A 54938-nucleotide genomic window follows, 5' to 3' on the forward strand; every position below is an offset into this window, starting at 1 on the left:
GAGATCGGTGTCACGCCGGCGAAGTCCTTCACCGTGTCGAAAGGCAGCTTGGCGAAGGTGGACGGGTTGACCGTATGCGACGAGGAGTGGATCAGGATCGTGTAGCCGTCGGGCACGGCCTGGGCGACCTGGGCCGCGCCTATGGTGCCGCCGGCCCCGGCGCGGTTCTCGACCACCACCGGCTGGCCCAGGCTGGCGCCGAGCTTGTCGGTGATGGCGCGGGCGATGATGTCGGTCGTGCTGCCCGCCGTGAACGGCACGATCACGCGGATGGGCTTGGTCGGGTAGGCGGCATCCTGGGCACCGGCCGGCGCGTGGGCCAGGGCGATCAGGCACGATACCGGAGCGAGTGCTGCGGCGCGGACGAAGTTCATGGTTGTCTCCTGGTGCGGTGTCTTTATACGCATGCGACCGGTGCGGCACGAACGCCGGACCAGCCGTTCGCGCTTAATTCACCTTTTGGTGAATTGCAGGAGAATAATGAAACACGGCGCCCCCAACGTCAATCGTTGGCGGGCGCCGTGGGCCTCGGTACATTCCCTAGGGTGGAGGAAACGCGGGCGCGAGCCCGCGTCCAGGACGGTCAGGCGGCCTTGGGCAACTGGCCGTGCGGATCGATGACGAATTTCTTGGGCGCGCCGGCGTCGAATTCGGCATAGCCCTTGGGCGCCTCGTCCAGCGTGATGACTTCCACGCCGACGACCTCGGCGATCTTGATGCGGTCCCACAGGATGGCCTGCATCAGCGCACGGTTGTACTTCATCACCGGCGTCTGGCCCGTGAAGAAGCTGTGCGACTTGGCCCAGCCCAGGCCCAGGCGGATGCTGAGCGAACCGTGCTGGGCGGCCTTGTCGACGCCGCCGGGATCGTCCGTCACGTACAGGCCGGGAATGCCGATCTTGCCGGCGGCGCGCGTGACTTCCATCAGCGAATTGAGCACGGTGGCCGGCGCCTCGTGGCGAGCACCCTCGTGTCCATGCCCCCGGGCCTCGAAGCCCACCGCGTCGACGGCGCTGTCCACCTCGGGTACGCCCAGGATCTGCGCGATCTGATCGCCCAGCGACGCATCCTGCGAGAGGTCCACGGTTTCGAAGCCCACCTTGCGCGCGTGCACCAGCCGCGCGGGGTTCACGTCACCGACGATCACCACCGCCGCGCCCAGCAGGCGGGCCGAGGCGGCGGCGGCCAGGCCCACCGGCCCCGCGCCGGCCACGTACACCGTACTGCCCGGCCCCACGCCCGCCGTGACCGCCCCGTGATACCCGGTCGGCAGGATGTCCGACAGGCAGGTCAGGTCGCGGATCTTGGCCAGGGCCTGGTCGCGGTCGGGAAACTTCAACAGGTTGAAGTCGGCGTACGGCACCATGACGTATTCGGCCTGCCCACCTATCCACCCGCCCATGTCGACGTAGCCGTACGCGCCGCCGGCGCGCGAGGGATTGACGTTCAGGCAGACGCCGGTCTGCTGTTCCTTGCACAGCCGGCAGCGGCCGCATGCCACGTTGAACGGCACCGAGACGATGTCGCCCTTCTTCAGGGTCTCGACGTCGCGCCCGGCCTCGAGCACCTCGCCGGTGATCTCGTGGCCCAGCACCAGTCCCGCCGGCGCGGTGGTCCGCCCCCGCACCATGTGCTGGTCCGAACCGCAGATGTTGGTGGAGAGAACCTTGAGGATGACTCCATGCTCGATGGACTTGCCGGCCGGATTCACCAGTTTGGGGAAGGCGATGCCTTGCACCTCTACCTTGCCTGGACCTACGTAGACGACACCGCGATTGGACGACATGTGAGTCTCCTCTGTGATGACTTCGCGCCGCGGGCCGCGAGCCGGCCCCGCGCGAAGGGTTGCGAAATCAGTGGCGAACCTCCGACCCCAGCCATTGCGCGAGGGCTTCGTTGACCGCGCCGGGTTGCTCCATCGTGGTCATGTGGCCGGCGTCCTCGATGGCGACCAGCGTCGCGCCCGGGATCGCGGCGGCCAGCGTCTCGTGGCGCGACAAGGGGCTCCAGGTGTCCTGCCGCCCGCACAGCACCAGCGTCGGGCAGGCGATGCCCGCCAGTTGGCCCGAGGCGTCGGGCCGGTTCAGCAGGGCATGGATCTGCGCTTCGAACACCTCGGGGGTACGGCGCTCGATCATGTCCAGCACGGCCTCGAACACCGGGCCGTCCAGCCGGTCGGGATGCACCATGCCGCGTGCCCAGACCCGCCCCATTTCGCGCATGCCCGATTCGCGCGCGGTCTTGAGCAGCGCCAGCCGCCCGGCGCGCTCGGACTCTCCCGCGATGCCCTTGGCCAGGCCCTGGTAGCCGGTATCCATCAACGCCAGGCGCAGCACGCGCTGCGGCGCCAGGCGCGTGACCTCCAGGGCGACGCGCCCGCCCATGGAATGGCCGGCCAGGTTGAACCGCTCGGCCGGCGCATGCCGCAGCACGTGCTCGGCCATCGCCGTGAGCGTATCCAGCGTGCCATAGTCGGGCACCTGGCATTCGCACTGCGCGCCGAAGCGCGCGCGCTGCCCTTCCCAGACAGCGGCATCGCACAGCAGGCCCGGCAGCAGCACCAGGGGCGGATTCGACAGACTGCTCATTGCACTTCCTCCAAACCTATCAACGACGCCAGCCGCTCCGGATCGCCGCGCAGATCGGGGCTGGCGCCCTGCCAGACGATGCGTCCCCGATCCAGCACCACGGCGCGCTCGGTCAGGTCCAGCGCCAGTTCGGCATGCTGCTCGACCAGCACGATGGACAGCGCGCCGCCCTCGCGCAGCTTGCCGAACGCCTCGACCAGCGCATCGACGATCACCGGCGCCAGCCCTTCGAAGGGTTCGTCCAGCAGCAGCACCCTGGGGTTGCCGATCAGCGCGCGGCCGATCGCCAGCATCTGCTGTTCGCCGCCCGACAACTGGTAGCCCAGGTTGCGCCGCCGCTGCGCCAGACGCGGAAACAATTCGTACACCCGCTCCAGGGTCCAGGTTCCCGCCGTCGCCGCCACGGTCAGGTTCTCCTGCACGGTCAACGACGGGAAGATCTCCCGCTCCTGCGGCACCAGCCCCAGGCCCTTGCGCGCGCGCACGTGCGCCGGCCAGGCGGCGATGTCCTGGCCCACGTAGCGCACGCTGCCGCCGTGCACCGTGTTCAGGCCCAGCAGGGTGGTCAGCAGCGTGGTCTTGCCCACGCCGTTGCGGCCCAGCAGCGCCAGCGCCTCGCCGGCGTCCACGTGCAGCGACACGTCCTCCAGCACCACGGTCTCGCCGTAGCCGGCGCACAGGTCGCGCAGTTCCAATACTCGTTCAGTCATGATGCCCCCGCTTGCCCAGGTAGACGTCGCGCACGCGCGGATCCGTCCGGACCTCGTCCACGCCGCCCTCGAGCAGTACCGCTCCCTCGACCAGCACGGTGATGCGCCGCGCGAAACGGAACACCAGGCTCATGTCGTGCTCGATCACCAGCACGGCGACGTCCTGCGGCAGGCGCTCCAAGAGTTCGAACAGGCGCTTGCCCTCGGTGGACGGCACGCCCGCCACCGGCTCGTCCAGCAGCAGCACCCGGGGCTTGAGCGCCAGGGCCAGCGCGATCTCGATCTGGCGGCGCTGGCCGTAGGCCAGCTCGCTCACCCGCTTGCCCGCCAGGTCGAGCAGCCCCAGTTCGCGCAGGCATTCCACCGCTTCCTGGACGAATGCCGGGCGCGCCGGCAAGGGCCGCCCGATACGGCCGTCCAGGCCGCGATGCGCGGACAGCGCCAGGCCGATGTTCTCGGCGACGGTCAGGTGGTTGAACAGCGAGTTGATCTGGAAGGTTCGCGCCAGCCCGAGCTTGACGCGTTTCTCGGCCGGCATGGCGGTGACGTCCCGGCCCTCCAGCAGGACCTTGCCCGCATTGGGCCGGATCACGCCGGTGATCTGGTGCACCAGCGTGCTCTTGCCGGCGCCGTTGGGGCCGATCAGCGCGTGGCGCGCGCCCGCCTCCAGCGTCAGGTTCACGTCGCGGGTCACGCTCAGCGCGCCGTACTGCTTGCACAAGCCCACGAGTTGCAGCGGAGGGGTACTCATTGCGCGCCCCCCCTGCTCGTCCACCGGGCCAGGCAGCCCGACAGCCCGGTGGGCGCGAAGCGCACCACGACGATCAGCAGCACGCCCAGCGCCGCCAGCCAGTTGGTCGGGTCCAGCGCCGCCGCGCGGTCGGCCAGCAGCATGAAGACGATGGCCCCCAGGAAGGCGCCGTACAGCCGGCCCGTGCCCCCCAGCGCAAGCATGACCAGCACGTTGGCCGACATGGTGAAGCCCAGGCTGTCCAGCCCGACGATGTTGTTGACCTGCGCCGACAGCGCGCCCGCGGCCCCGCCCAGCGCGGCCGAGATCGCATACAGCGTCAGCAGGCGCCGGCGCACCGGCACGCCCAGCAGCGCCATGCGCGTCGGGTTCTCGCGCACGCCCTGCGCGGTGAGACCCAGCGGCGAGCTGACCAGGAACTTGCAAAAGACATAGACCAGCACCAGCACGGCCAGCGCATACCAATAGGCGGTGCGGCCTTCGATGTCGAACTGGAACAGGCCCAGCACCGGGGCGATCGAATAGCCGGTCAGGCCGTCGTCGCCCATGGTGAGCGGCTTGGCCACGTTGGCCAGCTCCAGCAGCAGCGTCGCGCAGACCAGGGTCAGCATGATCTGGGTCAGGCCCGCGGTGCGCAGCACCGCCAGGCCGGACAGCAGCCCCACGACGGCGGCCGCCGCCATGCCCACGAACAGGCCCGAGATCGGCTCGGACGAGACGTGCATGGCGTACAGGCCGGCGGCATAGGCGCCGGTACCGAAGAAGGCCGCGTGGCCCAGGGTCTCGATGCCGCCGTAGCCCTGCGCGATGTCCAGCGACAGCGCGAACACGATCATGATCAGCACGGCGGTGGCCAGGGCCAGGTACAGGTCGGCCAGGAAGAAGGTCGCGACCGCCGCGCCCAGCAGCACCAGGTCCAGCAGGTTGTAGCGATGGCGCGAGAATGCGCGCGCGACGGATGAGTTCAGGGAAGGTGTCGTCATGATCAGTTCGCCACGAGGCCACGGGGGCGCACCAGCAGGATCGCCAGCACCGCCAGGTAGATCACGAAAGCGCCCAGCGCGGGCAGGTAGTAGCGGCCCAGCGTATCGATCAGGCCCAGCAGCAGGGCCGCGTACAACGACCCGCGCAGGCTGCCCAGGCCGCCCACGGCCACCACGATCAGCACGATGACCAGATACTTCAGGCCATAGTAGGGCTCCAGCGGCAGCATGGGGCTGCCCAGCGCGCCGCCCAGCGCCGCCAGCCCGCAGCCGATGGCGAACGTGACCGAGAACACCGCCGGCACGTTGATGCCCACGCAGCGCGCCATGCGCTGGTTGTCGACCGCGGCGCGCAGGCGCGCGCCGAAGGCCGTGCGCTCGATGCCCAGCCACAGCGCGAATGCGACGGCCGCGCTGGCGCCGATCAGGAAGGCGCGGTAGACCGACAGCGTCAGGGAACCCAGGCTGAAGTTGCCCTGCAGCGACGACGGCAGCGGCAGGGATTGCAGTTGCGTGCCGGCCAGGTTCTTGACGATGGCCGTGATGATGAAGGTCAGGCCGATGGTCATCAGCAACTGGCCCAGCCCGTGGGTGCCGTAGACCCAGCGGTACAGCGTGCGTTCCAGCAGCGCGCCGATGGCCATCGTGGCCACGACCGCCAGCGGCACGGCCAGGAAGAAATGGACGCCCGCGCGCTGGATGAACCAGAGCGCGATGTAGCCCCCGATCATGGCGAAGGCCGAATGCGTCAGGTTGACCACGCGCATCACGCCCAGCGTGATGGTCAGGCCGACCGAGATGAGGAACAGCATCATGCCGTAGGCGATACCGTCCACGGCAAGACTCAGGAAAGTGGCGAGCGTCGATGTCATGCGTCATCCGGCGCGAGGAAGGGATGGGGCGGACGCGGCGCCGGGGCCGCGTCCGCGCGGGGAATCACTTGTTGATTTCGTGCCAGGGATCTTTCACGGCGGGATAGGTATGGAACACCTTGTTGCCGAGCTTGCCGTCGATCTTCTCGACCTTGCGCATGTAGACGTTCTGGACGATTTCGCGGGTGCGCGGGTCGATGCTGACCGGGCCGCGCGGGCTATCCCACTTGTAGCCCTTGATGGCGGCCATGGCCTTGTCGCCGTCCTTCGCGCCGTTGGTGGCGCGTACCATCTGGTCGATCAGCCGCATGCCGTCATAGGCCGCCACCGACGCCACGCTCGGCAGCTCGTCCTTGCCATACTTGGCCTTGTAGGCGGTCACGAATTCCTTGTTCAGGGGCGTGTCCAGGTAGGGCGAGTAATGCAGCGCCGAGGTCAGGCCCAGCGCCGCGTCGCCGATCGGGGCGATGTCCTCTTCCTGGGCTTCGTTGGTCACCAGCAGCGTGATGCCGGCCTTGTCCAGTTCACGCTCCTTGAAGCTGCGGATCATGCCCGCCGACATGGGGCCCACCGGCATGAACATGAACACCGCCTGCGGCTTGAGGTCGCGCACGCGCTGCAGGTAGCTGGAGAAATCGGTGGTGCCCATGGGCACCTTGATCTCGCCCACCACCTTGCCGCCCAGCTTGGCGAAGGTCTTGCCGAAGGCTTCCAGCGCGTCGTGGCCGGGCGCGTAGTCGGCCGCCAGGACCACGGCGTTCTTCATGCCCTGGTCATAGGCCCACTGCACCAGCGGGATGCTGACCGTCCATTGCGTGAAGCCGGCTCGCACATAGTATTGCGACTTGTCGGTCACACTGGACGTGCCCGAGTTCAGGATGACGTAGGGCGTCTTGGTCTGGTTGATGACATCGACCGCGCCCAGCACCGTGGGCGTGAAGACGCCGCCGATCAGGTACTGCACCTTGTCGCGCACCACCAGTTCCTGCGACAACTGGCGCGCGCGCTGGGGATTGGATCCGGCCTCGTCGCGCGACAGCACCGTGACGGTATGTTCGCCGAACTTGCCGCCGTGCTGCGCCAGGTACAGGTCCACGCCGCGCTGATATTCCCGGCCCCACCAGGTGTAGGCGCCCGAGAACTGGCTCAGCAGTCCGACTTTGATCTCCGCCGCGGCGGCCGTTCCCGCCGCCGTCACGGCAGCGGCCGCGCACAGCAGCCCCGCCACGCGTTTCGCGATTCGCATAGTCTCTCTCCTTGGCGCGCTGCGCCTATCGTCGGTGGTGTTGCGATGTAATGGTGTAGCTAAGGCACAGTGGATCCGGCTCCGCTGGTCCGCCAGTGCCGCCCCCACGGGACCCGGCGCCGGGCCGCCCCAAGGCGGGTCCCGGCCCCCTCGGGGGGCTGCCGCGTAGCGGCTGGGGGCTCACCATGCTGGGCGCGCGAAGCGCGTACGGGGGGACCTCTACCTGGCGTCCGGCACCCGTCTCGTCTTCATGAACGCCTCGAAGCTCTCGCCCCGCATGATGGCGTAGATCTCGAGGTTGGTTTTCTTGACGACCCGGCCGAATTTCTCGAGCACGAAGAAGTTCACGCCGTGCCGGATGAGGCCGAGCCAGTCGCGGGCGCGCACCAGCGCCTTTTCCTCTTCCGTCAGCCCGGCCGCGTCCATCGTGCCTTCCTCGTCGGCCACGAAGCGGTCACGCCAGTCGGCGCCTATCATGTTCCAGAAGAAGCGGTTGATCTTCAGCGTGCGGTTGCTGACGCGCAGGTCGAACGCGTAGGTGCCCGGGATCTGCTCGATGCCTTCGAGTTGCGGATTCATCGGATGCTCCTCAGGCCACGGCCGCGGCGGCCGGACCGGTCTGCCGGGCGATGGGCTCGCCTTCCTCGTACAGCACCACGGTCATCGCGGTGGTGGTGGCCAGGTAATAGTTCTGGTGCAGCTTGCGCAGCGGGCCGGTGCCCAGCGCGCCCCGCATGGACAGCCACATGATCTGCTCCACGCTCTCGGCGCCGCCCAGGCGTACGTAGTCGGCGTGTTTCATCCGCATCAAGGCTTCGGGATCTTCTTCCAGCAGGCGCAGGAACTCCATGTCCCACTCGGTATTGTTGAAGCCGGTGCGCTCGCCATGGACCTGGTGGGACAGGCCGCCGGTGCCCACCACCACCACCTTCAGGTCCTCGGGATAGGATTCCACCGCGCGACGCACGGCCTGCCCCAGGCGATAGCAGCGGCGCGCCGTGGGCAGCGGATACTGCAGCACGTTGATCGCGACGGGCACCACGGTGCCCGGCCAGTCGGGCTGGTGCGGCCAGAGCAGCGGCAGCGGCGACGCACAGCCGTGGTCGATGGGCTTGTCCTGGAAGACGGTGATGTCGAACTCGTCGTTCACCAGGGACTCGGCGATGTGGGCCTGGAAATCGACGTTGCCACGGATGGCGGGCAGGTTGCGCAGGCCCGCGCCCTCGTCGGCAATGGGAAAGCGTTCGCCCACGCCCAGCGCGAACGTGGGATACATGTCGAAGAAGAAGGTCGTGCAGTGATCGTTGTAGAAGAACACCAGCACGTCGGCCTGCTTCTCGGCCAGCCAGGCGGCGACCGGCTTGTAGCCGTCGAACAGCGGCGCCCAGGCCGGATCGTTCTGCTTGCCCTTGTCATAGGCGACGCCTATGGTCGGCACGTGCGAGCTGCCGATGCCACCGATGATTCTTGCCATGATGTACTCCGTATCGAATGAGGCCGGCGCGTCTTCGCCGCCATGCGCCACGCGACCCTTTTTGTGCGTAGCGCAGATTATATGGGATCCCAAAATAAAGCAATAAAGGGTTTTTTCGGGGTCTGAATGGCGACTTGGGATCCAATACGGGATCCCAAACGGGTCTTATACTTGCATCCACCTCGCCAGCCGCGAGGCAGCCGCATTCATCACTCAGGGAGCACGCATGCAGCAGACCACCACCATGCTGCATATTCGTGAAATGATCCTCCGGGGCGAACTCGCGCCGGGAGAACGGGTCCGGGAAGCCGACCTGGCCGAACGGCTGGGCACCTCGCGCACGCCCGTGCGCCAGGCGTTGCCCGCGCTCGCCCAGGAAGGGCTGCTGGTGCCGTCCGGCGCCCGCGGCTTCGCGGTGCGCGCCTTTTCCGCCCGCGAAAGCACGGAGGCCCTGCACGTGCGTGCCGCGCTGGAGGGGCTGGCGGCGCGCGCGCTGGCCACCAACGGCGCCAGCGCCGAACTGCTGGCCGAACTCAAGGACTGCCTGGCCCAGGGCGATCGCATCTTCACCGACCGCCGCCTGTCGGACGACGACGAGATCCGCTACGCGGAAATGAACGCGCGCTTCCATACGCTGATCCTGGAAGGCGCCGACATGCCGCTGCTGGCCAGCCTGGTCAGCCGCTGCAACATCGTGCCGTTCACCGACCCGCTCACGCTGGCGTTCGACACGCAGAGCCGGGACATGATGTTCAATTTCCTGTTCTACGCCCACCGGCAGCATCACGCCATCGTCACCGCCATAGAAAGCGGGCAGGCCGACCGCGCCGAAAACCTGTTCCGCGAGCACGCCTACACCCAGGTCCAGAGCCAGGGCGCGGATTTCGAGAAGGAAGCGGGACTGACCTCGGCCGCCGGCGCCCGGCACAAGCACCGGGGGCCGAGGCTGGTCTAGACCTGCGAGTAGACCGCCAGCGCGCCGCCCACGGCGAAGAGCCCCATGACGGCGCGCCGCACGATGGGGTCCAGCGTGCGGCACTCCACCAGCCGGTGGAAGGCGGCGCCGCCGGCCACGCTGACCAGCACCGCCAGCCCCATGCCAAGGACATTGGCCGCGGCCTGCTCCGGAAAGAAATGGAACACCAGGGCGCTGACCACCAGGCACAGCGGGAAGTGCACCAGGAACACCGAATAGGAGATGCGCGCGAGCCGGCTCAGGAATCCCGGCACCGCCACCGTCTCCAGCCAACCCGCCTGACGGGCCGCGCCCAGCAGCAGCATGATGGCCGCCGCCACCACGATGCGCTCGCGGAAATCCGCGACCAGCGCCGCGGCCACCACCCCGGCCATGGCCAGCAGCCACAGGCCGCCCCTGGGCCGGCCGGTCAGCCAGTAGGCGCAGCATCCCAGGCCGTAGTAGGCGAAGAAATACAGCGCGGTTTCGTCCCAATAGGGATTGCGGTTGAAGACGAACAGCGACGCCAGCGTCAGGCCGCCTATGGCCGCGGCGCCCAGCCATCCCCAGGTCGGGCGCCGCACGCTGATCCAGCGCGACAGCCCCAGCAGCAGGGCCATGACGCTGAACAGCTGGAAATCGATGCCCACGTACCAGACGCCCGCCGACAGCGACTCCTGGCGCAGGAGGCCGTTGCTCAACAGCACGTGGGCCGCCAGTTGCGGCGCCGTGGGCGTATCCGGGATCGAATCGTGCGCCATCCACACCCGCGCCAGCGCGGCGCAGGCCATGGCCAGCACCAGCGCCGCCATGAAGGGCACCGCCAGCCGGAAATACCGCCGCTTGATCGCGGCCAGGGGCTGCTCCACCCGCGACACGCCCGCCGGGGCGAAAGCGCGCGCGGCCAGGAATCCCGACACCACGAAGAACGCCATGACGGCCATCCTGCCGTAGTGCATCAGCGCATCCAGCACGCGCGGCATGAGCGGGTGGGCGATCTCGGACATGGGGCCGTAGAAGGCCAGGTGATGGAGCACGATGGCCAGGCAGGCGACGGCCTTGATCGCATCGATCAGCGGCATGCGGGAGGTGGGGGAGGACATGGCCTATGGAAGTGGCGAACCGGCGTTCGACGCGACGCTTGTGTTCGGGGGTGGCGCGTATCTTAGCGCCGGGCGCCCGGTCCGGCGCGGGGAAACGGCTTTTTTACAACACCCTTCGGCATGGGCGGCACGCCGCTTGCGTCTGCCTCGGTTCGCTCACGACCAGGGAACCGACATGAAACTCCAGGACAAGATCGCCTGGGTCACCGGCGCGGACAGCGGCATCGGCCAGGCCGTGGCCGCGACGTTCGCCCGGGAAGGCGCCGATGTGCTGGTTCACTATCACCGGGATGAAGCGGGAGCACGCGCCACCGCCGCGCAGGTGCGGGCCGCCGGACGGCGCGCCGAGATCCTGCAGGCCGATTTCTCCGACCCCGCCCGGACGCAGGCCTTCTTCGAACAGGCCTTCGGAAAGATGGGCGGCCTGCATGTGCTCGTGAACAACGCCGGCACGGGAGCCTCGCACCAGGATTCGCTGGAAATCCCGCCCGACGAATTCTCGTGGATGCTGAACATCAATCTCGTGTCGCCCTGGCTTCTGTGCCAGGCGGCAGCCCGCCACATGCTGTCCGCCGGCGGCGGCGCCATCATAAATATTACGTCGGTGCATGAAGAAATTTCCCTGCCCGGCAGCGCGGCCTATGACGCATCCAAGGCGGGATTGCGGTCGATCACGCGGACACTGGCGCTCGAGCTGGCCTCGCGCGGCATACGCATCAACAACGTCGCCCCCGGCATGATCGCCACGCCCATGACGCAGGATCGCCTGGAAGACCCCGCGCAGGCACGCGAGTCGGCCTCGCAGATCCCGCAGGGGCGGCCGGGCCAGCCGCAGGAAGTGGCCAACGTGGTACTGTTCCTGGCCTCGGACGACGCCAGCTACGTGACGGGCAGCAGCTACTTCGTCGACGGCGGCCTGATGCGCAACCTGGGCGGCACCTGATCCGGGGCGGCGCCCGCCTCGCTTCGCTCGCGTCGCAGGGTCGCGCGAAATCCCGTGACCCTGCCCTCTTCCACACGATTGGCCAGCGCCAACGAAAGGCCATGCGCGGCCGCGATACGCCGGACGATCGACAAGCCCAGCCCGCTGCCTCCCTGCACTTGCCCCGCTCCACGGAAAAAACGATCGCCCAGGCGTTCCAGTTGTTCCGAGGGGACGCCGGCCCCGGGATTCTCCACATGGATGGCGTCAACGTCGAAGCGCACGGAAACGGTCGCATGGTCCGGACTGTAGCGAACGGCGTTGTCCAGCAGGTTGCGCAGCAGCAGCGTCAGCAGATACTGGTCTCCCGACAAGGGAATCGGCGTCCCGCCTGCCTCCGGCCACAGCACTTCCACATCGATTCCCTTGCGCCCCGCAAGCAGCAGGCAATCCGACAAGGCTTGCCTGACGACAGCCTGCCAATCGATCACGTCCTTGAATGCCGGCGCCAGCGAATGCTCGAGCCGCGCCAGGTCCAGCAGTTGGGTAATCAAGTGGTTCAGCCGCTCGATGCCCGCTTCGACATTGCGCTGAGCCTGCATTCTTTCCACTGGATCCCCGGTGCGCATCGCTGCATCCCATTGCGCTCGCAACGCCGCGACAGGGGTTCGAAGCTCATGAGCCGCGTCCGCGGTCAGGCGACGTTCGCTCTCTATGGCTTGCGCAGTCCGGCCAAGCAGTTGGTTCATCGCCAGCACCAGGGGCCGCAACTCGCCGGGCACCTGCGCGGCGTCCATGGGTGTTGGATCGTTCGGCTCACGCCGGGCGATCTTGGTCGACAAGGCCACCACGGGCCTCAACGCGCGGCGTACGCCGAAGACCAGTACGGCAACCAGCACCAGCAGGCCGACGATCCACAATAAAGCCTGGCCCAGCAAATACGTGTAGACAAGTTCATCCCGCTCCCCCAGGCGCTGACCGACGCCCACGCGCCAACCATCCGGGCCGGCAGCTTCGATGTAATACAGGCGCCATGGTTGTCCTTCGAAATATTGATCGAGGAAACCCAGTTTGCCGGCATTGACCGGCAGGTTGTCTCCCTCAGGATTCACCTGCAGTCGCTTCCCGTCGGGCAACCATGCCGCCACAGCGATGTCACCCAGGCCCGCATAGCCCATATCGCCGGCCATCCCGGTCTCGCTTGCGCTGCCGGCAAGGACATCCGGGGTGGAAAACCTGGGCAACAGGGCATGTACCTGCTGCGCCATTCTTACCATGTCCGTGTCATAGAGCTCATTGATCTCGACCCGAGTGCGATAGTAGGTCAGCCCCAGCGTCAGCAGCCAGGCAAAGGGCGCTGCGGCGAGAATCGTGATGAGGAGACGCTTCTGGAGTGTCATGCGTCGGCATCCTCCGGTCCCAGCGCGTACCCCGCGCCGCGTAGCGTGCGCACGATGCCGGGATGGATCTTGCGCCGAAGGTGGTGCACGTGGACCTCCAGGGCATTGCTTTCCAGGTCCTCGCTCCAGTCGTAGAGTTTTTCGCGAATGAACTCCCGCGTCAGAACGCGATTAGGATTCATCAGAAACAGCTCGAGCAGGGAAGACTCGCGACCGGTCAACTCCACGGGCTCTCCCTTCCATGCAGCCTGGCGCGTTGCCGGCTCGAAGGCCAGACTGCCATGTCGCCACACGGGTTCGGGCAAGCCGATCTGTCGCCGCGTCACGGCTCTCAGCCGCGCGACCAGCTCATCCAGCGTGATGGGCTTGATGAGGTAATCGTCGGCTCCGTCGTTCAGGCCCGCTACCCGGCTCTCGACCGCGTCGCGGGCCGTCAGGATGACGATGGGAATGGCGTTGCCCTGCCCACGCCAGCGTCGCAGCAACCGCATGCCGTCCTCGCCGGGCAGCCCCAGATCCAGCACCACGGCGTCGTAGCGCACCATACCCATGGCCTGGTCCGCATCCTTGCCGTTGGTGAACCAGTCTGCCGCGATGCCCAGTGCCTTGAGCCCACGTGCTAGGCCATCCCCTAATGGGGGATCGTCTTCAACGATAAGGATTCTCATTTTTCCAGGACGTGAAGAAACCGGGACTCGACAAGCGTATCACCGACATCGTCCTGCTTGACGCGCTTAATGTGTCGTTAAGGTTGGAACCCTAACATCGCGCTCAAGTTGCATGCCAGGGTTACACGATGACGTCCCTTCTTTGCCAGCCCGGTTCCGGTCCCGCTTCGTCGCTACCGGTATTCGGCAGTGCACGCGACCTCGACCGCGCGCCTCTCGAACTGCGCGTTCACGATCGCCACGATCCCCACCGGGCGCGGATCGAGTCCTACATCCAACAGCGATACGAGGAACAGTTCGGCGCTGTGTTGCGCGACTGGCTTCCTCAACTGGTCAGCGTCCAGATCGACGGCGAGATCATGGCCGCGGCTGGCTACCGGCACGCGGCCGAACCCCTTTTCCTGGAACGCTACCTTGCCCACCGGATCGAAGACAGCCTGCCAGCCCGCGACGGGCAGTGCCCATCCCGGTCCAGGATCGTCGAGGCCGGCCAGTTCGCGGCAACACGCGCCGGAGCGGGCCGGCTGCTGATCCCCATGCTGGCGCGCCACCTTCGCGGCCAGGGATATCAATGGGCCGTCACGACGGCCACGCGAGAGCTTCGGCGAATGTTCACCCGGATGGGCATCTCGCCGATGATGCTTGCCCCGGCGCCGGCATCGGCGCTGGACGAGCCGGCGCGGCGCGACTGGGGAAGCTACTACGAACACGATCCCTTCGTGGTCGCCGGATATCTCGGACAGGTCGTGGACGAACTGGGCATCGAATGAAAATCGACGATTTCTTCGCTCGGCTCGCCGTCCATGCCGGACAAGACCGGCGGCCCGCCATCGTGGGCACCGGCGGTTCGCACCTCTCCTACTCGGACCTGATCGCACGGGTGGATTCAACTGCGCAGCGGCTGCGTGACGCCGGCGTCCGCGTGCTGGCCACCGTACTCGACAACGGTCCGTCATGGATCGTCGCCGATCTGGCCACGCTCCGCGCCGGCGTCGTGCACGTTCCCTTGCCCGGCTTCTTCACGCCAGCCATGCAGGCGCTGGCGCTGGAGGTCTCGGGAGCCGATGCACTGGCATCGACGCGCGAATCGGCGCCGCCGGCAGGCTTCGACGCCGCCGTGCCCATCGGTCCGGACCTGGCTCTATTCCAACGCGATGTCCGTTCCGTCACCATGCCGCCCGGCACCGTCAAGATAACCTTCACCTCGGGATCCACGGGTCAACCCAAGGGTGTGTGCCTGAGCGGCATCCAGATGCTGGAGGTGGCCCGTGGCCTGGCTCAAGCCGTGGAAGGGCTTGCCATCGAACGGCATCTGAATACGCTGCCCTTCCCCGTGCTGCTGGAGAACATCGCGGGAGTCCAGGCCCCCTTGTGGCAGGGCGCATCGTGTGTGGCATTGCCACTCGACGCGATCGGCTTGTCGGGTTCGTCGAGTTTTTCCCCCGGGACCTATCTGCAGACGTTGCAAGCGTACCAACCCCATAGCATCATCCTGCTGCCGCAGATGTTGCGGGCAATCACGGCCACACTTGCCGGCGCCCGGCTTCGCGCACCGGCCAGCCTGCGCCTGGCCGCTGTCGGCGGCGCAGCAGTGGGTCGCGTACTGCTGCGGCAGGCCCATGCAGCGGGCCTGCCCGCCTACGAAGGCTACGGCCTGTCCGAAGGCGCTTCGGTGCAAACGCTGAATCTTCCCCATGCGCATCGACCGGGCAGCGCGGGTCGTCCCCTGCCCCACGCACGGGTGCGGACCACCGCCGACGGCGAGATCGAAATCTGCGGCAGCGTCTTCGCCGGATATCTCGGCCAGGCCCATGAACCACCGCAATGGTGGCCGACTGGGGATCTGGGACGTCTGGATGAAGAAGGCTATCTGCATGTCCACGGACGCAAGAAGCATGTCCTGATTACCAGCTTCGGCCGCAACGTCTCCCCCGAATGGGTCGAGACCGAACTGCGCGCGGAGCCCGCCATCCTCCAGGCAGTCGTCCTGGGGGAAGGACGCCCCACCTTGGGCGCCGTCCTGTGGCCGCTCCACCCCGGCGTCGACGACACTCGCATCCGGCATGCCATCGAACAAGCCAACGCCCGCTTGCCGGACTACGCCCGCATCGGCGCCTGGTGCCGGGCCGACACTCCCTTCGATGCGGATTCGGGCCTGGCGACCGCCAATGGCCGCCCCCGCCGCGAGGCCGTCGCCGCCTTGTATGAACACCGGCTGTTCGCAGACCCGAACGCCAGTCCAGCATTCGACGCACAGCCCAAGAGGTAGAACCCATGCCATTCTTCGACGAGCTGCTCCACGACACAGCGGATCAGCGCCTGGCGCTCCAGACCGTTCCCGTCATCCAGGCATGCCTGGCCGGACAGGTCGCGCGCGATACCTATGAAGCGTTCCTGCGGGAGGCATATCACCATGTGCGCCATACCGTGCCGCTGCTGGCCGCATGCCGCCAGCATCTTCCTTCCCGGATCGCCTGGCTGCGCGGCGCATTGGCCGAATACATCGAGGAAGAACAGGGCCATGACGAATGGATCCTGGACGACCTGCGCGCATGCGGCGTCGACGCGGAGTCGGTCCGCGCCTCGCCACCCGGCGCCGCGACCGCTCGCATGGTCGCCCATGCCTATCATGTGGTGGAAGGGGACAATCCCGCCGGTTTCTTCGGCATGGTGCACGTGCTCGAGGGCACCAGTGTCGCGCTGGCACTGGCCGCGGCACGGAACATCCAGCAGGCCCTTGGACTTCCCGATACCGCCTTCGGCTACCTGCGTTCACACGGCACGCTGGACCAGGAACACACCCGCCATTTCGCCGAACTGATGAACCGGCTCGCCGATCCGCGGGACCAGCAGGCGGTGGTACGGCGCGCACGCGAATTCTACGGGTTGTACGCCGACATCTTCCGTGGGCTGCCCACGGTTGCCGCCGAAGGAGGCGCCCCATGAAACCCCAGCAGATGTCGATCGCGTTGACCGGCGCCTCCGGCGGCATCGGAGCTGCCCTGGCCCGCCGGCTGACAAGCGCCGGGGCACGCATGCTGTTGATCGGCCGCTCCAAGGACGCGCTGCTCGCACTGGCTTCGGAGCTATCCGCCGGTGCGCAGAACCGCCGGCGCGTGGACGCGCTCATCGTCGACGTCACCTCGGAATCGGGCCGCCAAGCCATCCGCGATGCGGCCCAGGCCCGGGATGTCAACGTCCTGATCAACAACGCCGGGCTCGCGGGCTTCGGCCCGGCCGGCGCGCTGGATGACCATGAAACGGAAGCCGTGCTGCGAACCAACCTTCTCGCCCCCATACTCCTGACAGCGAACCTTCTGCCCCATTTGCGCCAGCAGCCCTGCGCACAGATACTCAATATCGGATCCACACTGGGTAGCATCGGCGTCCCGGGCTTCTCGGTATATGGCGCCAGCAAGGCCGGGTTGCGGAGCTACTCCGAAGCACTGCGCCGCGAACTGGCTGACTCGCCTGTTCGGGTCCAATACCTCGCGCCGCGCAGCGTGCGCACTCCTTTCAACGACGAACGGGTGCAAGCGTTCAACGCGGCGACCGGCTCGCGCGCCGACTCCCCAGAATGGGTGGCGCAAGTCGCGCTTCGCCTGCTTCAGACCGGACGCGCGCAATGCTTCATGGGAACGATGGAACCCATCGCCGCCCGCTTGAATGGCGCGCTGTCGGTCCTGCTCGACGGCGCCTTCCGCAAACACCGGCGGGCTTTGCAACAATCCGTCCTTCCCCACGGAGATCATCGATGAACCTCTCTGCACTCAATCACGGGTTGGGCCGCTTCGCGGCCAGCCTGGCATTTTCCGCCCTGGCCTTCCAGGCCGGCGCCGCCGGCCTGGAAGACGATATCGACCGGATCCAGCGGGAATGGGCCGTGATCCAGTACAAGGTCCCCGAGGCCCAGCGGGTCGACCGATTCACCTCGCTCGCGCAGCAGGCCCACGCAGTAACCCAGGCAAATCCGCAGCGCGCGCAAGCCCATGTCTGGGAAGGGATCGTGCTGAGTTCTCTCGCCGGAGCCAAAGGGGGACTTGGGGCACTGGGCATCGTCAAGCAAGCCAAGGCGGAATACGAGGCGGCGATCCAGATCGACCCGAATACGCTGTCCGGCTCGGCACTGAACAGCCTGGCGGTGCTCTACTACAAGGTGCCGGGCTGGCCGGTGGGTTTCGGCGACAACGCCAAGGCGGAGCAGTTGTTCAAGCAGGCGCTGGCGGTCAACCCGGATGGCATCGATCCCAACTACTTCTACGCCGACTACCTGGTCTATCGCGAGCGCTACGCCGATGCGATGCCCTACCTGGAAAAGTCCCTGAAAGCGCCACCGCGCGCCGGCCGCGAAGTGGCCGATGCAGGGCGGCGGGAAGAAGCGCGTGCGCTGCTGGAGAAGGTGAAGGCCAAACTCGGTGGCTAGGCGGCCGGCCCGGACGAGGCTGGGCCGGCGCCAGCCCCCCGGCTCCCGAGTGACCACTTTAATAGTGCCATTATTAGGATGTTTAAAACATTCTAGAGATAGAATGTTTCGCAGCTCATCCCTACGTACACGGATACTCCGCTGGTATCGATGCAGCCTTCCTTGTTCTTTCCGGGGGGCAGGTCCATGCTCGAACTCATCGAGACGCTTCATTGGGGCGCCGTCTTCCAGATCATCCTGATCGACATCCTGCTGGGAGGCGACAACGCCATCGTCATCGCCCTGGCCTGCCGCAACCTGCCTCACGGACAACGGATAAAGGGCATCCTGTGGGGCACCGCCGGCGCCATCCTGCTGCGCGTCCTGCTGATCGCCTTCGCGCTGGCGCTGCTCAGCATGCCCTTCCTGAAGATCGTGGGCTGTGCGCTTCTCATCTGGATAGGCATCAAGCTGCTGGCCCAGGAGAAGGACGCGCATGGCGACATCGATGGCGGCACGTCCGTCTTCGGCGCCATCCGGACCATCATCATCGCCGACTTCGCCATGAGCCTGGACAACGTCATCGCCATCGCCGGCGCGGCCGAAAGCGCCCACCTCGGGCACCAGCTGTACTACGTGATCTTCGGCCTGTGCGTCAGCGTACCCGTGATCGTCTGGGGCAGCACGCTGGTGCTCAAGCTGATAGACCGCTTCCCCGTGATCGTCACGCTGGGCGCGGGCATGCTGGGCTGGATCGCCGGCGGCATGCTGATCAGCGACACCTTCGTGCTCGAACACGTGGGCGAACCCGGCCCCATGGTCGAACTCGCGGTGCAGATCGTCGCCGCGCTGTCCGTCATCGCGGTGGGCAAGTGGCTGGTCATGCATCGGCGGCACCAGCCGTCCATCGGCTAGGTCGTGTTAACACTAATGGTGTTAATCATGAAAATTAAGAGATACTTCGGTGATGGAAATCAGCGAAGCCCAATTCAAGCAGATAGAGCATTGCCTTCCTCGCCAGCGGGGCAATGTGAGCATGAGCAATCTGAACGTGCTGAACGCGATCCTGTACGTGGCCGAGCACGGCTGCAAATGGAGAGGGTTGCCGGAGCGTTTTGGCAACTGGCACACGATCTATACGAGAATGAACCGGTGGTCCAAGAGCGGCGTTCTGGATCGGGTGTTCGAGCAACTGCAGCAGTCGCAGATTGTCCGGATACGCATCGAGGCGGTGTCGCTGGACAGCACGATAGTCAAAGTGCATCCGGACGGTACGGGGGCCCTCAAAAAAAAGGCCGCCAAAGCATTGGCAAGTCTCGAGGAGGCTGGACCACCAAGATTCATCTGGTTGCCGCGGATGCTCGAACGGCAGTGATCTTCGCGCTGTCGCCGGGCCAAGCCGGCGATGGCCCGCAGGGGCGGGCACTGTTGCGCCGCCTGGGCAGACCGAATCGGCCACTGCACTTGCTGATGGACAAAGCCTACGAAGGCAACGAGACTCGGCAACTGGCCTTGGATTTGGGATACATCCCAGTCGTGCCGCCATTGAAGACGCGTGTTCAGCCATGGCAGTACGACCGGGAGATGTATAAGCGGCGCAACGAGGTCGAGCGCCTGTTTCGGCGACTCAAAGGCTTCCGCAGAATCTTCTCCCGCTTCGACAAACTCGACGTCATGTTTACCGGGTTCATCAATTTCGCCCTGATTGCAGATGGGCTGCGTTGTGTTAACAGGCCCTAGGCCGATCGGCGGCTGTGAGCACAGCACGAACCTACAGGTGGAAATCCCCGGCGGCTTCCGGCTGGTAAAGCACTTTCTCGATGCAGATACGGCGGGTGCGGTCCGAAATCCGCCAATCGATGGCATCTCCCTCCTGGTAGCCCAGGATCGCCGCGCCGACGTCGGAGCACACCGACAGCTTCCCGGCACTGCCGTCCGCGTCCTCGGGGTAGACCAGGGCCACCTCCACTTCCTCGTCGTCCAGATGCAGCAAGGCGCGGGAATTCATCGTGACGACGCTCCGCGCCACTTGCCGCGGATCGACGACGATGGCTCGCTCGATCTCGTGCTCGAGATCGACCACGGCCGGCCCCTGCTCGAGCGCGATCAGGCTGCTGAGCCGGGCCTTGTCGATTTCGGTGATATGGATATCGGTGGAATCGCCCACGGCGTTTTCGCGCAAGAGCCGGAGATAGTGCTCGACAGTCATGGAAAACGACTTCAGCGTCGGCGTTTCGCTTTCAGGCAGGAAGCCGCAGCGCAGGAAGGCTTTCAGCGAACGCGCGTTGTCCGGGTGGATCTTGGCGATGAGTTTCTCGGCCCGCATGTCGAAGAAGGCGAGCTTCATGCCTTCGAGGATGGCGCTGGCGCCGAGCTTGCGACCCCAGTTGTCGCGATCCCCGATGACCAGGACTATCTCGCAGTCCGGCCCCGTCTTGACGAGGCGCACGAAGCCCACCGGCACATCGTGCCGGTCGTAGGCCATGAAGAATCGGCCGCCCTGGTTGAACAGATGGGTCAGGATGGGCAACTGGACCCGGCCGATGACCTGTTCGATGAAGCGGGAGACATGGCGCGAATCGCTCAGATAGCGGATGACGCGCTCATCTTCCAACCAGTCCATCAGAGTCAGCGCGTCTGCCCGAGTGATCTCTGGACATAGCGAAATGAAAGGCTTGTTCATCTTCACCACACGTGGCTGCGAATGAAAGCCCTTCATGGCCACGGCCATGACGGTTCTTTCGACAAAAAACGCACAAAAGAAAAACGCCCTAGGCCGCCGGGCGCCTAAGGCGTCTTTCCTTGCTGAATTCTTGGTGGGCTGTGAGTGGCTCGAACACTCGACCTACGGATTAAGAGTCCGCTGCTCTACCAACTGAGCTAACAGCCCTGCAAAGAAGCAAGATTATAACGACTTTTTTCGACTTGTGCGAATCAAGGCCTGCCGCTCCCTTTCCGGCCGGCATCGACTTCCGCGGCCGCCCCCGCCAAGCCGCCCGCGCGGCTGGGTAGAATCGCCCTATCCCCTCTTCAGACCGCCCCCATGCAGACACGACGCCCACGCCCCTGGACCGCCCTCGCCCTGCTGTGCCTGGCCCTCTGGATGTCGCGGCCGGCCGACGCCGCCGCTCCCGACCCCGCGGCCGTGACGCCGGCCCAGGCGCGCCAGGTCCTGGACCTGCTGCGCGACGACGCCCGGCGGGCGGAACTGGAGCAGACGCTGAGCGTCATCGCCGAGGCGACGGAGCAGCAGGCCGCCCCGCCGGCGGCCGCGCCCGCCGCGCCGGAAGCGCCGGTCGCCCTGGAGAAGGACGGGCTCATCGCCCAGGCCTTCACGCAGGCGGGCAAGTGGGTGGACTCGGCGCTGGGCGAACTGCGGCTGACGGGAGCGACGCTGTGGTCGCTGCGGTCGGCGGGCGCCTGGTGGCAGTACTACCTCGGCACGCCGGAGGCCCGCACGGCGACCTTCCAGGGCCTGGGCACGATTCTGTTGATCCTGGCCGTGGCCCTGGGCGTGGAAGCGGGTATCGGGCGACTGCTGCGCCGGCCGCGCGCGATGCTGCTGGCCTACGCGGAACGCCGGTACATCCCGGATACCGTTCCGCCCTCCGCGCCCGACCCCGACACGGAAACGCCCGCCGAGCCCGACCAGCACCTGCGCATCGTGCGCCGGCTGCCCGCCGCGCTGGCGCATGCCATCCTGGCCCTGGTGCCGCTGGCCGGCTTCCTGGTGGTGGCGACGATACTGATGAGGCTGTTCGGCGCGCCGGCCGCCGGCTTCTATCCGTTCATCCTGCCGCTGATCGGCGCCTACCTCGCCATGCGGCTGACGATGACCGCGCTGCGCCTGCTGACCTCGCCGTCGGGTGCCTGCCTGCGCCTGTCCCGGCTGGGCGACGAATCGGCGCGCTATCTGGACACCTGGCTGCGGCGCGTGGTGGCGGTCGGCGCCTTCGGCGTGGCCGCGACCGAGATCGCCTACCTGCTGGGGGCCGGCGACGATGCGCGCAACGCGCTGTCCAAGCTGGTGGGCCTGGCCGTGCACGCGATGCTGATCGTCATGGTGGTCCAGCGGCGGCGCCAGGTGTCGCGCTGGATACGCGGACAGGAACACGAGGGGCTGCGGGCGGTGCTGGCCAATGTCTGGGCGCCCACCGCCATCGCGGTCATCGCCGGACTCTGGGTGGTATGGGCGCTGGGCACGGCCAGCGGGCTGTCGCAGTTGCTGCACTATGTCTGGCGCACGGCGCTGGTCATGCTGGCGGCTACCGTCCTCAGCATGATCCTGCTGGGGGCGCTGGACCGCGCCTTCTACAGCGACGCCCCCGCGGCGGGCGGCGGCCAGCCGGGCCGGCGGCCCTACCAGACGCTGGCGCAGCGTGTCGTGATGATCCTGGTCTTCGTCGCCACCGCGATCGCGCTGCTGGAGGTCTGGGGCGTGCACGCGCTGGACTGGTTCGAGGCCGGCACGGTGGGCCGCAGGCTGGTCTCGGCCACCGCGACCATCGCGGTGGCCTGCGTCCTCGCGCTGGTCGCCTGGGAAGCCGCCAATCTGTCGATCAACCGCCGAATGGAGCGCTGGACCCGGGCCGGCGATCTCGCCCGCGCCACGCGGCTGCGCACGCTGGTCCCCATCCTGCGCACGACGCTGTTCATCGTAATCGCGCTGATCGTGCTGTTCACCGCGCTCAACGAACTGGGCATCAACATCGCGCCCCTGCTGGCCGGCGCCAGCATCATCGGCGTGGCCATCGGCTTCGGCTCGCAAAAGCTGGTGCAGGATTTCATCACCGGCATCTTCCTGCTGATGGAGAACGCGATGCAGGTGGGCGATTCGGTGACGCTGGCGGGGGTATCGGGCACGGTCGAGTACCTGTCCATACGCACGGTGCGGCTGCGCGCGGGCGACGGCGCCCTGCACGTGGTCCCCTTCAGCGCCGTGGGCACGGTCTCGAACAGCAACCGCGGCATCGGCAACGCCTCCGTGCGGGTCAGCGTCAGCGCCGACTCGGACCTGGACGAGGTCATCGCCGCGATCCGCAACGTGGGCGAGGAAATGCGCAACGACCCCGACCTGGGTCCGCTGATGCTGGCCGACCTGGACCTGTGGGGCGTGGACCAGGTGGACGGCGCCTCGGTCACCCTGGCCGGACAGATCCGCACGCTGGATCGCGGCAAGGCCGCGGTGCAGCGCGGCTTCAACCAGCGTCTCTATCGCCGTTTCAAGCAGTTGGGAATACAGTTTGCAAATCCGCAGGCCAGTTTCGTCCGCCGCCTGGACGGCGACGGACGGCAGGCCGCGGCGCCGCAACCGTCGGCGGGCGGCGGCTCGGAGGCTTGACCCCGGGCATGAGTCTTGCCGACTCGACCACGCGACAATTTGCGGGAGCATCGCATGAAGACTGAACCCAAGAACCGTTCGGAGAAGGACTCGAAGGACAAGGCCAAGCAGTCCGACGAGGGGCTGCCGACCTACCAGGAACTGCTGGACGACTCGCTGGAGGACACTTTCCCGGCCAGCGATCCGATCTCGCCCGGGGCCGCCGCGCATGCCGAAAAGGAAGTCCGTACCGGCAAGGACGACAAGGACTGGAAGCTCAAGCCCAGCCATCCCAAGAAATGACCGATCCTCCGGCGGGTCCGTTTCCTGCTGGAGTCCCGGACCGGGCCCGGTGTGGCCCGGTTCATTCGGACTACCCAGGAGACGAAGATGGCCCGAGATGTGACGACAGTACTGAACGACTTGATCGAGACCTGCAAGGACGGCGAGTACGGCTTTCGGCAAGCTGCCCAGGACGCCCACGATCCCGAGTTGAAGACACTTTTTTCCCGGCGCGCGGGCGACTGCTCGACAGCCGCGGCCCAGTTGCAGGAGCAGGTCGCGGCGCTGGGCGACCAGCCCGAGGAAGGCGGTACCGCGGCCGGCGCGCTGCACCGCGGCTGGCTGGGGCTGAAATCGGCGGTGGCGGGGCGTACGGACCTCGCCATCCTGGAGGAATGCGAACGCGGCGAGGACGTGGCCAAGAGCCGCTACCAGGCTGCCCTGCGCGAGGAACTCCCGCCCCAGCTCCTGGCCCTGGTACAGGTGCAATACGAGGGCGTCGTGCGCAATCACGACCAGGTGAAGGAACTGCGCGACCGGATGCGCGCACACGCGTAGCCGTGGACGGAGGGCGGCCTGCCGGCCGCCTTCCCGCTAGCGCCGCTCCAGGAAAGCGGTTCGCGCCAGGTTGTTTATCAATCCGACCAGTTGCGGAAACTCCACCGGCTTGGCCAGGTAGACCTGGAAGCCCGCCGCCAGCGCGCCGATACGGTCCTCGCACCGGCTGGCCGAGGTCAGGGCGACGGCGGGAGTCGGGGTGGGAAAGCGATCGGGCGCGCCGCGCTCGAGTTCGCGGATCCGGGCCAGCGTATCGCTGCCGTCCATGCCCGGCAGGGTCATGTCGCTGACGATGACATGGGGCAGGCCGTCCGAGTCCGCCCTGCGCAGGTACTCCAGGGCCGACCCGCCGGATTCGCACGCGACGACCTCTCCTCCCGCCTGCTTCAAGGAGTCGGCCAGTTCGCCGCGCGCCTCGGCATGCCCCTCGACCAGGAGGATACGCACGTCGTTCAGGGTCGCGGGTGAGGCCGCTCGCGTGCCGGTCCCCGCGGCCGGCCCGGGCGCCTGGCCTTCGCCGGCCAGCGGCAGGTAGATGGAGAAGAGCGCGCCCTGGCCTTCGCCTCCGCTCTGGGCGGCTACCCTGCCGCCCTGCAGCTCGGCCAGATGCCGCACCAGCGTCAACCCCAGGCCCAGCCCGTCGGGACGGCGGGCACGGAAGGCATCGAGCTGGCGGAACGGATCGAACAGATAGGGCATGACGTCGGCCGCGATGCCCTTGCCGGTGTCTCCGACGGCGATCCTGGCCTCGGTCTGCGTCGCCTCGACCCGTACCGAGACCTGGCCGTCGGGCAGGCTGAACTTGATGGCGTTGTCCAGCAGGTGCCCCACCATCTGCTCGATGCGCTCGGCGCTGCCCCAGACCCGGACCTCGCCGGGCGGCAGCTCGGCGCGCAGACTCACGTTGCGTTCGGCAGCCTTCGGAGCGGCCTGCGCGACCGCGCGCTCGACGATGGGCGCCAGCGCTTCCAGCCTCATCGAAAGCTGGAGGCGGCCCGTCATCGCATGGGTGGCGTCGAGCAATTCGTCGATCAGCCTGACCTGCTGCTGCACGCCGGTCCTGATGCCCGCCAGCGCTCGCGCCACCGTCGGCACGCCGGCGTCGACGCGGCTCTCGAGCACGTGGGCCCAACTCTGGATGCCGTTGAGCGGGGACCGCAGTTCGTGGGAAACCATGGACAGGAACTGGTCGCGTACCCCGATCGCCGTTTCCGCCTGCGTCCGCGCCGCCTGTTCGCGCAGCAGCAGCGTGTCGAGCTCCACCTGGGCGCGCACCCACGCGCTGACATCCACGGTCGTCACCAAGGCGCGCCCGCCGGCGCCGTCGGCCACGACGCGGACGCGGAAGTGGCGGGTGGAGGATCCGGTGTCTATGCGATAGTCGAAGGTCTGGGCCTTTCCCGTGGCCAGCGCGTCCGCCACCGCCTGCTCGTAGGCCGACGCGATGTAGGGCGCCACGCCGAGCTCGCGCGCGGTCTTGCCGACAAACGCCGCCGGCTCGATGCCGAACAACTCGCCGGCCGCCCGGTTGGCGTATAGATAGCGCAAGGATGCGTCGTAGGCGACGAGGGCATGAGGCAGCAGGTCCAGCAGCCGGCCCTCGTCGGCCTGGTTGCCATCAGGCGGGCGCGCCGCGGCGGACTCGCGCGCGGGCAGGCAGGTGCCGCTGAACCCCACGAATTGCCGGTTGGCCTCCAGGCTGGGGTGGGCCAGGGTATGCGCGTCCACCTGCCGCCCGTCGGCGGTGGCCACCCGGTGCGCCACGTCGAAAGGAGCCGCTTCGGCGGCTCCCTTGGCGACGGCGGCCCGGACCCGCTCGCGCTGGTCTGCCGGCACGCATGCCAGCCAGCCCCAGCCCAGGGCCGCCTCGGCGGACTGCCCCGTCAGGCGGGTCCAGGCGGGATTCACATACACCCACTCCCCCGTCGTGGAAGCGGACCAGAGCACGCCCGGGGCGTGCTCCGCCAAAATGCGATAGGAAGGACCGGACGGCCCGGCCGCCTGCGAAACGCGTCGTGCAACCATGTTCAACCGCGAAAAAGGCGCTGCATGTTCATCGGTTTTCTTGCCCTCCGCGGTCAGCGGGACCATTCGCCCTCATAGCCCTCTTCCGTCTCCTCGGGGGACCGGACGAAGAAGGTGGCCAGGAACGCTCCCAGCGAAACCAGGAACAGGACGAAGGCGATATTGGCGGCACTGGCCGCGAAATCGCCGAGTCCCACGACGGCAACAAGCAAGGGGATCACGAAAAAGATAGTAGCCCAGCGCAACATGGTTCTTCTCCTTGGCTTTCCCGTAAAGACGCGTCCCGCTGACGGCGGGCTCTGTTCGACGCGTCGGACGTCGTGCCGGATGACGAGCACATTCCGTACCATGCCGCGCTTGCCCTTTGAAAAGCCTGTTGCACTGGGTAATCGGGGGGTCTCTTATAAGATTTGCATGGTGCCCTGTCCCGCCTCAGGTAAGAATTACATGTAAATCTTGCAAGCGATCCGCAGGCTGCCTTCTCCGGCTACAAGTTCTACACTGGAGGCTGACCCGGGAGCCCCTCATGGACCTGTCCGACCTCGCCGCGGTGCTGGCGCGCCGCTATGACGATGAACTGATCCCCCTCTTGGCCGACTACGTGCGCGTGCCCGCCAAGTCGCCCATGTTCGATCCCAATTGGGCCGAGCACGGTCACCTGGCCGCGGTGGTGGACGCGGCGGCGAAGTGGGCGCGCGCTCAGCCGGTCACGGGGCTGCAGGTCGAGATCGTCGCCATCCCGGGCCGCACACCCTGCCTGTATTTCGAGGCGCCGGCCACCCAGGGCCTGGGGGGCGACCGCACCGTGCTGTTCTACGGCCACCTGGACAAGCAGCCCGAGATGACCGGCTGGCGCCAGGACCTGGGTCCGTGGACGCCGAAGATCGAGGACGGCAAGCTGTACGGTCGCGGCAGCGCGGACGACGGCTACGCCGTCTATGCCGCCCTGGCCACGCTGGCCGCGATGGACGCCCAGGACATACCCCGCCCCCGCTGCGTGGGGCTGATCGAGACCTGCGAGGAAAGCGGCAGCTATGACCTGCCCGCCTACCTGGACCTGCTCGCCCCGCGCATCGGTCCGCCGACGCTGGTGGTGGGCCTGGACTCGGGTTGCGGCAACTACGAGCAACTGTGGGTGACGACCTCGTTGCGCGGACTGACCGGCGGCGTGCTGACGGTCGAGATCCTGGACGAGGGCGTCCATTCGGGCATGGCCAGCGGCCTGGTGCCCTCGTCGTTCCGGATCGCGCGCCAGCTGCTCAACCGGATCGACGACCCGGCCACCGGCCGCGTGCTGCTGCCTGAACTGCATGCCGCCATCCCCGGGGAACGCCTGGCCCAGGCCCGTACCGCCGGCGCCATCCTGGGCGACCAGGTGTGGAAGCAGTTTCCCTGGGTAGGATGCTCGCACGGCGCCGACGGCCACGCCCATGCCCTGCCCACCACCACCGACCCGGTCGAGGGCATCCTGAACCGCACCTGGCGGCCGGCGCTGTCCGTCACCGGCGCGGCCGGCCTGCCGTCCATCGACGCCGCGGGCAACGTGTTGCGCCCCAAGACCTCGCTCAAGCTCAGCATGCGCCTGCCGCCCACGGTGGACGCCGACCGCGCGACGCGGGCGATGAAGGCCGCGCTGGAGCAGGACCCTCCCTACCAGGCCCGGGTCCGGTTCGAAAGCGAGGGTGGCGCCGGCGGCTGGAACGCGCCGCCGACCGCGCCCTGGCTCGCACGCGCCCTGGACGCGGCCTCGCAGTCGGCCTTCGGGCAGGGCACGGCGTGGATAGGCGAAGGCGGCACCATACCCTTCATGGGCATGCTGGGCGCGAAATTCCCCGAGGCCCAGTTCCTGATCACCGGCGTGCTGGGCCCCCGGTCCAACGCCCACGGACCCAACGAGTTCCTGCACATTCCCTACGTGAAGAAGCTGACCGCGGCCGTGGCCCACGTCATCGCCCAGGTCCGCTAGCCCCGCGCGCGCAACAGCCAGGTGGCGCAGAACAGCGCGGGAATCACCAGCAGCCCGTATGCCCAGGCATAGCCGGGCTGGCCGGCCTCGCCCGCCAGCGATGCCACGTAGCTGAACAGGGGTTGGCCCACGAGCACCCCGAAATAGGTGAACAGCAGCGTCCCGCCCGTGGCCGCGCCGGCCTGGCCCGCCGGCGAGCGCCGCGCGACCTCGGCCAGGAACACACCGTTCCAGCCTATCGCCGAAGCGCCGAACACCACGGCGACGGCGGCCACCAGGATCCATGGCGTGGACGCCTGCAGGCAGGCGGTGGCGACGCAGCTTCCCGCCATCGTCAGGGCCAGTCCGCCCAGGACCTTGCGTGGCGGGGCCCAGCGATCGGCCACGATGCCCCACAGGATCCGTCCGGCCACGCCGGCCACCTGGGACAAGGACAGGATGACGCCCGCCGCGATCAGGGTCCATCCCAGCGACAGGTTCAGGTAGGTCACCAGATAGGCGGTGATCGCCAGCTGGATGAAGGAGAACAGCAGCGAACACACGGCCATGAGGCGCAGCGCGGGCGTGCGCCAGACCAGTCCGACCGGCCGCGCCAGGTCTTGCCAGCGCCACGGTGCGGCGGCCTCGCCCGGCGCGTCCAGGCTGCGCCGCACGCTCTGCGCGACCAGCATGCACAGCAGGCAGGCCGCGGCGCAAACCCCCAGCGCCCACCGCCAGCCCAGCACGTGCTCGATCTGCGGACTGACGAGCGCGGCCAGCACGCCGCCCAGCGGCACGCCGGTCTGCTTGATCGAGAACACCAGCGACATGCGGTGGGCGGGCGTGCTGCGCATCAAGAGGTAGGAACTCGATGGCGTGATGGGTCCATACCCGGCGCCGATGACCAGGGCCCCGAGGGCGGCGGCCGCGGGTCCGCCGCTGCACAGCAGGCCCATGCCCAGGCCACACAGCAGCAGGGCCGCCTGGCTGCATCGCACCGCGCCCAGGCGGTTGACCAGGGTGCCGCCGACCACGCTGGTGAACATGGCGCCCAGGTAGACCAGGGCCATGTAGAAACCGATGGCGCTCGAGGGCAGGCCGAGTTCGCGCGTGGCCACCGGGCCGACCACCGCCGGCGCGATGGTCGCCGCCGAGGCCAGGGACTGGATCGCCAGCGTGACGGCCAACACCCACGCCGTGGAAGGTTGGCGCGGGCTATGCTTCATCCATGGCCTTCACGATGTGTTCCAGGACCTTGACCCGGGCGGTGCGCTTGTCGTCGTCGGCGATCACGATCCAGGGCGCGTGCGCGGTGTCCGTGCGCGCGATCATGTCGCGCGCGGCCGACATGTAGTCGTCCCACTTGCGCCGGTTGCGCCAATCGTCCGGCGTGAGCTTGAAGTTCTTGAAGGGGGAATCGCGGCGCTCCTTGAAGCGGCGCAGTTGCTCCTGGCGCGAGACCGACAGCCAGAACTTCAGCACCACCGCGCCGCCGCGGCGCAACTGGTCCTCGAAATCGTTGATCTCGTCATAGGCGCGCCGCCACGTGGCGGGCGGGATCAGGGACTCGACCCGCTCGACCAGCACCCGGCCATACCAGGAGCGATCGAAGATGCACACCCGGCCATGCAGCGGCAGGTGGCGCCAGAACCGCCACAGATACGGATGGGCCAGCTCGTCGTCGCTGGGCGCGGAGATGGGGACGATATCGAAGTCACGCACGTCCAGCGCGTGCGAGACGCGCCGGATCGCGCCGCCCTTGCCCGCGGCATCCACGCCCTCGAACACCAGCACCAGCGAGCGCTTGCGAAAGCGCTTGGCGCGGACCTGCTCCGACAGGCGCGCCTGCCAGCGGGCCAGTTGCCTTTCGTAATCGACCTCGTCCAGCTTGCCACCGCCCGGCGCCGGCTCGAGCGCCGCGCCGGAACGGCCGGCATGGCGCGCGGCCTGCAGCGGCGGCCGGCGCGGTGCGCGCGGCAACGGCTCGCGCATCGCCTGCAATACCGCCGCAGCGGTCTCGACGGCGCGCAGCCGGGCATCGGCGCTCGGCACCACCCGCCAGGGCGTATAGGCCGCGTCGGTGGCGCCCAGCACGATCTCGCCAGCCGTGCGCAGCCGGTCGAATTTTTTGCGGACCTTCAGGTCGGCCTCGGACACTCGCCAGGCCGTGGCGGGGTCGGCCAGTTGCGCATCGATGCGGGCGATCTGCGCGCCGCGCGACAGGTGATACCAGAGCTTGAGCATCCGCACCCGCTCGCTGGCCAGCATGGCCTCGAAGCGCAGGATCTCGGCGGCCATCGCCCCGATGCGGTCCATGTCGGGCTTCTTGCGCGCCGCCTCCTTGAAAAGCGGCGCATACCAGGAACCGAAGACGATGCCGGTCTGTCCCAGCGCGGGCAGCGCGTTCCAGTAGCGCCACATGGCCGGCCGCTGGGCCTCGTCCACGCTCGGATCGCCGAAGGCCAGGGTACGGATGTGGCGCGGGTCCATCCACTCGTTGAGCAGGTTGATCGCCGACCCCTTGCCCGCGCCATCGATCCCCGCCACCACGATCAGCACCGCACGGTCGCGTTGCTTCAGGAGCTCGTACTGCTGTTGGAGCAGTTCCGTCCTGAGCACGAGCTCGCGCCGCTCGTACTCCCGCTCGTCCATGGACGGGTCCCGCTCGGCTCGTTCGAACACGAAAAGCTCCCTGGTTCTGGCATCGCTCATCCTTTACCACAGTCGCTTGCAGGGACACAAGCCGATGCGCGCAAGGCTTCTGCTAACCTGGAATCATCCAGGCCCGCAGGCCGGGCCGGGCAGGCAAGGAGATGAACATGCAAACCCGAGTTGAAAAGGACACCTTCGGTCCGATCGACGTTCCCGCCCAGCATTTATGGGGCGCCCAGACCCAGCGATCGCTGCAGTTCTTCGCGATCTCGCACGAGAAGATGCCCGCGCCGCTGATCACGGCCCTGGCCCAGGTCAAGCGCGCCGCCGCCCGCGTCAACGCCGAACTGGGCCTGCTCGACGGCCGCGCGGCTCACGCCATCGAGGCGGCGGCCGACGAAATCATCGCCGGCCGCTGGCCGGACGAATTCCCGCTTAGCGTCTGGCAGACAGGCTCGGGCACGCAGACCAACATGAACGTCAACGAGGTACTGGCCAACCGGGCCTCGGAACTGCTGGGCGGCGAACGTGGCGAGGCGCGCCTGGTCCATCCCAACGATCACGTCAACCGCGGCCAATCCTCCAACGACGTGTTTCCCACGGCCATGCACGTGGCGGCGGCGTTGCAGATCCACGCCCGCCTGCTGCCCGCCCTGGCGCGGCTGCGCAAGACGCTGGGGGACAAGGCTCGGGCCTATGCGGACATCGTCAAGATCGGCCGCACCCACCTGCAGGATGCCACGCCCCTGACCCTGGGGCAGGAACTGTCGGGCCACGAGGCCCAGCTCCTCCTGGCCGAAGAACAGATCCGCCATGCCCAGCGCAGCCTGCTGCAGCTGGCCATAGGCGGCACCGCGGTCGGCACCGGCCTGAACACCCATCCGGAATTCGGCGCGAAGGTGGCCGCCGAACTGGCCCGCGAAACCGGCCTGCCGTTCGAGTCGGCGCCCAACAAGTTCCAGGCGCTGGCCTCGCACGAGGGCCTGCTGTTCTCGCACGGGGCCCTCAAGACCCTGGCGGCCGGCCTGATCAAGCTGGCCAACGACGTGCGCTGGCTCGCCAGCGGCCCGCGCTCCGGGCTGGGCGAGATCAGCATCCCCGAGAACGAGCCCGGCAGCTCCATCATGCCCGGCAAGGTCAACCCGACGCAGTCCGAGGCCCTGACCATGCTCGGCGCCCAGGTCCTGGGCAACGACGTCGCCATCAACATCGGCGGCGCCAGCGGCAACTTCGAGCTGAATGTCTTCAAGCCCATGCTGATCCACAACTTCCTGCAGTCGGTGCGCCTGCTGGCCGACGGCATGGAAAGCTTCGAGAAGAACTGCGTGGCCGGCCTGGAACCCAACCGCGACCGCATCGCCGAACTGGTGGAACGCTCCCTGATGCTCGTCACCGCCCTCAATCCCCACATCGGCTACGACAAGGCCGCCCAGATCGCCAAGAAGGCCCACAAGGAAAACCTGTCCCTGCGCGAATCCGCGCTGGCCCTGGGCTACGTGACGAACGAGCAGTTCGACGCCTGGGTCGTCCCGAAAAACATGGTGTAGGGGTAGAGCCCCCCCCTACGCCCTTCGGGCGCCCCCCAGGGGGCGAAACCGGCGGACTGGCGGAGCCAGATCCGCGGTTTCCTGGGTCTAGGGAAACCATCTTGGACTGAAGCACGGTTGCTACCGCTGGCTGCCAGCGAAGCACCGGCGCCACAACCCAAGACAGCGGTACTAGACCCAGGATGCGGTGGATCCGGCTTTGCCGGTCCACCCGCATCGCCCCCTTGAGGGGGCCCGCGCAAGCGGGTAGGGGGTGGGCTTCCCTTGCGCGCGTCAGCGCGTAGGGGGGGGCTCCCGCCTTCCGCTGACGGCGGAGCCGGCGTTGGCGGAAAGACGGTTGAAGAACAGGACGGACATCATCATCGTGATGCCGATGACCAGGAAGCCGGGGATCACGTCGTAGGCATCGAGCGTGGAGGTGCCGCGCGCGGCCATGCTGACCTTGAGGGCGAAGGCGGCCACGGCCACGCCCAGGCTGATGGCCAGTTGCTGGACCGCGCTGGCCATGCCGGTAGCCCGGCCCATCTGCTCGGGGCCGATGTCGGCATAGGCGAGCGAATTGACGCCGGTCAGCTGCAGCGACCGGAAGAAACCGCCCAGCAGCAGCACGATGATGATGACGGCGTGCGGGGTGGCCGAGGTGAACAGCACGCAGCCGATGATGGACACCCCGGTCAGGAAGGCGTTGACCACCAGGGTGCGGCGGAATCCGAAGCGCTTGATGATGGGGCTGGCGCTCATCTTCATCATCAGCGCGCCCAGCGCGCCGGCGAAGGTCAGCATCCCCGCGGCGAAGGGCCCCATGCCGAACGCCACCTGCAACTGCATGGCCAGCAGGAAGGGCACGGCGCCGACCGCCAGCCGGCAAAGGTTGCCGCCCAGCAGCGCGATGGAGAAGGTCGGGATCTTCAGCAGGCGGAAGTCCAGGATGGGATGCGGCGACCGCTCCGCATGCCTGATATACAGCAATCCGCATACGCCCCCCAGCGCCAGCATCGCCAGCACCATGGGCGTCGACAGCACGCCGTGGCCCACGGCCTCGAAGCAGAACACCAGCGTGCCCAGGCAGACGGCGGTCAGCAGGAAGCCGATGATATCCAGCGGCTGCGGCTGGCCCGCCTCGGTATCGTGGATGTAGCGCAGCGCCAGGATCACGCCCAGGATGCCGATGGGCAGGTTCATGAAGAAGATCCAGCGCCAGGATCCGTATTCGACCAGGAAGCCTCCCACGGCCGGCCCGAAGATGGGCCCCAGCAAGGCGGGCATGCTGAGGAAGGACATGGCGCGCACCAGTTCCGACTTGGACACGGTGCGCAGCAGCACGATGCGTCCCACCGGGACCATCATCGCGCCGGCGAACCCCTGCAGCATCCGGCCCGCCACCATCTGGCCCAGGGTCTGCGACAGGCCGCACAGCGTGGAGCTGAGGGTGAACAGGACGATGGCGGAGGCGAACACCTGGCGCGCGCCGAACCGGTCGGCGGCCCAGCCGCAGATGGGCACGAACACGGCGGCGCTGAGCAGGTAGGCGGTGATCGCGACGTTGAGCCTGACCGGATCCTCGCCGAAAGAGTGCGCCATCGAGGGCAAGGCCGTGGCGATGACGGTGGAGTCCAGCATCTGCATGAACAGCGCGCAGCCGACGATGAGCGGCACGACCATGGGCCCGAGCCGCTGCGTGATCCGGGCGATGAACGGGGAGTGATCGTTGGTGGACAAGGCCATGTCTTTCACTCCCCAAGATGCTGCAGGGCTTTGGCCGCGCGGCCAAGCGCGGCGCGGTCGTCGGGATCGAGCTTGGCGATGCGGCCCGCCAGCCAGTCGGTGCGGCGCTTGCGCACCTCGGCCACCAGCCGGCGTCCCTCCGGGGTCACGGCCAGTCCCACGCGGCGCTTATCCGCGTGCAGGGTCTGGTCGCGCTGGATGTAGCCGGCGGCCTCGAGCTGCTTGATGTGGTTGCTCATGCTGGCGGCGCGCATGTTCTCGCGATTGGCCAGGTCGTTGACGCCTATGCCCGGCTCCTTGTCGATGGCCGACACCAGCATGACCATGAGCGGCGATACGCCGAAGGTCTGGGTCTCGCGCCGCAAGAGCCTGTTCAGCCGCAGGATGGCCGGCCGCAATTGCGCGGCCAGGTCGATCGATTCGTTACCGGTGGGGTCCAACATGATCCTGGCGGGGGCGCACGCATGGGCGCCGCGCCCAATAAGTTAGTTAGTTGAACTAACTATATAGGCGCAGGCCGGCGATTGCAAGTCCCGCCGCGGACCAAGGTCCGCGCCGCGTCACATGACCGAGGAGGCTCCGCCGTCCAGGTTGACGCTGGAGCCGGTCACATAGCTGGCCGCGCCGGAGGCAAGGAAGACGATGACGTTGGCGGCTTCCTCGGCTTCGCCCACCCGTCCCAGAGGAATGTCCTGAGCGAATTCGCGGTACAGGTCGTCGGCATCCCGGCCCTTGGAGGCGGCGGCGCGCTCGTGCTGTCCGGCCTTGATCTTGCCGATGCAGACGGCGTTCACCAGGATGTTGTCGGCCGCGAACTCGCGCGACAGCGCCTTGGTCAGGGCCAGTCCGGCCGCGCGGGAGACCGAGGTCGGCATGGACGTGGCGGCGGGCTGCTTGCCGCCTATGGTCGAGATGTTGACGATGCGGCCGCCCCCTTGTTTCTTCATGTGCTGGACGGCCAGGCGCGAACAGCGGATCGCCCCGTACAGCTTCAGTTCGAGATCGGCATCCCAGTCGGCGTCGCTGACCTTCAGGAACGGGCCGCGCATCGAGGTGCCGGCATTGTTGACCAGGATGTCGATGCGGCCGAAATGATCCGCCACGGCCGTGAAGAATCGCTCGATTTCCTCGGGCCTGGAGATGTCCGTGGCCAGCCCGAAGACGTCGCCGCCCTTGGCGCGCAACAGTTCCACGGTGGCCGCCAGCTTGTCCGCGCTGCGGGCGCAGATCGCCACCCGGGCGCCCTCTTCCACGAATTTCAGCGCGGACGCCAGGCCTATGCCGGCCGTCGCGCCCGTCACCACCGCCACTTTTCCTTTCAATCCCAGATCCACTTGTCGCTCCGTCACATAGAATCCATACAGGACGCGGCAACCGCCGCGCCTTGCTCTCTTTCGTTCACCACCGCGGTCCGCACCGCCATCCAGGCCCCAAGCCATGCAGGCAGACTTCCACGACACCGGCATCATTCGCGCATTCCATGCCCATGTCTACTACGACCCCGCCACCACCCGCGACGTCGCCGCGATCGTGCGCGAGGAAGCCGTCGCGCGCTTCCCCCTGCGCGCCGGCCGCTGGCACGACGTACCCGTCGGCCCGCATACCCAGGCCATGTACCAGTTGCTGTTCGACCCCGCCGTCTTCGCCTCGCTCGTACCCTGGCTCATGCTGAACCGGCGCGGCCTGGACGTACTGGTGCATCCGGACACCGGACTTCCGCGCCGCGACCACCTGGTGCATGGGTTCTGGCTGGGCAGGGTGCTGCCGCTGAAGGCCGAGCGCCTGCCCGAGCGGGACGATTGAACCCTTTCACGCCGCGTTTTCCATCCACCCCAGCCGAGCTCCCGCGGCGGCGGTGATCTCGAACGATCGCAGGCGCGCGGCGTGGTCGTAGACCTGCGCGGTCACCATCAGCTCGTCGGCCCCATGCCGGCGCGCGAACTCGTCCAGTCCGGCCTCGACGTCCTCCGGCGTTCCCACCACCGCGCAGGACAGCGAGCGCTCGATGTGCGCTTTCTCGGCCCCGCTCCAGATCTCCTCGATGTTGTCCACGGGGGCGTTCAGCTTGCCGGGCGCCCCCCGGATCAGGTTGACGAATTGCAGTTGCAGCGACGTGAACAGGCGGCGCGCCTCGTCCCGGGTGTCCGCGGCGAACACGTTGATGCCCAGCATCACATAGGGTTGGCGCAAGGCCTCGGAAGGCTGGAAGCGCGTGCGGTAGAGGTCCAGCGCCGCCGTGAGGTAGCCCGGCGCGAAGTGCGAGGCGAAGGCGAAGGGCAGCCCCATCTGCGCCGCCAGCTGCGCGCTGAAAAGACTGGATCCGAGCAGCCACAGCGGCACGTCCAGACCGCCGCCGGGCACGGCCTGCACCGCCTGCCCCGGGCTCGGCGCCCGGAAATAGTGCTGCAGCTCGGCCACGTCCTGGGGAAAGCGGTCGGCGGTATCGCCCTGCCCCCGGCGCAGCGCGCGGGCGGTGGCCTGGTCCGAGCCGGGCGCGCGGCCCAGGCCGAGGTCGATGCGGCCCGGGTATAGCGAGGCCAGCGTGCCGAACTGTTCGGCGATGACCAGCGGCGCATGGTTGGGCAGCATGACGCCGCCCGCGCCCACCCGCATGTGCCGCGTCCCGGCGGCCACGTGGGAAATCACGAGGGCCGTTGCGGCGCTGGCGATGCCGGGCATGTTGTGATGCTCGGCCAGCCAGTAGCGGCGATAGCCCCAGCGTTCGGCATGCTGGGCCAGGTCGAGGGTGTTGCGGAACGCGTCGGCGGCGGTGCCGCCGGCGCAGATGGGTGACAGATCCAGTACGGACAGTGCGGTCATTTCGTTCTCGTGCAAGGAATGCGCCCGGCGGGAAAGCGGGCGGTGGCCACGCTGCGTTAACCGAAGGTTGACGAGGCTTGAAAAGACGTCGCTCGTCAGGCGGACAGGCGCTCAATACACTCATCGTACCCTTCACCCCGGACTCCCTTCGATGAAAACCTTACCCGCCATAAGCCTATGGGCCGCGCTGGCCATCGCCCTTGCCCCGGCCGCCCACGCGCAATCCGGCGCTTATCCCTCCCGTCCCGTCAAGATGGTGGTCGGGTGGTCGCCCGGCGGCGCGACCGATTTGCTGGCCCGCATGGTTTCCACGGAACTGAGCCAGCAGCTCGGCCAGCAGGTGGTGGTGGACAACCGGCCCGGCGCCAACGGCACGATCGGCCACGCCCAGGTGGCGGCCGCCCCGGCCGACGGCTACACGCTGATCCTGGCCACCAACAGCACCTACGCCATCGCCGAGCACCTGTACAAATCGCTGCCGTACCGGCACGAACGCGACCTCGCCCCGATCTCGCTGCTGGCCTCGAGCCCGCTCATCCTGGCGGTACGCCCGACGCTGGAGGCCGGCGGCGTGAAGGAATTGCTGGCCCTGGCCCGCAAGCAGCCCGGCCGCCTGAACGTCGCCTCGGGCGGCAACGGCTCGACCAGCCACCTGGCGGCCGAGCTGTTCATGAGCCTGACGGGCATTTCCATGACGCATGTCCCCTACAAGGGCGGCGGTCCGGCCAACAACGCGGTGGCCGCCGGAGAAGTCGACGCGGCCTTCCTGGACCTGGGCGTCGCCCTGCCCTTCGCTTCCGCCGGCCGCCTGAAGGCCATCGCCGTGACGGGCACCGCCCGCTCGCCCTTGCTGCCCGAGGTTCCCACCGTGGGCGAATCGGGCGTGCCCAGCTTCGAGTCGACGACCAACTTCGCGCTGTTCGCGCCCGCGGGAACGCCGCGCCCGGTCATCGACCGCCTGCACCAGGCCGTGCACAAGGTGCTGGCGGGCAGCGACCTGCGCGACAAGCTGCGCCGGCAGGGCGTGGAGATCGTCGACAGTTCGCCCGACGAGCTTCGCCGCGCCGCGGCCGCGGAAAGCGCCAAGTGGGCCCGCATCATCCGCGAACGCCACATCTCCCTGGACTAGGATGGCCTCGCATTCCCACCCCGCGCTCGACGTCGCAGTCGTCGGCGCCGGGCCCATCGGCTGCGCCACCGCGGCCTATCTGCTTCGTCACGGACACCGTCCCTTCCTGTGGTCTCCCACCGCATCGCGGCTCGAACGCCGCGGCGGCATGGCGCGCATCGCCTGCACCGGCGCCCTGGACGGCGACGTGGAGATCGAGTTGCTGGCCGCGCCTGAACGGCTGGCCGGGTTCGATACCGTCATCGTCTGCCTGCCGGGCAACGCCTATGCCGACGTGCTGGGACGGCTGGCACCGCTATGGCGCGACGGCCAGACCGTCATCGTCAGCGGCGCGCTCAGCCTGGCGCCGCTCTGGCTGCGCGAGCGCGCGGCGCGGCGCGGCTGCGAGCTGCATGCCGCGGGCTGGGCCACGACGCCCACGACCGCCCACTTCCTGCCCGACGGCCGGCTGCACGCGAATCCGCTGCGCCATCGCATCGACATGGCCTCGACCGGAGATGGCGGCCGCATCCTGGCGCTTTGCGCCGCCTTGCTGGGCGAGCGCTTCGTCGACGCCGGCGACCTGCTGGCGCCGACGCTGGCCAACATCAACCCCATCGCCCACGCCGCCGAGGTCATCCCCAACCTGACCCGGATGGACCGGGGCGAGGACTGGCCGCTGTTCGGCTGCTTCACGCCGGTGGTCGGCCGCCTGGCCGAAGGGCTCGATCGGGAACGCCTGGCCACCGCCGCGGCGCTGGGCTTCGCCCTCCCCACGCTGGCCGAGCATTACAGCCGGTCCTACCATATCGAGGCCGGGCCGCTGCACGAGATGGCCGCGGCCATCCAGGCGCGCGGCATGGGCCCATCGGGCCCCGCCCGCCTGGACCACCGCTACGTGCTGGAGGACGCCCCCTTCGGGCTGGTGTTCCAGGAAGCGCTGGCCCGGGCCGCGGGCGTGGACACGCCGCTGCTGTCGGCCTGCATCGACATCCTGGAATCCGTCTATGCGCGCGACTTCCGGGCCGAGAACTTCCTGGTGGACGAACTGGGACTGGCCTCGGGCGGCGTGGCCGCGCTGCGCAGCCGCTGCGCCGCCTCGCGCAGCGCCGACACGCCCCCGCGATGAGCGCCGCTGAAGCGGTAGACCATCGCGATCGGTACCGGCGCGGGCAGGTCTTCCATGCCGATCTCCACCAGGGTGCCGCGCCGCAGGCGATCCTCGATCACGCAACGCGCCGCCAGGGTCACGCCCAGCGCCTGTTCGGCCAGTTGCAGGTTGGTGATGGCATTGGTGGATTCGATGCGAGGCACGATGGGCGCCAGGCCGTGCTGCAGCATGACCTGCTCGACCATCATGCGGGCATTGGTCGGCCGGGGCGGCAGGATCCACGCTTCGTCGCGCAACGACCGCCACGCGTGGCGCCGCCGGCGGTCCGCGGCCAGCGGATGCTTGGGCGCGCACACCACGGTCCACTCCTCGACTCCTATCTGCTCGATGACGAAACCGTCCGGCCTCAGCCCGCCAAGCTCGGACGGCGTGTTCATCGTGACCAGCACGTCGAGGTCGCCGGCCTCCAGCTTCTGGCACATGTCGGCCAGCCGGCCCTCGACGATGCGCACGGGCGGCAGGCCCCCATGGGCCGCCAGGTCACGCAGCAGCCTGGGCACCAGCGTCCAGGCGATGAAGGGCGGCGCGCCCAGCCGCATGCCCTGGTCGGCCGGCATGCCATGCGCGGCCAGTTCGTCCGCCAGCTGGGCCACCTCGCCCAGCAGCACCCGCGCACGCTGGACGATCAGGTCGCCGGCCGCGGTCGTGACCACGCCGCGCGGCAGGCGATGGAAGATGGCCGTGCCGAACAGCGCCTCCACTTCGCGCAGCCCCTTGCTGACCGCGGCCGTGCTCAGATGCAGCCGCTGGCCCGCCGCCCGCATGTTGCCGGCATCGGCCAGGGTACTGATGAGTTCGAGCTGGCGCATCCTGAGCGCGGCCAGCAGGCGGTGTGTCGCATCGTGCATACGGATAGTCCTGGCAGGGGGGCGCGACTGCGCGTCCCCACGCGAGCATACTCCGCGGAGGCCGCATGACGCGCCGACCCGCCTCCGTGCGCATCGTGGCCACCGGCGGCACCATCGCCGGCGCCGCGCCATCGCCGCGGGACACCAGCGGCTACCGCGCCGGCGCCCTTCCGGCCGCCGCGCTGCTGGCCGACCTTCCCCTTCAGGACGACATCCGCCTGGATGCGCGGCAACTGGCTTCGCTGGACAGCAAGGACGCGCTGCCCGAGTTATGGCAAATGCTGGCGCGGGAACTGGCGCAGGCACAGTCGGACCCCGGCGTCGACGGCGTGGTGCTGACCCACGGCACCGACACCCTGGAGGAGACGGCCTGGTTCCTGCACCTGACCCTGGCCCTGGCCAAGCCGCTGGTCATCACCGGCGCCATGCGCCCCGCCACCGCGATCTCCGCCGACGGTCCCATGAACCTGCTGCAGGCCGTGCAGGTGGCGGCGTGCCCGTGGGCGGCGCGGCACGGCGTCGTTGCCGTCCTGAACGGCCGGGTCCACCACGCCCGCCATCTGCGCAAGGCGCACACGCATCGCGTGGACGCCTTCGATAGCGGGGAAGCCGGCGCCGCCGGCTTCGTCCAGGATGGCTACGTGGGCTGGCTCTCGCCGCCCCGCCGCCGCCCGCCGCGTTTCCCGCCGGACACGCCGCTGGCGCCCGTGGACATCCTGTTCGACTACCCCGGCATCTCCACCTCGATGGTCGATGCGGTCCTGCGCGCCGGCGCGCGCGGGCTGGTCTGGGCCGGCTACGGCAACGGTTCCATCAGCGGCCGCATCGAGCCGCTGTTGCGCGAGGCCGGCCGCCGCGGCCTGGCGATCGTGCGCGCCACCCGTACCGGCGCCGGCCGGGTGGCACATCCGGGCACCGGCGATTTCATCCAGGCCGCCGGCCTGGACCCGTACAAGGCGCGCATCGCGCTGATGCTGGCGCTGGGCGCCGGCACGCCGCCGGCGGCCTTGCAGGCGCTGTTCGACACCCTGTCCTACGAATGAATGAAGCGAGCGGCGCGCCCGGGGTTTTCCCCAGCGCGCCATCGTTGAAAGCGGCAACTTGTTACGGTATAGTTGATAAAATCCATAGTTGATTTAAGCAACAATCTGGCTTTCCCCCGGCAAGGACGAGAAGTCCTCCGGACAGCCGCCATCGAGGAGACAGCATGAAGACCCGTTTCGCCCTCCGGCTGGGAGCCGTCGCGGCTGCCTTGGCGACGACGCTGCCCGCATGGGCGCAAAGCGAATCCGCGGCCAATTATCCGTCGCGGCCGATACGCATCATCGTTCCCTACACGCCGGGCGCGATCAATGACGTACTGGCGCGCCGCATCGCGCAGCAGTTGTCCGAAGCGCTCAAGCAATCGGTCGTCGTGGAGAACAAACCCGGCGGCGGCACCGTCATCGGCACCGAATACGTCGCACGCGCCGAACCCGACGGCTACACGCTGCTGCAGACGGCAGCCTCGCACTCGATCAATCCGAGCCTGGTTCCCAAGCTGCCCTACGACTCCATCAAGAGCTTCAGCTTCATCACCCTGGTGGGAACCTCGCCCTACGTGATGACCGCCACCCCCAGCCTGCCCGCCAACACGCTCCCCGAGCTGATCGCGCTGGCCAAGTCGCAACCGGGCAAGATCTCGTACGCCTCGACCGGCAACGGCGGCAGCGCCCACCTGATGGGCGAGCTGCTCAAGGACATGGCCCAGATCGACCTGATGCACATTCCCTACAAGGGCCTGGCGCAAGGCCTGAACGACGTCGCCAGCGGACAGGTGCAACTGACGTTCAGCACCTATACGGGCGCGATGGCCTACCTGCAGCCCGGCCGCGTGAAGGCGATTGCCGTCACGGGCAAGGAACGCATGTCGGTGCTGCCCAACGTGCCCACCATCGCCGAAACCCTGCCCGGCTACGATGCCTCGGGCTGGTGGGGCTATGTCGCGCCGGCCGGCACGCCCAAGCCCATCGTCGACAAGCTCAATCGCGAGTTGAACAAGATCGTGCAATCGGCCGACTTCAAGGAGCACTTCAAGTCCCAGGGGGTCGAGATGCTGGGCACCACGCCTGACGAGTTCCGGACCCACGTCGAGCGCGAGATGGAAACCTGGCGCAAGCTGATCAAGAAAGCCAACATCACGATGGGCTGACCCCCTGCCATGAAGATCGCCCGCTGGTCGCTGGACTTCTACCGCCTGGCCTATCGCCGCCAGGTGGTCTGGGCCAACGCGATCGAGGACGCCGGCGTCTACGCCCTGCTGCGCATCGAGTCGGACGACGGCCTGGCCGGCATGGCCGAAGGCACGGTCAAGGCGACCTGGTCCGGCGTCTCGCCGGCCTCGCTGGCCGCGGCCTTCCGCGACCTGGTGATGCCTGCGGCGGCGGGCCTGGACGTATCCGACCCGGCCACGCTGCGCCAGGCGCTGGCTCCCCTGCCGGAGAATCGACTGGCCAAGGGCATGCTGGAGACCGCCTGCTGGATGCTGCGCGCCGCCCGCGCCGGGCAGCCGCTGTGGCAATTCTGGGGCGGCACGCCCGAGGTCGAGGTGACCTGGACCGTGACCCGCCAGCCTCCGGAGGTCATGGCCCGCGAAGCCGCGGGCGCGGCCGAGCGCCATGGCATCCGCGCGTTCAAGATCAAGGGCGGACAGGGGATGGACGTCGACCGGCGGGCGCTGCGCGCCATACGGCGGGCCGTGGGCGACGGCGCGGTCTTCAACGTGGACGCCAACTCGGCCTACGCGCCGGACGAGGCCGCGGCCTACCTGCGCCTGCTCGAGGACGAAGGGGTCGAGACCGCGGAAGATCCCTGCCCGCTGCGCCCGGATGCCCATTTCGAGGCCTTGCAGCGGGGCACCGCCCTGCCCATCCTGGTGGACAGCCCCTGCGCCACGGTCGCCGACGCCGCGCTGTTCCTGGAACGGGGCGCGCGCTCGCTCAGCGCCAAGCCCGGGCGCATAGGCATGACCGAGACGCTGGCCATCGGCGACCTGGCGCGCAAGTACGGAGCCCGGATCGCCACCGGCATCTATGCGGAAAGCGCGCTCGGTACCCTGATCAACCTGCAACAAGCCGCGGCCGTGCCTGCCGCCGACTGCGCCTTCGCCGCGGAACAGACTTTCTTCCTGACCCTGGCCGAGCAGGTCGTGCCGGCCGAACCCGTCATCCGGCGCGGCCGCGTGGCGCTGCCGCCGTCCCCTTGCGTGGACGACTGGATAGACCGCGAGCGGCTGGAGCGGTACCGCCTGCCCGTGTCCGCGTCCTGAGGGATGCGGTCTGCGCCTGCAGCCAGGCGCGAAAATCCGCCAGCACCGGGTCGCCGGCGTTCTCGACCGGATAGGCGAAGTAGTAGGCGCCTTCGCTGCGCACGGCCAGGTCCGACAACACCTTGAGCTTGCCCGAGCGCAGCTGGTCGCCGATCAGGAAACGCGGCAGCAGCGCCACGCCCAGGCCGGCGCAGGCGGCGCTGATCAGCATGGACTGGATCTCGAAGCGCGGCCCCCGCATGACGTTGACGTCGGGCAGGCCAGCCGCCGAGCACCAGTGGCGCCAGGCCTCGGGGCGGGTCATCAGGTGCAGCAGCCGGCAGCCTACGATGTCTCGCGGACCGGGCGCGGCGGCGCCCCGCAGCAATGCCGGGCTGCCCACCGGCAGCAGCACCTCGTCGAACAAGTGGTCGATCCCCGCGCCGGGCCAGTCGGGCGCGCCGAAATACAGGGCGCCGTCCAGCGCGCTTTCGCTGAAGAAGAAGCGCGTGCTGCGCGCGCTGACGTGCACGGTGGCCCCGGGCTGGTCGTCGTAGAACGAGGCCAGCCTGGGCACCAGCCATTGCGATCCCACGGTCGGCAGCGCGGCGATCTCGAGCACCACGCCGCCTCCCTCGTGCCCCATGACTTCCTGCGTATCGCGCTCGATGCGTTCGATGGTCTGCATCACCCGCTCGCCATACATGGCTCCCGCACGCGTGAGCGAGATGCGCTTCTTGATGCGGTGGAACAGCCGCACGCCGAGTTGTTCCTCCAACAGCGAGATCTGGCGCGACACGGCGCTTTCGGTCAGTGACAGCTCGGCCGCCGCGCGGGTGATGCTGAGGTGGCGCGCCGCCGCGTCGAAGGCGGTCAACGCACCGATGCTGGGCAGCCTGCGTCGCATTGGGTCATTCCAAAAACTCAAGATGTCTCCAGAATAAATCGTTTGTCGGACCGCGGACAAGACTCCTAGGATGTGTCCCGTTCCTCCACATTCCTGCATGCCATGACCGCAAACAACGAACGAGTCCTGATCGCCGGCGCCGGCCCCGTGGGCCTGGTGGCCGCCAACGTGCTGGCGGATGCCGGCATCCCCGTGACGGTGTTCGAGGCCGAGGCCAGCCTGCCGCAGACCTTGCGCGCCTCGACCTTCCAGCCTTCCACGCTGGACCTGCTCGCTCGCCTGGATATTTCGAAATTACTCATCAACATGGGCCTGGTGGCCCCGCGCATGCAGTACCGCGACCGCCAGGGCTGGGTGGCAGAGTTCAACTTCGGCGCCATCGGCGACGAGACCGCGCACCCCTATCGCCTCCAGTGCGAGCAGTTCAAGCTGAACGGCCTGCTGGTCGAACGCCTGGCGCGCATCCCGCATGCCGAGGTCCGCTTCGACGCGCGCGCGACCGACGTCCGGCAGGATGCGGACGGCGTCACGCTTACGCTCCAGGGCGCCGACGGCGCCACGACGACGGAACGCGGCACCTGGCTGATCGGCGCCGACGGCGGCCGCAGCGCGGTGCGCGACCTGCTGGGCGTGGTGCTGGAAGGCTTCACCTGGACCGAACGCTTCCTGGTGGCCAGCACCCCTTTCGATTTCGCCGACGTCATCCCCGGCCTGGCCGAAGTCAGCTACTTCGCCGATCCCGAGCAGTGGTTCTTCCTCTTGCGCGTGCCCGGCCTCTGGCGCGTGATGCTGCCGGTGGGCGCGGACGAGACCGATGCCGACATCCTGTCGGACGCCAGCATCCAGCGCCGCCTGCAATGCGTGCACCCGAACCCGGCCGGCTACGCCATCGAGCACCGCACCATCTATTCCGTGCACCAGCGCGTGGCGCCGCGATACCGGGTGGGCCGGGCCTTCCTGGCGGGCGACGCGGCCCACCTGAACAATCCGCTGGGCGGCATGGGCATGAACGGTGGCATACATGATGCTTTCAATCTTGCCGACAAGCTGGCCCGCGTCTGCCTGGGGCAGGCCGGCGAGGCCCTGCTGGACAGGTACGAGGCGGAACGGCGGCCCGTGGCGCTCGACTACGTGAACAAGATCACCATCGCCAACAAGAACAACCTGGAGACGCGGGACGAGGCGCGGCAGAAGACCTGGCGCGAAGAAATGACCCGCACGGCCGGCGACGGGCAACTGGCCAGGGAGTACCTGTTGAAGGTGTCCATGATCAGCAGCCTGCGGCGGCCGGAGATGCACCAGGGCGCGTGACCCGCAGTATGCGCTCCCCTTCCCTACCATCCTCCATCGGGAGTTCAGCATGTTCAGCAAATTCGCACTAGGCAGTATGCTCGCGCTGGTGTCGGCCACGGCTCCGGCCTGGGCCGACTCTTATCCCAGCCGTCCCATCACCATCGTGACGCCGTTCCCCCCGGGCAGCACCAGCGACATCATTCCCCGCCTGCTGGCCCCCCATGTCTCGAAGGCCCTGGGCGCCACGGTGGTCGTCGAGAACCGCGCCGGCGCCAACGGCTCGCTGGGCGCCGCGAAAGTGGCGACCTCGCCGGCCGACGGCTACACGCTGCTGATGGCCACGACCGGCGTGCTGGCCATCAATCCCTGGGTGTACGGCAAGCTGTCGTACGCCCCGGCCAAGGACTTCGATCCCGTCATCAACGCCGCGTCCACCCCCAACCTGCTGGTGGCCCACCCCGGCATCGCGGCCTCCAACCTGAAGGAACTGGTCGACCTGGCGCGCAAGCGTCCCGGCGAGCTGACTTTCGCCTCGGCCGGCAACGGCAGCACCAGCCACCTGTGCGGCGAATCGCTGAAGGCGGCCACCGGCGTGGACCTGGTGCACGTGCCCTACCAGGGACCGGCCCCGGCCATGCAGGACGTCCTGAGCGGCCGCGTCAGCCTGATGTGCGACAACCTCTCGAACGTCCTCCAGTACGTCAAGAGCGGCCGCCTGAAGGCCATCGCGCTGACCGGCAAGGAACGCAGCCCGCAGGCGCCCGACATCCCGACCTCGGCCGAGGCCGGCTACCCCGACGTGCAGGCCGGCAACTGGTACAGCTTCGTCGCGCCCGCGGGCACGCCGCGCTCCATCGTCGACCGGCTGAACACCGAGTTCGCCAAGGCCTTGCACGACCCCGCCGTCACCTCCCGGCTGGAATCGCTGGGGCTGACCATCATCGCCGACAAGCCCGACGAGTTCCGCGCCTTCATCGCGCAGGAATCGGCCCATTGGCAGAAGGTGGTCAAGGCCGCCAATGCCAGGCTGGACTGACGGCCCGCCCGATCCGGCCGCCATGTCCGCATGCGCGGCCGCCACGTTTTCCGATGGATACACGATGCTCCTGAACTTCATCACCGGCGCGGGCACCGCCTCGCGCGACACCGCCATCTCGCACGCAGTCATCGCCGGCTGGACCGGCCGCGACCGCGAGGCCATGGAGAAACACATCGCCGAGCTGGAGGCCCTGGGTGTCCCGCGCCCGGCCGCCACCCCCATGTACTACCGCGTCGCGGCCTCCCGCCTGACCACACGCGACCGCATCGAGGTCTGCGGCACCGACTCCAGCGGCGAGGTCGAGTTCGTCATGCTGCGCGCGGGCGGGCGGTTGTGGGTAGGCATAGGCTCGGACCACACCGACCGCAAGGTCGAGACCATGGGCGTGGCGATCTCCAAGCAGTTGTGCGAGAAACCCGTGGGCGCTGACTGGTGGCTGTTCGACGATGTGGCCGCGCACTGGGACCGGCTGCTGCTGCGCGCCTTCATCGAGGAAGACGGCCGGCGCGTGCCCTACCAGGACGGCCCGGTGACGGCCATGCGCCATCCGCTCGAGCTGATCGCCGGCTATGCCGACGGCGGTGGCGCCCTGCCCGAAGGCGGCGCGATGTTCTGCGGCACGCTGCCCGCCCACGGCGGCATCCGCCACTCGGCCCGCTTCGATTTCGAACTGCACGACCCCGTGCTGGACCGCACGCTGCGCCACGGCTATCTCGCCGAGTCGCTGCCCGTGGCCGGCTGATTCCCTTTCATATCAGGAGCCCCTTTTTATGCCCGTGAACAAACTGCACGACGAATTCCATAACGTGGACATGGAGAACGGCTGGCAATTGCCCGAAGGCTACGACCCCGCCTCCGGCGCCCGCGAGAAGATCCTGGCCGGCGCGCTGGACGTCCTGAACAAGCGGGGCAGCCGCACCCGCCTCCTGCGCTTCCCGCCCGGACTCCACACGCGGGAGGCCATCGTCCATGACCATTGGGAGGAAGTCTTCCTGGTCTCCGGCGACCTCACGGTGGGCAACGACGCCGACGGCAACGGCGGCACGCCGTTCTCCGGCTACACCTACGCGGTGCGCCCGCCCGGCGCCTGGCACGGCCCGTTCAAGTCCAACGGCGGCTGTCTCCTTCTGGAAATACACTACTACGACCCTGCCTGAGGCCCACCCCCCTACGCCCTTCGGGCGCCCAGCATGCATGGATGGTTGATATGACTCCGCCCGACAAGTCCCTAGAACACCTGAGCGCCGAGCTGGACGCCGGCCGCGTCACCAGCCGCGCGCTGGTGGAAGACTGCCTGGCGCGCATCGCCGACCCCTCCGGCGAAGGCGCGCGCGTCTATACCCTGGTGGACGCCGATGGCGCGCGGCGGGCCGCCGACGCGATCGACGCGGCGCGCGCGCGAGGGGAAAGCACCCGGCGCCTGGCGGGTATTCCCATCTCGATCAAGGACTTGTTCGACATCGAAGGCCAGGTCACGACGGCGGGCTCGCGCGTGCTGGCCGAGGCCCCGCCCGCCGCGCGCGACGCCGAGGCGGTCGCCCGCCTGCGCGAGGCGGGCTTCGTCGTCATGGGCCGCACGAACATGACGGAGTTCGCCTATTCGGGGCTGGGACTCAATCCCCACCACGGCACGCCGCTCAACCCCTACGACCGCAAGACCGGCCGGATTCCTGGCGGCTCGTCCTCGGGCGCGGCGGTGTCGGTCACGGACGGCATGGCGGCCGTGGGCCTGGGCACCGATACCGGAGGCTCGTGCCGTATCCCCGCCGCGCTGACCGGCCTGACCGGCTTCAAGCCCACCGCCGCGCGCGTACCCGCCACCGGCGCCTTCCCGCTGTCGACCACGCTGGACAGCATAGGCGGCATCGGCCGCACGGTGAATTGCTGCGCCATCGTCGACGCCATCCTGTCCGGCGATCCGGTGTACCCGAACGAGCGTGCGTCCCTGGCCGGACTGCGCATGGGCGTGCCGCAGACCCTGGTGCTGGACGGCATGGACCATGACGTGGCCTCGGCCTTCCAGGACGCGCTGCGGCGGCTGTCGCAAGCCGGCGCGGCCATCGTGGACATTCCCTTCGCGGAGTTCGCGGAACTGGCCGCCATCAATGCCAAGGGCGGCTACACGGCCGCCGAGTCCTATCCGCTGCACCGGGACATGATGGCCCGGCATGGCGACCTGTACGACCCGCGCGTCAAGGTGCGCATCGAGAAAGGCGCGCAGCTGACCGCGCAGGACGTCGCCGAGCTGCACGCGCGCCGCGCCGACTGGATACGGCGCACGAACCGGCACTTTGAGACGCTGGATGTGATGGCCTGTCCCACAGTGCCGGTCATCGCGCCGACGGTGCGGGAACTGGCCGACGACGAGGCCTATGGCCGGACCAACCTGCTGGTGCTGCGCAACCCGACCTTCATCAACTTCCTGGACGGGTGCGCCATTTCGCTGCCCTGCCACGCACCGGGCACGGCGCCGGTCGGCCTCATGCTGGCCGCGCCGGGCGGCCAGGACCGCCGCCTGCTGGCGGTGGCGCGCGCCGTCGAGGCCCTGCTCGCGGCGCGCTGAGCCGGCGGCCGCTACTTGCGCCGCGCGAACTCCAGGTACTCCGGGTCGAAGCTCATGCCCCATCCCGGCGCGGTCGGCAGCGTGTAGAACCCATCGACGAACGGCCGGGCCGGCTGGTTCGCGATCAGCTTGTAGAAGAACGGATCGCGCCAGGGAAGCATGACTTCGGCATAGCGGCCGTTGACCACGCCCGCCGACATCATCAGGCCGATCTGCGGCTCCAGGTGCTGCATGACCGAGACGTTGAAGGCCGAGGCCAGCATCGCCACGCGCCGCCACTCGGTCGGACCGCCGCCCCAGCTCGCATCGAAGTTGCAAATGTCGATGGCGCCCGCCGTCAGCAGGTCGCGGCAACCGAAGCGCGACAGCTCGCTCTGCCCCGCGGCCACCGGCACGCCGCCCACGGTCCGCACCACCGCCATGTCGGCGCGGTCGTTGTCCCAGCGGCAGGGCTCCTCGAACCAGGCCAGGTTCAGGTCGCGCGTCCGGCGCACGAACTCCAGCGCCTCTTCGCGGCTCCATCCCTGGTTGGCGTCGCAGGCCAGCACGAAGCCATCGCCGCCGGCCCGGCGCACGGTCTGGGCGCGCAGGGCGTCCTCGGCGGGCGTCTTGCCCCCCAGCTTGAGCTTCAGGCCATGGATGCCGAAGGCCTTCAGTTCGGCCACTTCGTCCGCCAGGGCCTCCAGGTCGCCGCTCTGGCGGTAGTACCCGCCCAGCGCGACCACCGGCACCCGCTCGCGCGCGCCGCCCCACAACAGGTGCAGCGGCAGGCCGGCCAGCTTGCCCACGGCATCGTGCAGCGCGCTGTCCACGCAGGCCTGGGCCCGCAGCGCCACCCGGCGGTCGCGCAGGAAAGGCTCGGTCGCGCGCCGCGTGGCGGCCCAGGCGTCGTCGATGGCCGCCACGCGGCGCCCCTTGAGCAAGGGCTCCAGTTCATCGTGGATCAGCCGGATGATGGCCGGTTGAAGTTCGTCGTCGTTGCCGTTGAAGCACTCGCCCACCACGCCGGCGTCGGTGTGCACGCGCGTGACGATGGTGCAGCGATGGGTCAGCTTCAGGGTCGAACCCGTGGCCGGCCGCTCCAGCTCCACCCTCAGCGGAATGGTCTCGATGCGGGTGATGCGGGCGTCCACCAGGGCAGGCACGCCGTCTTGTCTGATTGCGGAAGTCATATCGCTCCTAGGCCGGGTTCGAGTACGTAGATCCGTTCGCACATGACCCGGCGCGTGTTCTGGAAATGCGGGCGCACGCGGCTGCTCCAGCCGGTCGCGCGCACCGCCAGCCAGGCGGGATCCTGCTGGATGGCGGGCGTGGTCAGGTCGTAGCAGGCCAGCGAGCGCTGGCTGCCGTCGGGATTGTCCGCCACCAGCCGGCGCGCGCGCACGTTGCCCGTCACGGCGGCCAGCCCGGGCAGGTGTTCCTGCCCATACCAGTTCGACAGATCCTCGGCCACATCGGGACGCACGTCGGTCTCGACCACGTAGTGGTGCGTGACCGGCTGGCCCTGCGAGACGCCGGGCAGGTCCTGCACCGGCGACAGAAGCAGGACGTCAGGCGCCTGGCCGGGCAGCAGCCTGCCGGCCCGCTCGGCGATGGCCCCGGCCAGTTCCAGGCCGCCGGGCCGCGCCGACCAGAAGTACAGGTACAGATGGGAGCCATCCAGCGCGCGGTTCGCGTCCACGCGCTCGAAGCATCCGGGGTGGGCGGCCACCACCTCGGCCGCCAGTCGTTCGATGGCCGCCAGGTCGGCGGGCACCGGGGAATACCGCAATAACACCGCGGCGGGTCTGCTCATAGATGCATCTTCCAGAAATTGCCTGCCGGACGCGTCAATCGGCCTGGATGCCCAGCCGCTTGATCAGCTCCGCCCACTTGGTCGTCTCGCCGGCCATGAACTTGCCGAAGGGCTCGGGCGACAGATAGGCCACCGACGCGCTCTCGGCCTCCAGGCGCTGGCGCATGTCCGGCTCGGCCAGGATGTCGCCGATGGCCTTGCTCAGCTTGTCGACGATGGCCGGCGGCGTGCCGGCCGGCGCCAGGATGCCCCACCAGTTGTCGCCGTCGTAGCCAGCCAGGCCCGCTTCCTGGACCGTGGGCACCTCGGGCAGCACGGGTTGGCGCTTGGAACCGCTGACGGCCAGCGGCCGCAGGCGGTTGGCCTTGACGTGCGGCAGGGCCTGCAGCACGGTGCCGACGGACACCTGGGCATGGCCCGCGGCAACGTCGGTCAGGGCGGCGCCGGCGCCCTTGTAGGGCACGTGCGTCATCGAGATGCCGGCCCGGATCTCGAACAGTTCGCTGACCAGGTGCTGCGAGCTGCCCACGCCGGACGACACGTAGTTGAGCTTGCCGGGATTGGCCTTGGCGTAGGCGATCAGGTCCGACAGCGTCTTCACGGGCAGGCCCGGATAGACCGAGATCAACAGCGGCGCGGTCGCCAGCCGGGCAACGGGCGAGAAGTCCTTGGCCGGATCGTAGGGCAGCTTCTTGTACAGCGTCGAATTCGCCGTGTGCGGCGTCGAGATCAGCAACAGCGTATAGCCGTCCGGACGGGACTTGGCCACCACTTCGGTGCCGATGGTGCCGCCCGCTCCGCCCCGGTTGTCGACGATGAACGGCTGCCCCAGGCGCTTGGTCAGCTCCTCGCCGATCAGGCGGCCGACGATGTCATTGCTGCCACCGGGCGCGAACGGGATCACGATGCGCACCGGCCGGGCGGGGTAGTCCTCGGCGCGCGCGGCGCCCAGCGTGGAAGCCAGCGCCAGGGCAACGGCCGGGACCAGGAATTTGCGGGACATCTGCATGGGGTCTCCTCGTGCATGCCGCCTTGGCGGAATCCCGCTGGCGGCGTTTAGTCAAGAGGCGGCATTGTGCGCACGCGTGCCATTTTCATCAATAAAATAGCTTCTACATCTGATATCCATAAATCAAATACCATGGACCTGCAGCAGCTGGAATCCTTCGTGCGCGTGGCCGAACTGGGCAGCCTGACCCGCGCCGCGCTGGTGGCGGGCGTCTCCCAGCCCACGCTCAGCCGCCACATCCGCCTGCTGGAACTCGAGCTGAAATCCCATCTGCTGGTCCGCACCGGCCGCGGCGTGGAACTGACCGAATCCGGCAAGTGCCTGCTTTCCTACGGCAACGCCATCCTGAAGCTGACACGGCAGGCCCGCGCCGACATCCAGGCGCTGCGCGAACAGCCCACCGGCAGGCTGACCGTGGGCCTGCCTCCGCGCATCGCGCATGTGCTGACGCCGGAACTCGTCAAGCAATTCCGCCAGCGCTATCCCGAGGCATCGATTTCCGTTTCCGAGGGCCTGAGCGTCGCGCTGCGCGAGGACCTGATACTGGGCAAGATCGAGATCGCGCTGCTGTTCGATCCTCCGCCCAGCCCCCGGCTCGAATACCGCAGCCTGTATCGCGAAGACATGGTGCTGTGCGGCCGCCCCAAGCCCGCCTTTCCGCTGCCGGCGCGGCTGGCGGCACGGGAGCTGGAGCGCTATCCTGTCCTGGTGCCCAGCATTCCGAACGCCGTGCGCAACGTGATCGAGGCCGGCTGCCGGCCCCATGGCATCAAGCTGAACGTCGTGGCCGAGGTCGACGCCGTGCATACCCTGCTCAAGCTCGCGCTGAGCGGACAGGGCTATGCCATCGTGCCGCGCAGCGCGGCGCCCATCGCCAGCACGGTCGAAGGCGGCCCGTTCAGGATCTCCGCCATCGGCTCGCCCCGCATGCGCAACAACCTCGTATTGGCCACCGCCCGCGAGCGGCCGCTGTCGCAGCTCGCGCAGGGAACGGTGGAACTGCTGGCGGCACAGGACATCGGCCGCCTGCTGGACGCCGGGCGGCGCATCAACGGATAGGCATGCCCTAGCGGATGCGTCCCGCCCCGGGTTTGTGGGCCACCACGTCGCCGAACTCTTTCGATTCGAGTATGGCCAGCCGCGCGTCGTCGATGGCGGCGGCATGCTCGCGGGCGCGGCGCCGGCGCTCCAGCAGGATCAGTCGCTTGGTCTGCGCCACCGCCGCCGCGGAATTCGACGCGATGCGCCGCGCAAGCGCCATCGCGGCCGTGAGGCTGTCGGGCACGACCTCGTCCACCAGCCCGATGCGCAGCGCTTCCCGCGGTTCGATCAGCCGGGCCGTCAGCATCAGGTCCAGCGCGCGCGGTTCGCCCACCAGCCCCGGCAGCGTGACGGCGCTGACGCCCGAGAGCATGCCGTGCTGGACTTCGGGGAATCCCAGCTTGCCGGTCTCGGCGGCGATGCGGAAATCGGCATGGATCGCCAGGGTCAGCCCCATGCCTATGGTGAAGCCGTGCAGCGCCGCCACGACCGGCTTGTGCAGCTCCACGCCTATGCCGGGAATCGCGTCCATCAGCGTCGGCGTGTCGACCATGGTGCCGGTCGCCTGCATCTCCTTGATGTCCGAGCCGGCGCAGAAGGCCTTCTCGCCGGCTCCGCGCAGCACCAGTACCGATACGGCGGGGTCCTGCGCCGCGTCGCGCCAGATGCGGCCCAGTTCCCGCTTCGCGGGCACGTCCAGCGCGTTCATGCGCTCCGGGCGGTTGATGACGATCTCGTGGATGCCGCCCTCGAGCGGACGATAGTCGATACCCATGCAGGCCTCTTCCGTTGAATGACGCCGGCTACACGTTGACAGGCCGGTGCCGGCTATGCAAACTATACCGCAGATGTGTAAATAGTAAACATTATGTGCATATAATGCACAAACACAGGACACACCTACTCATGAAAGCCGTCATCCTTTCCGCCTTCGGCGCACCCGATACCCTGGAAATCCGCGAGGTTCCCACCCCCTCCCCCGCGGCCGGCGAAGTGCTGGTCCAGGTCAGGGCAGCCGGCATCTGTCACCACGACGTCCTGCACCGCGCCGGCAAGCTGCCGGGCGCGCGCGCCGGCGTCGTCCTGGGCCACGAGACCGCGGGCGAAGTCGTCGCGGTAGGAGACGGCGTGATCACGCATCGCGTAGGCGACCCCGTGGTCATCTACCAGCGCCAGTTTTGCGGCCTGTGCCGCAACTGCCTGCGCGGCCGGCAGGACATGTGCCGTGCCCTGGGCCTGCCGGCAGTCGATACCGTGGGCGGCTACGCCGAATATGTCTGCGTGCCCGCGCCCATGGCCATTCCCGTGCCGCGCGGCCTGCCCTGGGAGGCCGCGGCGCTGTCGTGCTGCCCGATAGGCACCAGCCTGCGCGCGCTGCGCACCCTGGCCGGCACCAGTCCCGGCGACACGGTCCTCATCACCGGCGCCAGCGGCGGCCTGGGCATGCATCAGATCCAGATCGTGCGCGCCCTGGGTGCCCGCTCCATCGCCGTCACCTCGAGTCCGGCCAAGGCCGCGCACCTGAAATCGCTCGGAGCGGACGAGGTGATCGTGTCGCCCGACCTGAAATTCAGCGCCCAGGCCTGGCAGCTCACCGGCAAGCAGGGCGTGGACATCGCCATCGACAACCTGGGCCTGTCCCTGCCCGAGACCCTGCGCAGCATGGCCCAGGGCGGCACGGTGGTGGTGCTGGGCAACATCGACGGCCAGGCGGTGGACGTGCTGCCCGGCCTGTTGATCGGCCGGCGGATACGCGTCATGGGATCGGGCAGCGGCACGCTGGAGGACATCCGCCAGGGGCTGGCGATGCTGGCTTGCGGCCAGATCCGCCCCGTCATTTCCGCCACCCTGCCCTTCGACGAGATCCGCCGCGCGCACGAGCTACTCGACACCAAGGCCGTGGAGGGCCGCGTGATCATGCAGGGCTGGC

General features: G+C 68.3%; 54 protein-coding genes, 1 tRNA gene and 1 pseudogene (2 of these 56 only partly in view). 27 read left to right on the forward strand and 29 right to left on the reverse strand.

The window, feature by feature from the left end; all coding sequences use genetic code 11:
- The 10 genes from R4823_RS21105 to R4823_RS21150 form a co-directional block, all read right to left on the reverse strand.
- Positions 1 to 374, reverse strand: the 5' portion of a protein-coding gene (locus R4823_RS21105; protein WP_338616016.1) for a tripartite tricarboxylate transporter substrate binding protein. It extends 607 nt beyond the left edge of the window; 374 of the gene's 981 nt are visible here — the first part of the coding sequence; its start codon is at positions 372 to 374; its stop codon lies beyond the left edge, outside the window.
- Positions 375 to 583: 209 nt separating this feature from the next.
- Positions 584 to 1786 carry a formaldehyde dehydrogenase, glutathione-independent gene (fdhA, locus tag R4823_RS21110; protein ID WP_087837744.1) on the reverse strand — a complete coding sequence of 401 codons (1203 nt, stop codon included), beginning with the start codon at positions 1784 to 1786 and terminating at the stop codon, positions 584 to 586.
- 67 nt (positions 1787 to 1853) lie between these two features.
- On the reverse strand, positions 1854 to 2579 hold the full coding sequence (locus R4823_RS21115; protein ID WP_087837968.1) for an alpha/beta hydrolase: 726 nt from the start codon (positions 2577 to 2579) through the stop codon (positions 1854 to 1856).
- A gap of 5 nt (positions 2580 to 2584) precedes the next feature.
- Positions 2585 to 3298 carry an ABC transporter ATP-binding protein gene (locus R4823_RS21120; RefSeq protein ID WP_087837745.1) on the reverse strand — a complete coding sequence of 238 codons (714 nt, stop codon included), beginning with the start codon at positions 3296 to 3298 and terminating at the stop codon, positions 2585 to 2587.
- Positions 3291 to 4049 carry an ABC transporter ATP-binding protein gene (locus R4823_RS21125; RefSeq protein WP_132979917.1) on the reverse strand — a complete coding sequence of 253 codons (759 nt, stop codon included), beginning with the start codon at positions 4047 to 4049 and terminating at the stop codon, positions 3291 to 3293. The genes R4823_RS21120 and R4823_RS21125 overlap by 8 nt, the downstream gene beginning before the upstream one ends.
- Positions 4046 to 5032, reverse strand: coding sequence for a branched-chain amino acid ABC transporter permease (locus R4823_RS21130; protein WP_087837747.1), 987 nt, complete (start codon positions 5030 to 5032; stop codon positions 4046 to 4048). The genes R4823_RS21125 and R4823_RS21130 overlap by 4 nt, the downstream gene beginning before the upstream one ends.
- Positions 5033 to 5034: 2 nt before the next feature.
- Positions 5035 to 5904, reverse strand: a complete 870-nt coding sequence (locus R4823_RS21135; RefSeq protein WP_338616020.1) for a branched-chain amino acid ABC transporter permease — start codon at positions 5902 to 5904, stop codon at positions 5035 to 5037.
- A 64-nt stretch (positions 5905 to 5968) separates the two neighbouring features.
- Positions 5969 to 7150, reverse strand: a complete 1182-nt coding sequence (locus R4823_RS21140; RefSeq protein ID WP_338616022.1) for an ABC transporter substrate-binding protein — start codon at positions 7148 to 7150, stop codon at positions 5969 to 5971.
- A 219-nt stretch (positions 7151 to 7369) separates the two neighbouring features.
- Positions 7370 to 7729: a protocatechuate 3,4-dioxygenase gene (locus R4823_RS21145; RefSeq protein WP_087837750.1), complete on the reverse strand. Its 360-nt coding sequence runs from the start codon at positions 7727 to 7729 to the stop codon at positions 7370 to 7372.
- Between the two features lie 10 nt (positions 7730 to 7739).
- On the reverse strand, positions 7740 to 8624 hold the full coding sequence (locus R4823_RS21150; RefSeq protein ID WP_087837751.1) for a gallate dioxygenase: 885 nt from the start codon (positions 8622 to 8624) through the stop codon (positions 7740 to 7742).
- A gap of 226 nt (positions 8625 to 8850) precedes the next feature.
- Between R4823_RS21150 and R4823_RS21155 the strand changes: the two genes are divergently transcribed.
- Positions 8851 to 9579 carry a GntR family transcriptional regulator gene (locus R4823_RS21155; RefSeq protein WP_338616023.1) on the forward strand — a complete coding sequence of 243 codons (729 nt, stop codon included), beginning with the start codon at positions 8851 to 8853 and terminating at the stop codon, positions 9577 to 9579.
- Here R4823_RS21155 and R4823_RS21160 read toward each other — a convergent pair.
- Positions 9576 to 10682, reverse strand: a complete 1107-nt coding sequence (locus R4823_RS21160) for an acyltransferase (RefSeq protein ID WP_338616025.1) — start codon at positions 10680 to 10682, stop codon at positions 9576 to 9578. The two genes, R4823_RS21155 and R4823_RS21160, sit on opposite strands and share 4 nt — an antisense overlap.
- 175 nt (positions 10683 to 10857) lie before the next feature.
- Between R4823_RS21160 and R4823_RS21165 the strand changes: the two genes are divergently transcribed.
- Positions 10858 to 11625 (forward strand): SDR family oxidoreductase, encoded by a 768-nt coding sequence (locus R4823_RS21165; protein ID WP_338616027.1) that lies wholly within the window; start codon positions 10858 to 10860, stop codon positions 11623 to 11625.
- Here the strand turns inward: R4823_RS21165 and R4823_RS21170 are convergent.
- Complete coding sequence (locus R4823_RS21170) at positions 11580 to 13004, reverse strand: ATP-binding protein (RefSeq protein ID WP_338616029.1); 1425 nt, start codon at positions 13002 to 13004, stop codon at positions 11580 to 11582. The genes R4823_RS21165 and R4823_RS21170 overlap by 46 nt on opposite strands.
- The gene (locus R4823_RS21175; protein ID WP_338616032.1) at positions 13001 to 13672 is read right to left on the reverse strand and encodes a response regulator; all 672 of its coding nucleotides are present in this window, start codon (positions 13670 to 13672) and stop codon (positions 13001 to 13003) included. Before R4823_RS21175 ends, R4823_RS21170 begins: the two co-directional genes overlap by 4 nt.
- Before the next feature lie 128 nt (positions 13673 to 13800).
- Here R4823_RS21175 and R4823_RS21180 point away from each other — a divergent pair, with 128 nt between their 5' ends.
- From R4823_RS21180 to R4823_RS21210, 7 genes are all read left to right on the forward strand, one after another.
- The gene (locus R4823_RS21180) at positions 13801 to 14442 is read left to right on the forward strand and encodes a thermostable hemolysin (protein ID WP_338616033.1); all 642 of its coding nucleotides are present in this window, start codon (positions 13801 to 13803) and stop codon (positions 14440 to 14442) included.
- The gene (locus R4823_RS21185; RefSeq protein WP_338616034.1) at positions 14439 to 15941 is read left to right on the forward strand and encodes an AMP-binding protein; all 1503 of its coding nucleotides are present in this window, start codon (positions 14439 to 14441) and stop codon (positions 15939 to 15941) included. Before R4823_RS21180 ends, R4823_RS21185 begins: the two co-directional genes overlap by 4 nt.
- A gap of 5 nt (positions 15942 to 15946) precedes the next feature.
- A complete protein-coding gene (locus tag R4823_RS21190; protein WP_338616035.1) occupies positions 15947 to 16618 on the forward strand; it encodes an iron-containing redox enzyme family protein in 672 nt (223 codons plus the stop codon).
- Positions 16615 to 17430: an SDR family oxidoreductase gene (locus tag R4823_RS21195; protein ID WP_338616036.1), complete on the forward strand. Its 816-nt coding sequence runs from the start codon at positions 16615 to 16617 to the stop codon at positions 17428 to 17430. The genes R4823_RS21190 and R4823_RS21195 overlap by 4 nt, the downstream gene beginning before the upstream one ends.
- The gene (locus R4823_RS21200; protein ID WP_338616037.1) at positions 17427 to 18095 is read left to right on the forward strand and encodes a hypothetical protein; all 669 of its coding nucleotides are present in this window, start codon (positions 17427 to 17429) and stop codon (positions 18093 to 18095) included. Before R4823_RS21195 ends, R4823_RS21200 begins: the two co-directional genes overlap by 4 nt.
- A gap of 186 nt (positions 18096 to 18281) precedes the next feature.
- Positions 18282 to 18989 (forward strand): TerC family protein, encoded by a 708-nt coding sequence (locus tag R4823_RS21205; protein ID WP_087837764.1) that lies wholly within the window; start codon positions 18282 to 18284, stop codon positions 18987 to 18989.
- Between the two features lie 52 nt (positions 18990 to 19041).
- A protein-coding gene (locus R4823_RS21210) for an IS5 family transposase (RefSeq protein WP_132980470.1) occupies positions 19042 to 19814 on the forward strand; the annotation gives its coding sequence in 2 pieces (ribosomal slippage) (positions 19042 to 19366 and positions 19366 to 19814; 774 coding nt in all).
- 31 nt (positions 19815 to 19845) lie between these two features.
- Here the strand turns inward: R4823_RS21210 and R4823_RS21215 are convergent.
- Both R4823_RS21215 and R4823_RS21220 read right to left on the reverse strand, forming a co-directional pair.
- On the reverse strand, positions 19846 to 20805 hold the full coding sequence (locus R4823_RS21215; protein ID WP_087837765.1) for a bifunctional GNAT family N-acetyltransferase/nucleoside diphosphate kinase regulator: 960 nt from the start codon (positions 20803 to 20805) through the stop codon (positions 19846 to 19848).
- Positions 20806 to 20888: 83 nt separating this feature from the next.
- Positions 20889 to 20964: transfer RNA gene (locus R4823_RS21220), tRNA-Lys, on the reverse strand.
- A gap of 153 nt (positions 20965 to 21117) precedes the next feature.
- Here R4823_RS21220 and R4823_RS21225 point away from each other — a divergent pair.
- From R4823_RS21225 to R4823_RS21235, 3 genes are all read left to right on the forward strand, one after another.
- A complete protein-coding gene (locus R4823_RS21225) occupies positions 21118 to 23415 on the forward strand; it encodes a mechanosensitive ion channel domain-containing protein (protein WP_140416836.1) in 2298 nt (765 codons plus the stop codon).
- Positions 23416 to 23469: 54 nt separating this feature from the next.
- Complete coding sequence (locus R4823_RS21230) at positions 23470 to 23697, forward strand: hypothetical protein (RefSeq protein ID WP_087837767.1); 228 nt, start codon at positions 23470 to 23472, stop codon at positions 23695 to 23697.
- A gap of 87 nt (positions 23698 to 23784) precedes the next feature.
- Positions 23785 to 24234 (forward strand): PA2169 family four-helix-bundle protein, encoded by a 450-nt coding sequence (locus R4823_RS21235; RefSeq protein ID WP_087837768.1) that lies wholly within the window; start codon positions 23785 to 23787, stop codon positions 24232 to 24234.
- A 36-nt stretch (positions 24235 to 24270) separates the two neighbouring features.
- On the opposite strand, the gene R4823_RS21240 is transcribed toward R4823_RS21235, so the two are convergent.
- Together R4823_RS21240 and R4823_RS21245 are read right to left on the reverse strand one after the other, a co-directional pair.
- A complete protein-coding gene (locus tag R4823_RS21240; RefSeq protein WP_338616038.1) occupies positions 24271 to 26325 on the reverse strand; it encodes an ATP-binding protein in 2055 nt (684 codons plus the stop codon).
- Positions 26313 to 26507, reverse strand: coding sequence for a DUF1328 domain-containing protein (locus tag R4823_RS21245; protein WP_338616039.1), 195 nt, complete (start codon positions 26505 to 26507; stop codon positions 26313 to 26315). The genes R4823_RS21240 and R4823_RS21245 overlap by 13 nt, the downstream gene beginning before the upstream one ends.
- 278 nt (positions 26508 to 26785) lie before the next feature.
- Between R4823_RS21245 and R4823_RS21250 the strand changes: the two genes are divergently transcribed.
- Complete coding sequence (locus tag R4823_RS21250) at positions 26786 to 28225, forward strand: M20 family metallopeptidase (RefSeq protein ID WP_087837771.1); 1440 nt, start codon at positions 26786 to 26788, stop codon at positions 28223 to 28225.
- On the opposite strand, the gene R4823_RS21255 is transcribed toward R4823_RS21250, so the two are convergent.
- Together R4823_RS21255 and pap are read right to left on the reverse strand one after the other, a co-directional pair.
- Entirely contained in the window at positions 28222 to 29430 is a 1209-nt protein-coding gene (locus R4823_RS21255; RefSeq protein ID WP_338616042.1) for an MFS transporter, read from the reverse strand. The two genes, R4823_RS21250 and R4823_RS21255, sit on opposite strands and share 4 nt — an antisense overlap.
- Entirely contained in the window at positions 29420 to 30886 is a 1467-nt protein-coding gene (gene pap, locus R4823_RS21260) for a polyphosphate:AMP phosphotransferase (RefSeq protein WP_338616044.1), read from the reverse strand. The genes R4823_RS21255 and pap overlap by 11 nt, the downstream gene beginning before the upstream one ends.
- A gap of 137 nt (positions 30887 to 31023) precedes the next feature.
- Between pap and fumC the strand changes: the two genes are divergently transcribed.
- Positions 31024 to 32403, forward strand: coding sequence for a class II fumarate hydratase (fumC, locus tag R4823_RS21265; protein WP_087837971.1), 1380 nt, complete (start codon positions 31024 to 31026; stop codon positions 32401 to 32403).
- 273 nt (positions 32404 to 32676) lie between these two features.
- On the opposite strand, the gene R4823_RS21270 is transcribed toward fumC, so the two are convergent.
- The 3 genes from R4823_RS21270 to R4823_RS21280 form a co-directional block, all read right to left on the reverse strand.
- On the reverse strand, positions 32677 to 34065 hold the full coding sequence (locus tag R4823_RS21270; protein WP_338619221.1) for a DHA2 family efflux MFS transporter permease subunit: 1389 nt from the start codon (positions 34063 to 34065) through the stop codon (positions 32677 to 32679).
- A gap of 68 nt (positions 34066 to 34133) precedes the next feature.
- On the reverse strand, positions 34134 to 34571 hold the full coding sequence (locus tag R4823_RS21275; protein WP_087837775.1) for a MarR family transcriptional regulator: 438 nt from the start codon (positions 34569 to 34571) through the stop codon (positions 34134 to 34136).
- A gap of 117 nt (positions 34572 to 34688) precedes the next feature.
- The gene (locus R4823_RS21280; protein WP_243724534.1) at positions 34689 to 35477 is read right to left on the reverse strand and encodes an SDR family oxidoreductase; all 789 of its coding nucleotides are present in this window, start codon (positions 35475 to 35477) and stop codon (positions 34689 to 34691) included.
- 88 nt (positions 35478 to 35565) lie between these two features.
- Between R4823_RS21280 and R4823_RS21285 the strand changes: the two genes are divergently transcribed.
- Positions 35566 to 35931, forward strand: a complete 366-nt coding sequence (locus R4823_RS21285; RefSeq protein WP_087837777.1) for a DOPA 4,5-dioxygenase family protein — start codon at positions 35566 to 35568, stop codon at positions 35929 to 35931.
- 6 nt (positions 35932 to 35937) lie between these two features.
- On the opposite strand, the gene R4823_RS21290 is transcribed toward R4823_RS21285, so the two are convergent.
- The gene (locus R4823_RS21290; protein ID WP_338616051.1) at positions 35938 to 36948 is read right to left on the reverse strand and encodes an LLM class flavin-dependent oxidoreductase; all 1011 of its coding nucleotides are present in this window, start codon (positions 36946 to 36948) and stop codon (positions 35938 to 35940) included.
- A gap of 151 nt (positions 36949 to 37099) precedes the next feature.
- Here R4823_RS21290 and R4823_RS21295 point away from each other — a divergent pair, with 151 nt between their 5' ends.
- Positions 37100 to 38077 carry a tripartite tricarboxylate transporter substrate binding protein gene (locus R4823_RS21295; protein WP_165963176.1) on the forward strand — a complete coding sequence of 326 codons (978 nt, stop codon included), beginning with the start codon at positions 37100 to 37102 and terminating at the stop codon, positions 38075 to 38077.
- Position 38078: 1 nt separating this feature from the next.
- Complete coding sequence (locus tag R4823_RS21300; RefSeq protein WP_279817508.1) at positions 38079 to 39185, forward strand: NAD/NADP octopine/nopaline dehydrogenase family protein; 1107 nt, start codon at positions 38079 to 38081, stop codon at positions 39183 to 39185.
- Positions 39186 to 39205: 20 nt separating this feature from the next.
- Here the strand turns inward: R4823_RS21300 and R4823_RS21305 are convergent.
- Positions 39206 to 40207: pseudogene (locus R4823_RS21305) on the reverse strand (LysR family transcriptional regulator); the annotation flags it as partial.
- On the opposite strand from R4823_RS21305, the gene R4823_RS21310 reads away from it, so the two are divergent.
- From R4823_RS21310 to R4823_RS21320, 3 genes are all read left to right on the forward strand, one after another.
- Entirely contained in the window at positions 40141 to 41118 is a 978-nt protein-coding gene (locus R4823_RS21310; RefSeq protein ID WP_338616054.1) for an asparaginase, read from the forward strand. The pseudogene R4823_RS21305 and the gene R4823_RS21310 sit on opposite strands and share 67 nt — an antisense overlap.
- Positions 41119 to 41282: 164 nt before the next feature.
- Entirely contained in the window at positions 41283 to 42266 is a 984-nt protein-coding gene (locus tag R4823_RS21315; RefSeq protein ID WP_087837781.1) for a tripartite tricarboxylate transporter substrate binding protein, read from the forward strand.
- 9 nt (positions 42267 to 42275) lie between these two features.
- Positions 42276 to 43382, forward strand: a complete 1107-nt coding sequence (locus tag R4823_RS21320; RefSeq protein ID WP_338616056.1) for a mandelate racemase/muconate lactonizing enzyme family protein — start codon at positions 42276 to 42278, stop codon at positions 43380 to 43382.
- Here R4823_RS21320 and R4823_RS21325 read toward each other — a convergent pair.
- Positions 43279 to 44268 (reverse strand): LysR substrate-binding domain-containing protein, encoded by a 990-nt coding sequence (locus R4823_RS21325; RefSeq protein ID WP_087837783.1) that lies wholly within the window; start codon positions 44266 to 44268, stop codon positions 43279 to 43281. The two genes, R4823_RS21320 and R4823_RS21325, sit on opposite strands and share 104 nt — an antisense overlap.
- 102 nt (positions 44269 to 44370) lie before the next feature.
- Between R4823_RS21325 and R4823_RS21330 the strand changes: the two genes are divergently transcribed.
- The 5 genes from R4823_RS21330 to R4823_RS21350 all read left to right on the forward strand — a co-directional run bounded on the left by R4823_RS21330 (position 44371) and on the right by R4823_RS21350 (position 49163).
- On the forward strand, positions 44371 to 45579 hold the full coding sequence (locus tag R4823_RS21330; protein ID WP_087837784.1) for an FAD-dependent monooxygenase: 1209 nt from the start codon (positions 44371 to 44373) through the stop codon (positions 45577 to 45579).
- Between the two features lie 49 nt (positions 45580 to 45628).
- The gene (locus R4823_RS21335) at positions 45629 to 46597 is read left to right on the forward strand and encodes a tripartite tricarboxylate transporter substrate binding protein (protein ID WP_087837785.1); all 969 of its coding nucleotides are present in this window, start codon (positions 45629 to 45631) and stop codon (positions 46595 to 46597) included.
- Between the two features lie 64 nt (positions 46598 to 46661).
- Positions 46662 to 47342 (forward strand): DUF2848 domain-containing protein, encoded by a 681-nt coding sequence (locus tag R4823_RS21340; protein ID WP_087837974.1) that lies wholly within the window; start codon positions 46662 to 46664, stop codon positions 47340 to 47342.
- 28 nt (positions 47343 to 47370) lie between these two features.
- Complete coding sequence (locus R4823_RS21345; protein ID WP_087837786.1) at positions 47371 to 47757, forward strand: cupin; 387 nt, start codon at positions 47371 to 47373, stop codon at positions 47755 to 47757.
- A gap of 50 nt (positions 47758 to 47807) precedes the next feature.
- Positions 47808 to 49163, forward strand: coding sequence for an amidase (locus tag R4823_RS21350; RefSeq protein ID WP_338616057.1), 1356 nt, complete (start codon positions 47808 to 47810; stop codon positions 49161 to 49163).
- 11 nt (positions 49164 to 49174) lie between these two features.
- Here R4823_RS21350 and R4823_RS21355 read toward each other — a convergent pair whose 3' ends face one another.
- The 3 genes from R4823_RS21355 to R4823_RS21365 are packed head-to-tail and all read right to left on the reverse strand — an operon-like array spanning position 49175 to position 51967.
- Positions 49175 to 50335, reverse strand: coding sequence for a mandelate racemase/muconate lactonizing enzyme family protein (locus R4823_RS21355; RefSeq protein WP_338616059.1), 1161 nt, complete (start codon positions 50333 to 50335; stop codon positions 49175 to 49177).
- Entirely contained in the window at positions 50332 to 50958 is a 627-nt protein-coding gene (locus R4823_RS21360) for a hypothetical protein (RefSeq protein WP_132979894.1), read from the reverse strand. The genes R4823_RS21355 and R4823_RS21360 overlap by 4 nt, the downstream gene beginning before the upstream one ends.
- Before the next feature lie 34 nt (positions 50959 to 50992).
- Entirely contained in the window at positions 50993 to 51967 is a 975-nt protein-coding gene (locus R4823_RS21365; RefSeq protein ID WP_087837790.1) for a tripartite tricarboxylate transporter substrate binding protein, read from the reverse strand.
- Positions 51968 to 52099: 132 nt separating this feature from the next.
- Here R4823_RS21365 and R4823_RS21370 point away from each other — a divergent pair, with 132 nt between their 5' ends.
- The gene (locus tag R4823_RS21370; RefSeq protein WP_087837791.1) at positions 52100 to 53026 is read left to right on the forward strand and encodes a LysR substrate-binding domain-containing protein; all 927 of its coding nucleotides are present in this window, start codon (positions 52100 to 52102) and stop codon (positions 53024 to 53026) included.
- A 7-nt stretch (positions 53027 to 53033) separates the two neighbouring features.
- Here R4823_RS21370 and R4823_RS21375 read toward each other — a convergent pair whose 3' ends face one another.
- Complete coding sequence (locus R4823_RS21375; protein ID WP_338616062.1) at positions 53034 to 53783, reverse strand: enoyl-CoA hydratase/isomerase family protein; 750 nt, start codon at positions 53781 to 53783, stop codon at positions 53034 to 53036.
- Between the two features lie 131 nt (positions 53784 to 53914).
- Here R4823_RS21375 and R4823_RS21380 point away from each other — a divergent pair, with 131 nt between their 5' ends.
- A protein-coding gene (locus R4823_RS21380; protein ID WP_338616064.1) for an alcohol dehydrogenase catalytic domain-containing protein crosses the window boundary here: on the forward strand, positions 53915 to 54938 show its 5' portion. Its footprint extends 5 nt past the window's final position; 1024 of the gene's 1029 nt are visible here — the first part of the coding sequence; the start codon lies at positions 53915 to 53917; its stop codon lies off the right edge, out of view.

It is taken from the genome of Pigmentiphaga sp. CHJ604 (assembly GCF_036972535.1).
Classification (GTDB): Bacteria; Pseudomonadota; Gammaproteobacteria; order Burkholderiales; family Burkholderiaceae_B; genus Pigmentiphaga; species Pigmentiphaga daeguensis.

What these genes read in the sequence shown, in the direction of transcription:
- R4823_RS21120 (WP_087837745.1), bottom strand. Translation starts at nt 3,298, where the DNA reads ATGACTGAACGAGTATTGGAACTGCGCGACCTGTGCGCCGGCTACGGC.
- R4823_RS21150 (WP_087837751.1), bottom strand. Translation starts at nt 8,624, where the DNA reads ATGGCAAGAATCATCGGTGGCATCGGCAGCTCGCACGTGCCGACCATA.
- R4823_RS21325 (WP_087837783.1), bottom strand. Translation starts at nt 44,268, where the DNA reads ATGCGACGCAGGCTGCCCAGCATCGGTGCGTTGACCGCCTTCGACGCG.
- R4823_RS21370 (WP_087837791.1), top strand. Translation starts at nt 52,100, where the DNA reads ATGGACCTGCAGCAGCTGGAATCCTTCGTGCGCGTGGCCGAACTGGGC.
- R4823_RS21355 (WP_338616059.1), bottom strand. Translation starts at nt 50,335, where the DNA reads ATGACTTCCGCAATCAGACAAGACGGCGTGCCTGCCCTGGTGGACGCC.
- R4823_RS21135 (WP_338616020.1), bottom strand. Translation starts at nt 5,904, where the DNA reads ATGACATCGACGCTCGCCACTTTCCTGAGTCTTGCCGTGGACGGTATC.
- R4823_RS21340 (WP_087837974.1), top strand. Translation starts at nt 46,662, where the DNA reads ATGCTCCTGAACTTCATCACCGGCGCGGGCACCGCCTCGCGCGACACC.
- R4823_RS21255 (WP_338616042.1), bottom strand. Translation starts at nt 29,430, where the DNA reads ATGAAGCATAGCCCGCGCCAACCTTCCACGGCGTGGGTGTTGGCCGTC.
- R4823_RS21350 (WP_338616057.1), top strand. Translation starts at nt 47,808, where the DNA reads ATGACTCCGCCCGACAAGTCCCTAGAACACCTGAGCGCCGAGCTGGAC.
- R4823_RS21205 (WP_087837764.1), top strand. Translation starts at nt 18,282, where the DNA reads ATGCTCGAACTCATCGAGACGCTTCATTGGGGCGCCGTCTTCCAGATC.
- R4823_RS21200 (WP_338616037.1), top strand. Translation starts at nt 17,427, where the DNA reads ATGAACCTCTCTGCACTCAATCACGGGTTGGGCCGCTTCGCGGCCAGC.
- R4823_RS21240 (WP_338616038.1), bottom strand. Translation starts at nt 26,325, where the DNA reads ATGGTCCCGCTGACCGCGGAGGGCAAGAAAACCGATGAACATGCAGCG.
- R4823_RS21170 (WP_338616029.1), bottom strand. Translation starts at nt 13,004, where the DNA reads ATGACACTCCAGAAGCGTCTCCTCATCACGATTCTCGCCGCAGCGCCC.
- R4823_RS21140 (WP_338616022.1), bottom strand. Translation starts at nt 7,150, where the DNA reads ATGCGAATCGCGAAACGCGTGGCGGGGCTGCTGTGCGCGGCCGCTGCC.
- R4823_RS21215 (WP_087837765.1), bottom strand. Translation starts at nt 20,805, where the DNA reads ATGGCCGTGGCCATGAAGGGCTTTCATTCGCAGCCACGTGTGGTGAAG.
- fumC (WP_087837971.1), top strand. Translation starts at nt 31,024, where the DNA reads ATGCAAACCCGAGTTGAAAAGGACACCTTCGGTCCGATCGACGTTCCC.
- R4823_RS21310 (WP_338616054.1), top strand. Translation starts at nt 40,141, where the DNA reads ATGACGCGCCGACCCGCCTCCGTGCGCATCGTGGCCACCGGCGGCACC.
- R4823_RS21155 (WP_338616023.1), top strand. Translation starts at nt 8,851, where the DNA reads ATGCAGCAGACCACCACCATGCTGCATATTCGTGAAATGATCCTCCGG.
- R4823_RS21320 (WP_338616056.1), top strand. Translation starts at nt 42,276, where the DNA reads ATGAAGATCGCCCGCTGGTCGCTGGACTTCTACCGCCTGGCCTATCGC.
- R4823_RS21145 (WP_087837750.1), bottom strand. Translation starts at nt 7,729, where the DNA reads ATGAATCCGCAACTCGAAGGCATCGAGCAGATCCCGGGCACCTACGCG.
- R4823_RS21165 (WP_338616027.1), top strand. Translation starts at nt 10,858, where the DNA reads ATGAAACTCCAGGACAAGATCGCCTGGGTCACCGGCGCGGACAGCGGC.
- R4823_RS21245 (WP_338616039.1), bottom strand. Translation starts at nt 26,507, where the DNA reads ATGTTGCGCTGGGCTACTATCTTTTTCGTGATCCCCTTGCTTGTTGCC.
- R4823_RS21250 (WP_087837771.1), top strand. Translation starts at nt 26,786, where the DNA reads ATGGACCTGTCCGACCTCGCCGCGGTGCTGGCGCGCCGCTATGACGAT.
- fdhA (WP_087837744.1), bottom strand. Translation starts at nt 1,786, where the DNA reads ATGTCGTCCAATCGCGGTGTCGTCTACGTAGGTCCAGGCAAGGTAGAG.
- R4823_RS21160 (WP_338616025.1), bottom strand. Translation starts at nt 10,682, where the DNA reads ATGTCCTCCCCCACCTCCCGCATGCCGCTGATCGATGCGATCAAGGCC.
- R4823_RS21345 (WP_087837786.1), top strand. Translation starts at nt 47,371, where the DNA reads ATGCCCGTGAACAAACTGCACGACGAATTCCATAACGTGGACATGGAG.
- R4823_RS21130 (WP_087837747.1), bottom strand. Translation starts at nt 5,032, where the DNA reads ATGACGACACCTTCCCTGAACTCATCCGTCGCGCGCGCATTCTCGCGC.
- R4823_RS21295 (WP_165963176.1), top strand. Translation starts at nt 37,100, where the DNA reads ATGAAAACCTTACCCGCCATAAGCCTATGGGCCGCGCTGGCCATCGCC.
- R4823_RS21360 (WP_132979894.1), bottom strand. Translation starts at nt 50,958, where the DNA reads ATGAGCAGACCCGCCGCGGTGTTATTGCGGTATTCCCCGGTGCCCGCC.
- R4823_RS21225 (WP_140416836.1), top strand. Translation starts at nt 21,118, where the DNA reads ATGCAGACACGACGCCCACGCCCCTGGACCGCCCTCGCCCTGCTGTGC.
- R4823_RS21300 (WP_279817508.1), top strand. Translation starts at nt 38,079, where the DNA reads ATGGCCTCGCATTCCCACCCCGCGCTCGACGTCGCAGTCGTCGGCGCC.
- R4823_RS21185 (WP_338616034.1), top strand. Translation starts at nt 14,439, where the DNA reads ATGAAAATCGACGATTTCTTCGCTCGGCTCGCCGTCCATGCCGGACAA.
- R4823_RS21335 (WP_087837785.1), top strand. Translation starts at nt 45,629, where the DNA reads ATGTTCAGCAAATTCGCACTAGGCAGTATGCTCGCGCTGGTGTCGGCC.
- R4823_RS21315 (WP_087837781.1), top strand. Translation starts at nt 41,283, where the DNA reads ATGAAGACCCGTTTCGCCCTCCGGCTGGGAGCCGTCGCGGCTGCCTTG.
- R4823_RS21365 (WP_087837790.1), bottom strand. Translation starts at nt 51,967, where the DNA reads ATGCAGATGTCCCGCAAATTCCTGGTCCCGGCCGTTGCCCTGGCGCTG.
- R4823_RS21230 (WP_087837767.1), top strand. Translation starts at nt 23,470, where the DNA reads ATGAAGACTGAACCCAAGAACCGTTCGGAGAAGGACTCGAAGGACAAG.
- R4823_RS21235 (WP_087837768.1), top strand. Translation starts at nt 23,785, where the DNA reads ATGGCCCGAGATGTGACGACAGTACTGAACGACTTGATCGAGACCTGC.
- R4823_RS21125 (WP_132979917.1), bottom strand. Translation starts at nt 4,049, where the DNA reads ATGAGTACCCCTCCGCTGCAACTCGTGGGCTTGTGCAAGCAGTACGGC.
- R4823_RS21375 (WP_338616062.1), bottom strand. Translation starts at nt 53,783, where the DNA reads ATGGGTATCGACTATCGTCCGCTCGAGGGCGGCATCCACGAGATCGTC.
- R4823_RS21275 (WP_087837775.1), bottom strand. Translation starts at nt 34,571, where the DNA reads ATGTTGGACCCCACCGGTAACGAATCGATCGACCTGGCCGCGCAATTG.
- R4823_RS21285 (WP_087837777.1), top strand. Translation starts at nt 35,566, where the DNA reads ATGCAGGCAGACTTCCACGACACCGGCATCATTCGCGCATTCCATGCC.
- R4823_RS21195 (WP_338616036.1), top strand. Translation starts at nt 16,615, where the DNA reads ATGAAACCCCAGCAGATGTCGATCGCGTTGACCGGCGCCTCCGGCGGC.
- R4823_RS21175 (WP_338616032.1), bottom strand. Translation starts at nt 13,672, where the DNA reads ATGAGAATCCTTATCGTTGAAGACGATCCCCCATTAGGGGATGGCCTA.
- R4823_RS21190 (WP_338616035.1), top strand. Translation starts at nt 15,947, where the DNA reads ATGCCATTCTTCGACGAGCTGCTCCACGACACAGCGGATCAGCGCCTG.
- R4823_RS21290 (WP_338616051.1), bottom strand. Translation starts at nt 36,948, where the DNA reads ATGACCGCACTGTCCGTACTGGATCTGTCACCCATCTGCGCCGGCGGC.
- R4823_RS21180 (WP_338616033.1), top strand. Translation starts at nt 13,801, where the DNA reads ATGACGTCCCTTCTTTGCCAGCCCGGTTCCGGTCCCGCTTCGTCGCTA.
- R4823_RS21270 (WP_338619221.1), bottom strand. Translation starts at nt 34,065, where the DNA reads ATGGTCGTGCCGCTCATCGTCGGCTGCGCGCTGTTCATGCAGATGCTG.
- R4823_RS21330 (WP_087837784.1), top strand. Translation starts at nt 44,371, where the DNA reads ATGACCGCAAACAACGAACGAGTCCTGATCGCCGGCGCCGGCCCCGTG.